Origin of the sequence: Variovorax sp. V35, assembly GCF_041154465.1 — a bacterium.
GTDB classification, from domain to species: Bacteria; Pseudomonadota; Gammaproteobacteria; order Burkholderiales; family Burkholderiaceae_C; genus Variovorax; species Variovorax boronicumulans.
Window position 1 is genome coordinate 3,337,769 of sequence record NZ_AP028666.1, and the last position, 55,962, is coordinate 3,393,730.

Here is a 55,962-nt window from a genome sequence, read left to right on the forward strand (position 1 = left end):
CGCAACGTCGAGTACGCCGGCACGGGCAACACCTTCACCGGCTATGACCACCTCGAAGAAAACGCCAAGGTCGTCGCGCTGTACCTCGACGGCGTGGCCGTCGACGCGCTGAAGGAAGGCCAGAGCGGCATCGTGGTGCTCGACACCACGCCGTTCTATTCGGAAAGTGGCGGCCAGGTCGGCGACCAGGGCGTGCTCGTGGCCGAAGGCGTGCAGTTCGGCGTCGACGACACGCAGAAGATCAAGGCCGACGTGTTCGGCCACCACGGCACGCAGACGCAGGGCGCGCTGAAGGTCGGCGACGCGGTCAAGGCCGCCGTCGACACCGCGCGCCGCGCCGCCACCATGCGCAACCACTCGGTCACCCACCTGATGCACAAGGCCCTGCGCGAAGTGCTGGGCGACCACGTGCAACAGAAGGGCTCGCTGGTCGATGCCGACAAGACGCGCTTCGACTTCGCGCACAACGCCTCCGTCACGCGCGAGCAGATCCTCGAGATCGAGAAGCGCGTCAACGCCGAGATCCTGGACAACGCGCCCACGCAGGCCCGCGTGATGGACCTCGAATCGGCCCAGAAGACCGGCGCCATGATGCTGTTCGGCGAGAAGTACGGCGAGACCGTGCGCGTGCTCGACATCGGCACCAGCCGCGAACTGTGCGGCGGCACCCACGTGGGCCGCACGGGCGACATCGGCCTGTTCAAGATCGTCAGCGAAGGCGGCGTGGCCGCCGGCGTGCGCCGCATTGAAGCCGTCACCGGCGCCAACGCGCTGTCGTACCTGCAAGACCTCGAGTCGACCGTGCACAGCGTGGCCGCCACGCTCAAGTCGCCGGCCGCCGAGCTGCAAGGTCGCCTCTCGCAGGTGCTCGAGCAGGTCAAGACGCTCGAACGCGAAGTGGGTGCGCTCAAGGGCAAGCTCGCGTCGTCCAAGGGCGACGAGCTCATCGCGCAGGCGGTGGACGTCAACGGCATCAAGGTGCTCGCGGCCAAGCTCGACGGCGCCGACGCCAAGACGCTGCGCGACACCATGGACAAGCTCAAGGACAAGCTGAAGACCGCCGCCATCGTGCTGGCCGCCGTGGACGGCGACAAGGTGCAGATCGCGGCCGGCGTCACGGCCGACAGCATCGCCAAGGTCAAGGCCGGCGAGCTGGTCAACTTCGTGGCCCAGCAGGTCGGTGGCAAGGGCGGCGGCAAGCCCGACATGGCCATGGCCGGCGGCACCGACGCCGCGGGCCTGCCGGCCGCACTGCAATCGGTGCAGGCCTGGGTCGCCCAACGGACCTGAGGTCCTTTCCGCTCACTACCCACACAGCACTTCATGTCCGACGCGATCCCCGGTGAAGTGCTCGTGATGGGGGCGGGCACCATCGGCTGTTTCATCGGCGGCAGCCTCGCCGCGGCGGGCGTGCCCGTCACCTTCGTCGGCCGTCCGCGCGTGCTCGACAAGCTCGCGCGCCACGGCCTCACGCTCACTGACCTCGACGGCGCCCGGCACAAGCTGGCGGCGCCCACGCTGCGCCTGTGCGAGCAGGTGCCGGTGGGTGCGCGGCCCGCGCTGGTGCTGCTGTGCGTGAAGAGCGGCGCCACGGCCGAGGCCGCGCGCGAGCTGGCCTTTGCGCTGCCGGCCGGCACCACGGTGGTTTCGCTGCAGAACGGCATCTCGAACTGCGCCGCCGCGGGGCAGGCCGGCCCGTCGCTGAACATTCGTGCGGGCATGGTGCCGTACAACGTGGCCGAGATCGACGACGGCGCCTTCCACCGCGGCACGCCCGGCCGGCTGGCCGCGGAAGACGACCCTGCGCTGCGCGACTGGCTGCCCGTGTTCGAGCGCGCCGGCGTGCCGCTCGACCTGCATGCCGATCTGCTGCCCGTGCAGTGGGGCAAGCTGCTGCTCAACCTCAACAACCCGGTCAATGCGCTGTCGGGCCTGCCGCTGCGCGACGAACTCATGCAGCGCGGCTACCGCCGCTGCTTCGCGGCGCTCATCGACGAAACGCTGGGCGTGCTGCGCACGGGCGGCATCGTGCCCGCGCAGGTGGCGGCCGTACCGGCGCGGCGCTTGCCGGGCTTGCTGCGACTGCCCGACTGGCTGTTTCGCATCGTCGCGGCGCGCATGCTGCGCATCGACGCCAAGGCTCGCTCCAGCATGGCCGATGATCTCGCGTTGGGGCGTCGCACCGAGATCGACGCACTGAGCGGCGAGGTGGTGCGGCTCGCGCAGGAGCACGGCCTGAGCGCACCGCGCAACGCGCGCATGGTCGCCTTGCTCGAGGCCTGGCCACAACAGCCGAAGCGCTGGACGGCGCGCGAACTGCAGGACTCGCTGGGTCTCTGAGCGCCAAGCCTGTACCCTCAGGCCATGGCGGCTTTCAAGAGGGAGGGGTTGTCATGCAGGTCCTGATTCTCGGCAGCGGTGTCATCGGCACCTCGGTGGCGTACTACCTGGCGCGCGCCGGGCACGCGGTGACGGTGCTGGAGCGCCAGCCGGCGCCCGCGCTCGAAACCAGCTTCGGCAATGCCGGCGAAGTCTCGCCCGGCTACTCGGCGCCCTGGGCCGGGCCCGGCGTGCCGGTCAAGGCGATCAAGTGGATGCTCATGCAGCACAGCCCGCTGGTCATCAAGCCGATGCTCGATCCGGCCATGTGGCGCTGGGGCCTGTCGATGCTGCGCAACTGCACGCAGGCGCGCTACGAACTCAACAAGGGCCGCATGGTGCGGCTGGCCGAATACAGCCGCGACTGCCTGAAGGCGCTGCGCGCCGACACCGGCATCCGCTACGACGAGCGCATGCAGGGCACGTTGCAGCTCTTTCGCACGCAGGCGCAACTCGACGGCACCGCGAAGGACGTCGAGGTGCTGAAGGCATCGGGCGTGCCCTACCAGGTGCTCGACCGCGACGGCTGCGTGTTGCATGAGCCCGCGCTCGGCGCCGTGAAGGACAAGTTCGTCGGCGGCCTGCGCCTGCCGGGCGACGAGACCGGCGATTGCTTCAAGTTCACGCAGGCACTCGCCAAGCTGGCCGAAGCCGAGGGCGTGCAATTCCGCTTCGGCGTGAACATCCAGGCCATCGAACACGAAGCGGGGAAGGGCGTGACCGGGGTGCGCACCGACCAGGGCCATTTCACCGCCGACCGCTACGTGGTCGCGCTCGGCAGCTACTCGCCCGCGCTGGTGCGGCCCTTGGGCATCGACCTGCCGGTCTACCCGGTCAAGGGCTTCTCGATCACGGTGCCCATCACCGACGCGAGCGGCGCGCCCGAATCCACCGTGATGGACGAGACCTTCAAGGTCGCCGTCACGCGCCTGGGCGATCGCATCCGCGTGGGCGGCACCGCGCAGCTCTCGGGCTTCGACCTGGCGCTCGACGCGCGGCGGCGCGACACGCTCGAGCACGTCGTGACCGACCTGTTTCCGCGCGGCGGCCCGGTGCGCGATGCGTCCTTCTGGACCGGCCTGCGTCCCATGACGCCCGACGGCACGCCGGTGATCGGCGCCACCCGCGTGCCCAACCTGCTGCTGAGCACCGGCCACGGCACGCTCGGCTGGACCATGGCGGCCGGCACCGGCCGCGTGATGGCCGACCTGGTCGCGGGCAGGGCGCCCGAGATCGACATGGAAGGCCTGACCGTGGCGCGCTACGGCGGGTAGCCCAACCCCGCTTTCCCCCTCGAAGGGCGGCCCGAAACGGCCGCCCTTTTTCGTGGGCCGCGCACGCCGGCTTCACCTCAACTAGGGTTTTTACCTAGTCATGAAGTTGTCTTCATCGGTATTCTCGCGGTGTTCCATTAATAAATCGTTGTTTCTTTAGTGAAACAAACCACCGATTCCACGGACCCTCGATGACACACACTCGCCGCCTCGCCATCGCCGCTGCCGTCTCCCTGGCCGCCGCTTGCGCTTCCGGATTCGCCTGGGCAGACACCTACCCCAGCAAGCCGATCACGCTGGTCGTTGCCTATCCGGCGGGTGGCGACACCGACGCCCTGGCGCGCCTGTATGCCGAGAAGCTCTCGGCCCGTGTCGGCCAGCCCGTGGTGGTCGACAACCGGCCCGGCGCCAGCGGCATCATCGGCAGCGCCTTCGTGTCGAAGGCCGCGCCCGACGGCTACACGCTGCTGCTCGCGCCCAGCACCTTCTCGATCGCGCAGCTGGTGCTCAAGACCGGCAGCGCCTCGGGCTACGACGTGCTCAACGGCTTCACGCCGATCGTGCAGACCGGCAACCTGCCGCTGTTCCTCGTGGCCAGCGGCGCCAAGGGCTACACCGGCCTGAAGGACGCGGTGGCCGCAGCCAAGGGCGGCAAGTCGCTGAGCTACGCCAGCCCGGGCAGCGGTTCGCCGATGCACATCCTGGGCGAAATGTTCGCCCGCGCCTCGGGCACCAGCCTGGCGCACGTGCCGTACAAGGGCGTGGCGCCCGCCGTGAACGACGTGCTCGGCGGCCACGTGCCGGTGACCTTCATCACGCTCGGCCCGGTGGCGCCCTACATGCCCAACGGCAAGATGGTCCCGCTGGCCGTGGCCTCGCGCGAGCGCTCGCCGCTCGCGCCCAAGGTGCCGACCTTCGCCGAGCTGGGCTACAAGGACGTCGAGCTCACCGCCTGGAACGGCCTGTGGGGCCCGCGCAACCTGCCGCCCGAAATCGTGAAGACGCTCAACGGCCACTTCAACGAGATCCTGAAGATGCCCGAGATCGTCGCGCGCATGGCCGTGCTGGGCACCACGCCCGTGGGCGGCGACGCCGACGTGCTGGCCAAGACCAACGCCGCCGACTTCGCGCGCTTCGGCAAGGTCATCAAGGAACTCGGCATCCAGGCCGACTGAACCTCACAAAGACGCCCGCCATGACCGACCTCAAAGCCATCGCCGATCCCTCCAGCCTGCAGTCGCTGCTGGCCGAGATGCCCGCCAACCTGCTGGCCGGCCGCCGCGTGCTCGTGACCGGCGGTGCGCGCGGCCTGGGCCTGGCGTTTGCGCAGTGCGTGGCCGCGGCGGGTGCGAGCGTGGTGCTGGCCGACATCCTCGGCGAGTTGGCCGAGGCCGAAGCCAAGGTGCTGCGCGATGCCGGCCGCACGGCGCACGCGCTGGCGATCGACCTGTCGGACCCGGCCTCCATCGAGGCGGGCGCGGCCGAGGCGGTGCGCCTGCTCGGCGGCCTGGACGGCCTCGTCAACAACGCCGCCATCACCAACTCGGGCGGTCGCGACGCGCACCAGCTCGAGATCGACATGTGGGACCGCGTGATGAACGTCAACGTGCGCGGCAGCTGGCTCATGGGTCGCGCCTGCCGCCCCGCGCTGGCGGCCAGCGGCCGTGGCGCCATCGTCAACCTGGCGTCGGACACGGCGCTGTGGGGCGCACCCAACCTGCTGGCCTATGCCTCGAGCAAGGGCGCCGTCATTTCCATGACGCGCTCGCTGGCGCGCGAATGGGGCGGCGACAACATCACGGTGAACGCCGTGGCGCCCGGCCTCACGCTGGTCGAGGCCACCGAGTACGTGCCGATGGCGCGCCACCAGAAGTACCTCGAAGGCCGCGCCATCCCGCGCGAGCAGCAGGCGGCCGACGTCTGCGGCGCGACCGTGTTCCTGCTGTCCGGCCTGGCGCGCTTCGTCACCGGCCAGCTGCTCGCCGTCAACGGCGGCTTCGCGATGCACTGAACCCGTCACCACCGACCGAATTTCCCGACCAAGGAGTACACCCATGAGCGATTTGTCCGAACAGCAGAAGATCAACAACACTCTGGCGCAGCCCGAGGGCAGCAGCCTGGCCGAGTGGATGAACACCCGCATCGCCCGCTACGAAACCCGCAAGTACGACTGGGACGCGCTGAAGTTCCAGGCCGACTTCGACCCCAAGTTCCGCCGCGCGCAGATGCGCTACGTGGGCACCGGCGGCACCGGTGTCGCGGCCGACACCAACACCGTGCCCTCGGAGCACTTCACCTTCTCGACCATGGTGATCCCGGCCGGCCACGAAGGCCCGCCGCACATCCACACCGACGTGGAAGAGGTGTTCTTCCTGATCCGCGGCAAGCTCAAGGTCGTGATCGAGAAGGACGGTGAGCGCTTCGAAACCATCATGACCGACCGCGACCTGATCTCGGTGCCGCCCGGCGTGTACCGCGAAGAGATCAACATCGGCGACGAAGACGCGCTGATGTGCGTGATGCTCGGCGCCAAGAAGCCCGTCACGCCGACGTACCCCGCCGACCACCCGCTGGCCAAGATCAAGCGCTGAGCGAGCGAGCCAGCGAGCGAACAGGCCATGAGCACCGTCGACATCCCCGCGCAGACCCTGCCGGCTTCCGAGCTGGCGCGGCTCGACGCGCGCTTTCCGGCCCGCGACGTCGCGGTGGGCGGCGGCGCGGTGGTGTCGGTGCGCGAATGCGGGCAGGGCCCGGTCATCGTGTGCCTGCACGGCATCGGCTCGGGCGCGGCCTCGTGGCTCGACACCGCGGCGCTGCTGGCGCCGCAGGCCTGCCTCATCGCCTGGGATGCACCGGGCTACGGCCGCTCGACGCCGCTGGCCTCGGCCGCGCCGACCGCCGCCGACTACGCCGCGCGCCTTGAAGAAATGCTCGATGCGCTGTCGATCCGTTCCTGCGTGCTCGTCGGCCATTCGTTGGGCGCCATCGTCGCCGCGTCGGCCGCCCGCAGCGATGCGAGCGCCAGTGCCCGCATCCGCCGCCTCGTGCTCGTGAGCCCCGCCATCGGCTACGGCGCCGCCGCGCGCATCGACGCCCGCGCCAAGGTGCGCGCCGAACGCCTGGCCACGCTCGACGACCTCGGCATTGCCGGCATGGCCGCCAAGCGTGCAGGCCGGCTCGTGTCCGACGGTGCAAGCGAACACGCCCGCCAGTGGGTGCGCTGGAACATGGCGCGCCTGAACGACCACGGCTACCGCCAGGCCGTCGAGCTGCTGTGCAACGCCGACCTGCTGGCCGACCTGCCGCCGCCGATGCCCGTGCGCGTGGCCTGCGGTGCGCTCGACGTCGTCACGCCGCCGGCTGCCTGCGAAGAAGTCGCGCGCCGCTGCGGCGTGCCCCTCGAATTGGTGGACGATGCGGGTCACGCCGGCTATGTGGAACAACCGCAGGCCGTCGCCGCCTTGCTGCGCGAATCGCTCGCCGGCTGACCCGACACGAACAAGACAACCGAGAGGAATTCCAAGATGGCCACCGACAACGAAGTGATGGAAGAGGGCGCAGACCGCTACAACGTGCCCGCGCTGGAGCGCGGCCTGCGCGTGCTGTGCGAGTTCAGCCGCGAGAGCCGCACGCTCTCCGCGCCCGAGTTGGCGCGCCGCTTCGACCTGCCACGCTCGACCGTCTTCCGCCTGCTGACCACGCTGGAGAACATGGGCTTCCTCGAGCGCGCCGAGGGCGGGCGCGACTACCGCCTGGGCCTGGCCGTGCTGCGCCTGGGCTTCGAATACCTGGCCTCGCTGGAACTCACGCAGCTGGGCACGCCGCTGCTCAACCGCCTGTGCGACGAACTGCGCACGCCTTGCAACCTGGTGGTGCGCGACGGCCGCTCGATCGTCTACGTCGCCAAGGTGGCGCCGGCCACGCCCTTCGCCAGCTCGGTCACCGTGGGCACGCGCCTGCCGGCCCACGCCACGGTGCTGGGCCGCATCCTGCTCGAAGACCTCACGCTGCCGCAGCTGCGCGCGCTGTACCCCGAAGACAAGCTCGAGACCTTCTCGCCGAGCACGCCCAAGACCGTGAACGAGCTGTTCGACATGGTGCAGGCCGACCGCCAGCGCGGCTATGTGCTGGGCGAGGGCTTCTTCGAATCGAACATCTCGACCATCGCCGCGCCGGTGCGCGACCACAGCGGCCACATCGTGGCGGCGCTGGGCGCCACCATCACCTCGGGCCACATCGACGAGAACCGCATGGACGAGATGGTGCAGCGCGTGCGCGGCACCGCCGACGAGATCTCGGGCCTGCTCAATTACTCGCCCGCGCGCACCAGCAAGGTGGTGCCGCTGCGCAGCGCCTGACGACTGATTTCCGTTTGACCATGACGACCTCCGCCCCTTCCTCCTTCTTCGCCGCCGACGCACTGGCCGGCCGCGTGGCCGTGGTCACGGGCGGGTCGTCGGGCATCGGCCTGGCCACCGTCGAGCTGCTGCTCGGCTGCGGCGCCGCCGTGGCGCTGTGCGGGCGCAACGCCGAACGGCTCGATGCCGCCGTGGCCGGCCTGCGCGCGCAGTACCCCGACGCCAAGCTGTTCGCGCAGACCTGCGACGTGCTCGACGCCGCCTCGGTGCGCGCCTTCGCCGCCGCCAGCGAGGCCGCGCTCGGCCCGGCCTCGATGCTGGTCAACAACGCAGGGCAGGGGCGTGTCTCCACCTTCGCCGACACCGACGACGCGGCCTGGATGCAAGAGCTTCACCTGAAGTTCTTCTCGGTCATCCACCCGACGCGCGCCTTCCTGCCGCAGCTCACGGCGCAGCGCGCCGTGCTGGGCGATGCCGCCATCGTCTGCGCCAACTCGCTGCTGGCACGCCAGCCCGAGCCGCACATGGTCGCCACCTCGGCCGCGCGTGCGGGCCTGTTGAACCTCGTGCGCTCCATGGCCACCGAGTTCGCGCCGCAGGGCGTGCGCGTCAACGGCATCCTGATCGGCCTGGTCGAGTCGGGCCAGTGGCGCCGCCGCTTCGAGGCGCGCGAAGACAAGTCGCAGGACTGGGCCGCCTGGAGCCGCCAGCTCGCCACCACCAAACACATCCCGCTGGGTCGCCTGGGGCTTCCGACCGAAGCCGCGCGCGCGATCCTTTTCCTTGCTTCACCGCTCGCGTCGTACACGACCGGCAGCCACATCGACATCTCCGGAGGCCATTCCCGCCATGCATAACCCCAACAACACCGTCACGGTCGGCGCCGTCGTCGCCGCGTTCCTCGAGCAGTGCGGCGTCAAGGCAGCCTTCGGCGTGATCTCGATCCACAACATGCCGATCCTCGATGCCTTCGCGCAGCGCGGCACGGTGCGCTTCATCTCGGCACGCGGCGAAGCCGGCGCGGGCAACATGGCGGACGCCTATGCGCGCTCCACCGCCAGCCTGGGCGTGTGCATCACCAGCACCGGCCCGGCCGCGGGCAACATCGCCGGCAGCATGGTCGAGGCGCTGACGGCCGGTGCGCCGCTGTTGCACATCACGGGCCAGATCGAGACGCCGTACCTGGACAAGGGCATGTCGTACATCCACGAGGCGCCCGACCAGCTCACCATGCTCAAGGCCGTGTCGAAGGCCGCGCTGCGCGTGCGCAGCGTCGAGACGGTGCTGGGCACGCTCAAGCGCGCGGTGCAGCTCGCCATGACGGCGCCGACCGGCCCGGTGAGCGTGGAGATTCCGATCGACATCCAGTCGGCGCTCACGACCATGCCGGCCGACCTGTCGCCGCTGCCCATCGAGCGCCCCGTGCCTTCGGCCGCCGGCCTCGATGCACTGGCCGCGCGCCTGGCCACCGCCAAGCGTCCGCTGCTGTGGGTCGGTGGCGGTGCCCGCCATGCGCGCAGTGCGATCCAGCGTCTGCAGAAGCTGGGCTTCGGCGTGGTCACGACCACGCAGGGCCGCGGCACGGTGCCCGAGGACGACGCCGGCTCGCTCGGCGCCTACAACATCCAGAAGCCGGTCGAGGCCTTCTATCAAACCTGCGACGCGATGCTCGTGGTCGGTTCGCGCCTGCGCGGCAACGAGACGCTCAAGTACGAACTGAAGCTGCCGCGCCCGCTGTACCGCATCGATGCCGATGCCGCCGCCGAAGGCCGCTGCTATGCGTCCGAAGCCTTTGTCTGCGGCGATTCCGCGCTGGCCCTCGACGGCCTGGCCGACCGCCTCGAAGCCGCGAAGTACCAGGCCGACCCGCAGCTGCTGGTCGACCTGCGCGCCGCGCACGACCAGGCCGTGGCCACGCTGCGCGACGGCCTCGGCCCGTACGCCGAGCTCGTGCGCCAGCTGCAGTCGGTGGCCGGCCGCAAGTTCAACTGGGTGCGCGACGTCACGGTGTCCAACAGCACCTGGGGCAACCGCGAGCTGCGCGTGTTCGAACCCAGCGCCGGCGTGCATGCCACGGGCGGCGGCATCGGCCAGGGCATGCCCATGGCCATCGGCGCGGCCATCGGCGCGGCGGTGACGGGCTCGGGCCGCAAGACCTTCTGCCTGGCCGGCGATGGTGGCTTCATCCTGAACCTGGGCGAGCTGGCCTGCATGGTGCAGGAGAAGGCGCCCATGGTCATCGTGCTCATGAACGACAAGAGCTACGGCGTGATCAAGAACATCCAGGACGCGCAGTACGGCGGTCGCCAGTGCTACGCCGAGCTGCACACGCCCGACTACGACCTGCTGTGCAAGTCGATCGCGCTGCCGCACGCCCGCGTGAAAGACCTGGCCGACCTGCCGGCGCAACTGGACCAGGCGCTCGCCGCCGACGGCCCGTTCCTGCTGGAGATCGACATGCTGTCGATCGGCGGTTTCAAGACCAGCTTCGCCGGCCCGCCGACCAACACGGTCACGCAGATTCCCGCGCTCGGCGCGGCCAAGTGAGCGAACGCGGAGCCCCACGCATGACCACTGCCATCACGCGCATCGCCCTCGTCGGCTGCGGAGCCATCGGCACCTCGGTGCTCGAACTGCTGCGCGGCGATCCCGCCCTGAAGGTGGTGGCCATCGTCGTGCCGGCCGAAGGCATCGCCGCCGCGCAGAAGGTCGCCCCTGGCGCGCAGGTGGGCAGCGCCGTGCCCGCCGACGGCATCGACCTGGTGGTCGAGACCGCCGGCCATGCCGCCATCGAGGAGCACGTGCTGCCCGCGCTGGCCCGCGGCACGCCTTGCGTGGTGGCGTCGGTGGGGGCGCTGTCGGCCACGGGCTTCGCCGAGAAGCTCGAAGCCGCCGCCGTTGCCGGCCGCACGCAGGTGCAGCTGATTCCCGGCGCCATCGGCGGCATCGACGCACTGGCCGCGGCCCGCATCGGCGGCCTGGACAGCGTGCGCTACACCGGCCGCAAGCCGCCGCAGGCCTGGAAGGGCACGCCGGCCGAGCAGGGCCGCAACCTGGACACGCTGGCGCACGAAACCGTCATCTTCGAAGGCAGCGCGCGCGAAGCCGCCTTGCTCTACCCGAAGAACGCCAACGTGGCGGCCACCGTGTCGCTCGCGGGCCTGGGCCTGGACCAGACGCTGGTGCGCCTCATTGCCGACCCGGCCACCACCGAGAACGTGCACACCGTCGAGGCCGAAGGCGCCTTCGGCAGCTTCGCGCTGACCATGCGCAACAAGCCGCTCGCGGCCAACCCCAAGACCTCGGCCCTGACCGTGTACAGCGCCGTGCGCGCGCTGCGCAACCGCGTCGCGCCCCTTGCCATCTGAGCCACCCCATGATCTCCACCGAACTCCTTCCGATCTGCATCGCCGGCGAATGGCGCCTGGGCGGCGGCGACGTCTACGAAAGCCTGTACCCGGCCACCGGCGAGCCCATCGCGCGCCTGAAGGCCGCGAGCCTGGCCGATGTCGAAGAAGCCATCACGCGCGCCGACCACGCCTTTCGCACCAGCGGCTGGGCCCAGCGCCTGCCGCACGAGCGCGCCGCCGTGCTGCACCGCGTGGCCCAGCTGATCCGCGAAGAGGGCGAGTCGCTCGCGCAGAAGCAGCGCCTGGACAACGGCAAGCCGATCAGCGAAACGCGCAACCTCGTGGCCAGCGCCGCGGGCACCTTCCAGTTCTTCGCCGCCGCATTGGAGACGCTCGAAGAAACCATCACGCCCTCGCGCGGCGCCTTCGTCACGATGAGCGTGCACGAGCCCATGGGCGTGGTCGCGGCCATCACGCCGTGGAACTCGCCCATCGCGAGCGAAGCGCAGAAGCTGGCGCCCGCGCTGGCCGCCGGCAACGCGGTGGTCGTGAAGCCCGCCGAAGTCACGCCGCTCATGGCGCTGGAACTGGCGCGCATCTGCGAGCTGGCCGGCGTGCCCAAGGGCATCGTGAGCGTGCTGCCGGGCAGGGGCTCGGTGATTGGCGACGCGATCACCAAGCACCCGCTGGTCAAGCGCGTGTCGTTCACCGGCGGCACCACCACCGGCAAGCACATCGCCCACATCGCGGCCGACAAGATGATGCCGGTGTCGCTCGAACTCGGCGGCAAGTCGCCCACCATGGTGCTCGACGACGCCGACCTCGACCATGCGGTGAACGGCGTGCTGTACGGCATCTTCAGTTCGTCGGGCGAGTCGTGCATCGCGGGCTCGCGCTTGTTTGTCGCGCGCGGCATCTACGACGAGTTCCTCACGCGGCTGGCCGAAGGTGCCAATGCGCTGCGCGTGGGCGACCCGGCGTCGGAGCGCACGCAGATGGGGCCGCTCATCACGGCCAAGCACCGCGAGGGCATCGAGCGTTATGTGGACCTGGGCGTGTCCGAGGGCGGGCGCATCCGCACGGGCGGCGTGCGCCCGCATGGCGCGGACTACGACAAAGGCTATTTCTACCAGCCGACGATCCTCGAAGGCCTGACCAACAACGCCCGCATCAGCCAGGAAGAAATCTTCGGCCCGGTGCTGGTCGCGATGCCTTTCGACAACGAGGAAGAACTGATCGCGCAGGCCAACGACAGCGTCTACGCATTGGCCGCGGGCGTGTGGAGCCGCGACTTCAAGCGCGCCTGGAAGCTGGGCCGCGCGGTGCAGGCCGGCACGGTCTGGGTCAACACCTACAAGCAGTTCTCGGTCTCGACGCCGTTCGGCGGCTGGCGCGACAGCGGCCTGGGCCGCGAGAAGGGCCGCGAAGGCATCTTCCAGTACATGGAACAGAAGAGCATGTACTGGGGCACGAACGAGCAGCCCCTGCCTTGGGCGAACTGAACGAGAGCGAAAAATCATGAGCGTACTTGGCATCGACCAGATCACTTACGGCGCGGACGACCTGCCCGCCTGCCGCCAGTTCTTCCAGGACTGGGGCCTTTCACTGACGTCCGAAGCCGCCGACGAACTCGTCTTCGAGTGCCTCAACGGCTGCAAGGTGGTCGTTGCGGCGTGGGACAAGCCCGGCCTGCCGCCCGCGATGGAAGAGGGCCCGACGCTGCGCGAAGTGGTGTGGGGCGTGGAAAGCGACGCCGACCTGGACCGCTACGCCGCCGCCATCGCGCAAGACCCGGCCTTCATCGACACCACGGTCGACGGCGCGCGCCGCATCGGCTGCACCGACCCCAACGGCCTGGCCGTGCGCCTGCAGGTCAGCCGCAAGCGCGCGGTCGAGGTCGACTGCGGCGCCATGAACACCTGGAACGCCAAGCCGCGCGTGAACCAGCCCGCACCGATCTACGAACGCGCCACGCCGATCGAGGTCGGCCACGTCGTGTTCTTCGTGAGCGACGTGAAGGGCACGAGCGCGTTCTACGCGCAGCGCTTTGGCTTCGTGTCGTCCGACGGCTACCCGAACCGCGGTGCGTTCATGCGCTGCGCGCCCGAGGGCGGCCACCACGACCTGTTCCTGCTGCAGATTCCTTCGGGCAAGCGCGGGCTCAACCACGTGGCCTTCACCGTGCGCGACATCCACGAGGTGTTCGGCGGCGGCCTGCATTTTTCGCGCTGCGGCTGGGACACCCAGCTGGGCCCGGGCCGCCACCCGGTGTCGTCGGCGTACTTCTGGTACTTCAAGAACCCGGCCGGCGGCCTCATCGAGTACTACGCCGACGAAGACCAGCTCACCGCCGACTGGCAGCCGCGCGAGTTCGAACCCGGCCCGACCGTGTTCGCCGAATGGGCAGTCGATGGCGGCCTCGATGGCCACACCCGCCGCCAGAAGAACGCGGAAGGCCCGAAAGGTGCTTTCCTGACGGAAAAGAAGTGAACCCGGTGACCCTCATGCAACGACGTTTTTCTTTCTCCCTGCTGGCCGCCGCGGCGCTGGCCATCGCCTTGCCCGCGCACGCACAGAGCGACGCGCACAAGCAGCTGTCGAGCGACCGCTTCACCATCGTCTCGCCGTTCCCGCCCGGCGGCCCGGTCGACACGCTGGCCCGCATCCTGTCCGACGGCCTGGCCAAGCGCTACGGCCAGGCGGCCGTGGTCGAGAACATGGTGGGCGCGGCCGGCAACATCGGCATCGACAAGGTCAAGCGTGCGAAGGGCGACGGCCACACGCTGCTCGTGGTGCCGGCCGGCAACCTCACGATCAACCCGACGCTGATGCCGAACTTCCCGTTCAACATCGAGAAGGACTTCGTGCCCGTCACCATGCTCGCCAAGGCGCCCAACGTGCTGGTGGCCTCGCCGGCCTCGGGCATCAAGAGCGCGAAGGAACTGGTGGCGATGGCCAAGGCCAAGCCCAACACGCTGTCGTATGCCTCGCCCGGCGTGGGCAGCGGCCTGCACCTGGCGGGCGAGCTGTTCAAGCAGCAGGCCGGCATCGACCTGCTGCACGTGCCCTACAAGGGCACGGCGCCCGCGCTCAACGACGTGCTCGGCGGCTCGGTGCCGCTGATGTTCAGCAACCTGCCCGCGACCATGCCCTTCATCAAGAACGGCAAGCTCGTCGCGCTGGGCGTGACCGAAGCCAAGCGCAGCGCCGCCGCGCCCGACATTCCCACGCTGGCGGAGCAGGGCATCCAGGGCGTCGCCGTGACCTCGTGGTACGGCCTGCTGGCCCCCAAGGGCACGCCGCCCGCGGTGGTCGAGCAGCTCGCCAAGGACGCGGCCGAGATGCTGGCCCAGCCCGACGTGCGCGAGCGCCTGAAGGCACAGGGCATGACCGACGCGGCCATGAAGCCCGCCGAGTTCGCTGCCCACATCCGCGATGAGACGGCCGTCTGGGCCCGGATCATCAAGGCCCGCAACATCGTGGCCGAGTGAGCCACGCCCAAGAACAAAGAGAGACAGAGACCATGCAGACAAGCGAATCCACCATCGGCATCGTCGGTGCCGGCATCGGCGGCCTGGTCGCCGCCATCGCACTGCGCCGTGCGGGGCACGACGTGGTCGTGTTCGAGCAGGCCAAGCAGTTCGCCCGCGTCGGCGCCGACATCAACCTCACGCCGAACGCCGTGCGCGCGCTCGACGGCCTGGGCGTGGGCGACGCCGCCCGCGTGACGGCGGCGCGCCCGTCGCACCGCATCAGCCGCACCTACGACAGCGGCGAGGAAACCTCGCGCCTGGAAATGGCCGACTCGGCCGAACAGCGCTACGGCGCGCCGCAGCTCACCATCCACCGCGCCGATCTGCTGGCCGCGCTGGCCGACATGTTCCCCGCCGAGCGCGTGGCGCTGGGCAAGCGAGCCGAGACCATCGCGGCCGACGACAACGGCGTGACCCTGTCGTTCAGCGACGGCTCCAGCGCTCGCGTGGGCGTGCTGATCGGTGCCGACGGCATCCACTCGGGCGTGCGCACCGCGATGTTCGGCGCGGAGAGCCCGCGCTTCACGGGCATCGTCGCCTACCGCGCCGTGGTGCCGGCCGAGCGCGTGGCCGGCGTGCCCAACTTGGGCGCTTTCACCAAGTGGTGGGGCCCGAACCCGCAGAGCCAGATCGTCACCTTCCCGCTGAACCGCGGCAAGGACATCTTCATCTTCGCCACCACGCCGCAGGACACCTGGCACCTCGAGTCGTGGACCGCGCCGGGCAGCGTCGACGAGCTGCGCGAGCAGTACGTGGCCTACCACCCCGAGGCGCGCGCGCTCCTCGACGCCTGCGACACGGTGCTGAAGACCGCGCTGTACGAGCGCGACCCCATGCCTGCCTGGGCGCAGGGCCGCATGGCGCTGCTGGGCGATGCCGCGCATCCGATGCTGCCCTTCATGGCACAGGGCGCCGGCATGGCCATCGAAGACGCCGTGGTGCTGTCGCGCCACCTCGACGGCGTGGCCATGGCCGGCATCCCCGCCGCGCTGCAGGCCTACCAGGCCGCCCGCATCGAGCGCGCCAGCCAGGTGCAGCTCGGCTCGCGCGGCAACAACTGGCTGCGCGAAGGCGGCAACGCCGACTGGGTGTACGCCTACGACGCCTGGGCCGCGCCGCTGGGCGTGCCGGCGCAGGGCGCTGCCGCTGCCTGAAATTTTTCCCCTCGCTTACGGAGGCTCACGATGCAACAAGACCGCTTTCTCCAACCGCACCAGGCGCGCCAGCGCCCCGCGACCACCTACGAAGACCTGCTGGGCGACGTGATCGAACGCGCCTACGCCGACGGCATCCATGACCTGCCGGGCCTCGTGCAGCGCCTGAATGACAGCGGCCTGGCCACGCCGGGCGGCCTCGCATGGACCGAGGCGCTGTACCGCAAGGAAATGGCCACGCTGGCCGCCTGAGGAGAACCACCATGACCATCGCCATCCATCCCGTCGCACCGGCCCCTGCCGATCCGGTCGACCACCTGCTCGAGATCGGCCTGAAGGACCTCTGGTACCCGATCTGCCCCTCGCACTTCATCAAGGAGAACCCCATCTCCCTGCGCCGCCTCGGCCGCAAGATCGCGCTGTGGCGTGACGGTGAAGGCGTGCTGCACGCACTGGAAGACCGCTGCCCGCACCGCGGCGCACCGCTGTCGCAGGGCGTGGTGCTGGGCGACCGGCTCTCGTGCCCGTACCACGGCGTCGAAGTGCGCCACGACGGCGTGGTCACGCGCGTGCCCGGCAGCCCCGGCTGCAAGCTCGAAGGCTCGCGCGCCACGCGCCACTTCCATGTGCAGGAGCGTGCGGGCGCGGTGTTCCTCTACAACTCGAAGGAGCCGGTCGACGTGCCGCCGCCGCTGGTGCTACCCGAGCAGCTGACCGACGAGGCCGAGTACTCGAACTTCCTGTGCTACACGGAGTGGAAGGGCGACTACCGCTACGTGCTGGACAACGTGATGGACCCGATGCACGGCACCTACCTGCACAAGCAGTCGCACTCGATGGCCGAGGGCGACTCGAGCGCCAAGTTCGGCGTGCGCCCGACCGACATCGGCTTCGTGTTCGAGAAGGAAGGCCAGCGCAACGTCAACTTCGACTGGACCGAGTGGGCCGACACCGGCATCCACTGGATGCGCCTGGAAATTCCGTACCCGAAGACCGGCGGCCCCGGCGGCAACTTCATCATCATCGGCGCCTTCTCGCCGATGGCGAATGGCATGACGGCCACCTTCTTCTGGCGCGCACGCAAGCTGTCGCCGGGCTGGGAGCGCGACACCTGGCGCTTCCTCTACAAGAACCGCCTCGAGGCGCGCCACTGGCACGTGCTGGAACAAGACCGCGTGATGCTCGAAGAGATGGAAGCCGACGCCAACCAGCACGAGAACCTGTACCAGCACGACCTGGGCATCGTCCGCCTGCGTCGCCACATGCGCAACCTCGCGCAGGCGCAGCTGGCGCAAGCCGAGGCCGCCACGGCCTGAACTGCAAGCAAGCGAGCATCGCCATGTCTTCTCCCACGCTGAACGCCCTCGTGCACACCATGCGCTACGAGGCCGACGGCATCGTCAGCGTCGAGTTCCGGCCGGCCACGCCGGCGGTGGACTTTCCCGCCTTCGAGGCCGGCTCCCACATCGACCTGCACCTGCCCAACGGGCTGGTGCGCAGCTACTCGCTGTGCAACCCCTCGAGCGACCGCCAGCGCTACGTGGTGGGCGTGCTCAACGACCGCAAGAGCCGCGGCGGCTCGCGCTACGTGCACCAGCAGCTGCGCGTGGGCATGACGCTGCCCATCTCGGCGCCGCGCAACAACTTCAAGCTGGAAGAGAGCGCCGAGCGCTCGGTGCTGGTGGCTGGCGGCATTGGCGTGACGCCCATCTGGTGCATGCTGCAGCGGCTCATCGCCATCGGCCAACCGGTCGAAATCGTCTACTGCGCGCGCACCCGCAAGGAAGCCGCCTTCTGCGACGCCATCGAGGCGCTGGCCACCGAGAAGTCGGTGCGGCTCACCTGGCACTTCGACGACGAGAAGGGCGCACCGCCCGACCTCGCGTCGCTGCTGGGCGGCAAGGGCGCCACCAGCCACTACTACTGCTGCGGCCCCACGCCGATGCTCGACGCCTTCGAAAAGAGCTGCGAGCAACTGGGCTACGCCAACGCCCACATCGAACGCTTCGCCGCCGTGCATGTGGAGGCGCCCAGCGCCACGCAGACCTGCGTGGTGCAGTGCGCCAAGAGCGGCAAGAGCGTCGAGGTGCCTCCGGGCAAATCGATTCTCGACAGCCTGATCGACGCTGGCCTCAACCCCGACCACAGCTGCAAGGAAGGCGTCTGCGGCGCCTGCGAAACGGCGGTGCTCGAGGGCGAAGTCGATCACCACGACGGCATCCTCACCAAGATCGAACGTGCGTCCAACAAGACCATGATGATCTGCGTCTCTCGCTGCAAGGGCGAGCGGCTGGTGCTGGACATTTGAGAAGCTGAGGCCAAAACCCACAAGACGGCCGAGAAGAAAACCAACCGAGACATTCAATGAAAAAGTACTTGATCGCGATGGCTGCGGCCACCGCGGCTGGCGGAGCGCTGGCCCAATCTTCCGTGACGCTGTTCGGCGTCGTCGACGCCTCCGTGGTCTACACGCGCGGCAGCGGCAACGGATCGGCCCACAAGACGCAGCTGGGCAACAGCGGCAACATGTTCAGCCGCCTCGGTTTTCGCGGCACGGAAGACCTCGGCGGCGGTTACTCGGCCAACTTCTGGCTCGAGATGGGCCTGCAGAACGACAGTGGCACGGGCTTTCCGTCGAACTCCAACAACCAGGCCAGCGGCAACGGCACGCCCGGCGTGCTGAGCTTCAACCGCCGCTCGACCGTGAGCCTGGCCGGCCCCTTCGGTGAAGTGCGCCTGGGCCGCGACTACGTGCCGGCCTTCTGGAACACCGCGATCTTCGACCCCTTCGGCACCGGCGGCGGCATCGGCGCCAACCAGATCTACTTCTCGGGCCTGGGCGGCCTGGTGGCACCCACCGGCACGCGCGCCTCGAACAGCATCGGCTACTTCCTGCCGGCCAACCTGGGCGGCTTCTACGGCCAGGTGATGTACGCGATGGGCGAGAACGATTCGAACTCGGTGCTGCCCGGCACCCAGGTGTCGAACAAGCGCGACGGCCAGCACACCGGCGCGCGCTTCGGCTACCAGAGCGGCGGCCTCAACGTGGCGCTGGCCACCGGCCGCACGCGCTACGCCGCCGGCGACCTGCGCGTGACCAACCTGGGCGCGTCCTACACCTTCGATGCGGCGCTCATGAACCTCAAGCTCACGAGCGAGCTGTACAAGGAATCGAAGGGCAGCACCGACGCCAAGGGCGTGCTGGTCGGCTTCCAGTTGCCCATCGGGCCGGGCGAGATCAAGGCCTCGTACGCGCGCTACAAGCTGGAGCCCGCCAACGCGGTGCGCGAGCCCACGACGTCGAAGCTGGCCATCGGCTACGTGCACAACCTGTCCAAGCGCACGGCGGTGTACGGCACCATCGCGCGCATCAGCAACAAGAACGGCGCGACGCAGGCCCTGGCCGGCGCCATCACCATGCCCAACCGCGCCTCCAGCGGCGTCGAGTTCGGCATGCGGCACATGTTCTAGGCGCGGCAAGACAGCGCGCACCATCCACGCAAGAGAGAGCCCCGGTCATGCAGAGCAAGAACTTCCGTTGGTACGGCGTGATCACGCTGTTCGTGATCGTGGCGATCTCTTATGTGGACCGCATCAACATCGCGGTGCTGATCACCGATGCGGCCTTCCTGAAGCACGTGGGCATCGACGCCTCCGACCGCGTGAGCCAGGGCCTGCTGGCCACGGCCTTCATGCTGGGCTACGGCATTTCTGCCTTCGTGCTCACGCCGTTCTGCTCGGCGCTCTTCGGCGTGCGGCGCAGCCTGATCTACGGCCTCATCCTGTGGGGCGTGGTGACCTGGGCCTCGCCGATGTTCAACAGCTACGGCCTGCTGCTGGCCTCGCGCGTGCTGCTGGGCGTGTCGGAAGGGCCGCTGTTCTCGCTGGCCTCGTCGTACATCAAGGCGCACTTCCAGAGCCACGAGAACGGCAAGCCCAATGCGCTGGTGAACATGGGCACGGGCCTGGGCCTGGCGGTGGGCTACCCGCTGGTGGGCTACCTGCTCACGCAGTTCGAGTGGGACAGCTCGTTCCATGTGCTCGGCGTGCTCAACATCGTGCTGGGCATTCCGCTGGTGCTGGCCTTCGTGCGCATGCCCGCGGGGCACGGCGACGGCATCAAGCCTTCGTCGCTGGGCGATGCGATGTCGCGCGTGGCGGGCATCGTGAAAGGCGCGCTGCACACGCGGCACCTGTTCCTCATCACGCTGCTGACCTCGGCGGCGCTGGCCTATCTCTGGGGCAGCAGCAACTGGCTGCCGACTTATCTGCGCGAGGCGCGCGGCTTCTCGCTGCGCGAGATGGGCTGGATCGCGTCGCTGCCGCAGTACGCGACGGTGCTCGCGGTGTTCACGGGCGGCGTGCTCATCGACAAGCTCGGGCGCGACCGCGTGCCCTTCATCTTCATGGGCGCGAGCGCGGGCGTGGCGCTGTCGGTGCTGCTGGCCATCAATGCGCGCGACCCGTACATGGCCGCGACGTGCCTCGTGGCGGCGAACTTCTTCTGGGGCCTGCAGAGCCCGGCCATTCCAAGCACCGTGCAGCACTGCTCGCGGCCCGAGCACACGGCCAGTGCCTTCGGCGTGACCAACGGCGTGGGCAGTCTCGTGGCGGGCTTCATGCCGGCGCTGATGGGCGGCGTGATCACCGCGGTGTCGCATGGTGGTGGCGCAGCGCACACAGCGGTCACCGCGGCCTCGTCGGCGGCGGGTTTCTTCGCGGGCTTTGCGCTGCTCATCGGCACGCAGGTCGTCGTGTTCGCGTGCGGCTTTCTGCTGTGGTGGCGCGAGCGCGCGCAACGCACTGCTGCAGTCTCTGGTTCACAGCTTTCGTAGCCTTCGCCGTGGCTTGAACCTTCGTACTGTGGCCGCTTCGTCACAGTGAAGGCGCCGCGTTTTTGTCATCTGCGTGAGCAGGTGTTTCGGGCGCAGAACCATCTTCGTAGTGCATGGCATGCGTCGCATGTCATGACGCCATTCGGTCTATCGCGCGCGAACAATTGGAGAGAGAAAAGTTCCGCGGATCGTTGAGCTCATTGCATCGATCAGCTACAACTGCGTGCACTTCAACGGACGAGGGAATGCGCGTGAAATCAACCACAAGAGCCGCAGCCAGTCTTGCCGTCGCCATCGCTTTCGCCATGGCCCCGGCCGTTCACCTGACGGGTGAACGCATCGCGTCGATGCACGGGCACTGAGCCCGGCCCGCGACACCCCACCGCGTTCACACGCTCCCCCCACACCCCGCGTCTTGACGGGAATGGCGCCGCTCGCCCCGCGCATTCTGGGACCACCGCAACACACGCGGTGCGGTCCGGCCTGAGCCTGCGTTCCTGACGAACTGCTTGTTCGCCGGGAGGGCGCTGTGCTGCCCGCATTTCCTGTCGGTCTGTCGTTCCACTCATCCCGCGCGCGTCACGCGCATCGCCGGCTATCCGCCGGTGCCTGCGGTGCGGCGCATGTTCCTTACCAAGAGTACCCAGAGGCGATCATGAAATCACTGAATACACCTGTCGTTCATTGCCTGGCCCTCACGGCCGTGACCCTTGCCGCGCTGACGGCCTGCGGCGGCGGCGGAGACAGCGGCGGTGGCGCATCCTTCGGCGGCTCCGGCCTGAACGCGCCGTCGCTGGCCAACGCGCCCGCGGCCGACAGCGGCGACACCACGAAGAAGACACCCGACGACGGCGTGCCTGCCGCACCCGAATCGGCAGTGGCCGCGGTCGATCGTTCGGCCCGGCCGATGGAACTGCCCGACACGGTCTGGCCCGTCAACTACAAGCTGTGGTTCCGCCCCGATGCGGCGCTCAAGACTTTCGTGGGCCGCGCCGACGTGGAGATCGACGTGCTCAAGCCGGTCGACGCCATCGTCGTCGCCGCGCACGACCTCAACTTTGCGCGCGGGCGCACCACGCTGCGCAAGGTGTCCAAGCCGGGCGAGGCGATCCCGCTGATTCCCACGCCGCAGACGCGCGGCGACTTCGTGCAGCTGCGCCTGAACGACGGCCAGATCGCCAAGGGCAAGTACCTGCTGCACATGGAGTGGGACGGCAAGATCCAGTTCTCCGATGCCGAGTACTGCACGCCGGAAGTGATGGCGAAGAACCCGCTGTGCTCGGCCGCGTCGGGCATCTTCAAGGTGGGCCTGTCCACGCCCGAGGGCGTGAGCAGCGACGCCATCGTGACGCAGGGCGAAACCAACTTCGCACGCCAGTGGTTCCCGGGCTGGGACGAGCCGGCCTTCCGCCACACCTTCGAGATCTCGGCCGAGGTGCCGGGCGACTGGAAGACCGTGTCCAACGGCGCGCAGACCGAGGCCGTGAAACTGCCCGACGGCTACCAGCGCGTGGCCTTCGAGAAGACGCCCTCGATGCCGATGTACCTGGCCTTCTTCGGCGGCGGCAAGTTCGACATCCTGGCCGACACCTTCAAGAACCCGCTGGACGGCAGCGACATGGCGCTGCGCTGGTTCACGCCGCCGGGCCGCTCCGACTGGGCCAAGTTCGCGATGGAGTGGACCAAGGTGTCGATGGACTACTACTACAAGTACACCGGTATCTCGCTGCCCTTCAAGAAGTTCGACACCGTGGCCGCCAACGACAGCTACGACAACAAGCCCAACACCGGCTTCGGCGGCATGGAGAACTGGGGCGCGATCTTCGAGTTTGCCGACGCGGTGCTCACCAAGCCCGGCGACAAGCCCACGCTGTACTCGGTGACCGTGGTCACGCACGAGGTGGCGCACCAGTGGTTCGGCGACCTCGTCACGCTCGACTGGTGGGACAACGTGTGGCTTAACGAGTCGTTCGCGCGCTGGTTCGAACGGCGCACCACGATCAAGTTCCACCCCGAGTACTACAGCTTCTCCGACTACGTGCTCGACAAGCACAACGTGATCGTGGCCGACCTGAAGCCGTCGGCCGTGCCGGTGCAGCGCAACCTGAACGACGCGGGCTCCTTCGGCTTCATCAGCCCGGCGATCTTTGTCTACAACAAGGGCAGCCACGTGCTGGAGATGGTGCAGAACTACATCGGCGAAGAGGCGATGCAGAAGGGCCTGCAGATCTACCTGAAGGACTACGCGTTCGGCAACGTCACGCCCACGCGGCTGTGGACCTCGCTGGAGAAGGCCGCCGGCGGCAAGAAGGTGAGCGAGATCGGCGACAGCTTCATTCGCCAGACCGGCATTCCGCTGCTCACGGTCGATGCGCAGTGCGCCGGCGACCGCACCTACGTCAACATCACGCAGGAGTCGTTCCCCAACCAGAACCAGTTTCCGGCCTCGACGTGGACCATTCCCGTCACGCTGGCGTACGGCGACGCGATGGAAAAGCGCGAGACCTTCGTGATGTCGAACAACGCCACGCAGGTCGAGCTACCGGGCTGCACCGCGGTGCTCGCCGGGCCGACGGGGCAGGACTACTACGTGAGCAACTACAGCGCGCAGTCCTGGAGCAACCTGCTGGCCAATGTGCAGAACTTCGCGGGCAACAAGCCGCTGCTGCTGAACATCGAGCGCGATGCCTTCCGCCTGCTGGGCGTGGGGCGCATCACGCAGGCGCAGTACGACCAGATCAAGGGCGTGCTCAACCTGCCGGCGCCGCTGCTCGCCAAGACGCAGCTGAGCCAGCAGAAGATGGCGGCGGTGGACGCGGGCGGCAAGGAAGAGTACCCGCACGCGCTGCGCTTCCAGGGCAAGCTGCCGCTGCGCGAGAACCAGAAGCGTTGAGTTGAACTGAACCTTCTTTCATGAACCCGCATGCGCCGCCCGGCGGCGCATGCGTCACCTCATTCGAACCTCATGAAAACTCTTCTGAATTCCTTGCTGGCAGTGGCCTGCGTGTCACTGCTTTCGGCCTGCGGCGCACGCGGCGGGCCCGAGACCGAACTGGTCGGCGTCTACGCCGTCGAACGCAACGGCGTGCTCAAGGAGGTCGTCAAGATCGAGCGCGACGGCGACCGCTACATCATGCGCGACAAGGTACGCACCCCCGAATGGAGCGAACCCAAGATGCAGCTGCAGCCGGTGACGCGCGAACGCTGGAGCCGCATCACCACCGACACGGAGAACACGTCCTTCGTCGGCATCTCGAGCGACCAGCTCGGTATCTTCAAGGTGCCGCCCGGTTGGCAGAAGAACGGCTTCAAGACCCAGACGGGCTACTTCCTGTTCTATTCGCAGGGACCGGTGGAGGCCCACAAGCTCTGATCGGCCGCCACCACCATCAGGACAGCGCCCAGCGTGCGCAGGACACTGGGTACTTCCCGCAGCGAAATCAAGGAGGAGGGGCAAAGCCCCGGGGGACATTCGCGGAGGGAAGTACCCAGTGGCCTGTGCACGCGCCCTGAACGAGCGCGATCGATCAGGGCGCGACGATCGCGCCTTCGATGCGATGGCGCTTCAACGCATCGGCCACAAAGCCCGAAGCCTTCATCTCCTCGACAAAGGAAGAGAGCAGCGCCTGCGCCTCAGCCCCCCGGCTGGCCGGCGTCCCCATCGCCTGCTGGATCACCATGAAGCGCCCCGGCAGCACACGCACACCCGGCGCGCGGGCCGCTTCGCCTTCGAGCAGCTGGCGAATGCCCGCCGCCACCTCGACCTGGCCCGCGCGCAATGCAGCGAGCGCAGGCCCCGCGCCCTGGAGGCGCACGATCTCCGCCGCCTTGATCTCGCGCGTGAGGAACAGGTCGTAGGCGCTCCCAGAGCCGACCGAGATGCGGTGGCCTTGGGCATCGACCTGCGCGTTGTCGGTCAGCGCAGAAGATTCGGGCACGAGGTAGCTGCCTTCGATCAGCACGTAAGGCGCCGTGAAGCGCAGCCCTTCGCTGCGCGCCGGATCGACCGCGAAGAAACCGATGTCGGCCTTCTCGTTCTTCACCGCGTCCACCGAGGCCGCGGCCTTCTCGAACACCACCAGCTCGATGCCCACGCCAAGGCGCCGCGCGAACTCGCGGGCCAGGTCGATCGACACGCCGACCGGTTCGCCCGTGGTGGCGTCCTTGTTGGCCAGGATCGGATTGCCGAGGTTGATCGAGGCGCGCAGCGTGCCGCTGGGCGCGAAGGCGGTCACGAGGGCGGAAGAGGGCGATGTGGTCATGGCGTCCGTTCGTCGGGAAGGCGGAAGGAGGGGATGAAGGGCGCCAGTTTACGGGCCGTGGGGCGCCGGATCAGCGTGCCGACAGGGGTTCCAGCCCCGTCTTCGCGATCGTCGGCGCCGCGGCCGGCGCGTTGAGGTAGCGGATCAGCTGGCGCGCCGCCTCGGGCTGCTTGGAGGCCGTGGCCACGCCGGCCGAGAACACCGTCACGCGCTGCACCTCGGCGGGCAGCGGGCCGATGTAGTCGATGCCCTCGATGGGCAACAGCTCGCTCACCTGCTGCAGGCCGAGGGCCGCGTCGCCGCGCGCCACCACCGTGCCCACGCGCTCGCTCAGGATGCGCTTGCTCTTGGGCTTGACCTGGTCCTCGATGCCCAGCGTCTTGAGCAGCTCGGTCTCGTAGTAGGTGCCGCTGGCGCTCGCCGAGTAGGCGATCGACGGCGCCGCGAGCAGCGTGCGCTTGAGCGCATCGACCGTGCCGATGTCGGGCTTGGGCGCGCCCTTGCGCACCGCGAAGCCGATCGACGAACGCACCAGGTCGACCTGGCTGCCCGCCACCACCTTGCCCTGCGCCACCAGCGCATCGAGCGCGGGGCGCGCGAGGATCACGACGTCGGCGGGCTCGTTGCGCCCCAGGCGGCTGGGAATCGAATCGCTGGCGTTGCCCATCGACGCACCGTAGGCCGTCTTCACGCTGCGGCCGGTGCTGCGCTCGAAGCCGGGGCGCAGCTCGTTGTAGGCGGCGGTGAAGCCGCCGGAGGTCATGACGTGGATGTCGCCCGTGGCGGCGGGTGGGGTGCTGACGCAACCGGCGAGCGCGAAGGAGGCGGCCAGCGCCAGGGCGGCGCGGCGGGTCAGGGCGGAACGGAGGGCGAAGGTGGTCACGGCGTGTGTCTCCTGATGAAGGGTGCCGTCCCATCGTAGGGGCCGAGGCTGTCAATCGGCCTTCAGGAAATTCGGGGTTACTACTAGCGCGAGGGCTTGGGCGGGTCCGCGTCCTTGGCGGGCGCCGCCGCCGCCGGCAGGCGCCCCCGCTTCGCCAGCCCTTCGCGCAGCAGGAACTCGACCTGCGCGTTCGCGCTGCGCAGCTCCTGGGCCGCCAGCCGCTCGATCTCGGCCCACAGGGCCGGATCGATGCGCAGCGGGTAGGACTTCTTACCGGGACTGGCCATCAGGGAACAACGACGTGGCGGCGGTGATCAGGTGCCGTGGATGCATCAGGTGTAGAGCGTGCCCGTGTTGACCACGGGCTGGGTTTCGCGGTCCGAGCACAGTACCACCAGCAGGTTCGACACCATCGAGGCCTTGCGCTCGTCGTCGAGCACGACGAGGTTGCGCTCCGACAGCCCCTTGAGGGCCGCCTCGACCATGCCCACCGCGCCCGCCACGATCTGGTGCCGCGCGCTCACGATGGCCACCGCCTGCTGGCGCCGCAGCATCACCTGGGCGATCTCGGGCGCGTAGGCCAGGTGGGTGAGCTTGGCGTCGAGCACCTCGACGCCGGCGCTGGCAAAGCGCTGGTTCAGCTCGGCCTTGAGCGCATCGGCCACCACGTCGAGGCCGGCGCGCAGCGTGACCTCGTCGCTTAGCAGGTCGTCGCCGCTGTCGTAGGCGTAGAGCGTGGCCAGGTGGCGGATGGCGGCTTCGGACTGGATGGCGACGAACTTGTTGTAGTCGTCGATCTCGAACACGGCCTGCGCCGTGTCGTGCACGCGCCAGACCACGGCCGCGCCGATCTCCACCGGGTTGCCTCGCTTGTCGTTGACCTTCAGCGGCGGCGTGTTCAGGTTGCGCGCGCGCAGCGAGATCTTCTGGCCCGACTGGAACGGGTTGGTCCAGCGCAGGCCCTCGCTGCGGTCGGTGCCCTGGTATTTGCCGAAGAGCGTGAGGATGATGCCCTCGTTGGGCTTGAGCATGTACAGGCCCGGCAGCAGCGAGACGCCGACGACGATCAGCAAGATGCTCAGGGGCAGCGGCATCATCCGCCGCACGAGAACCCAGGCGCCGACCGCAAGGATCAGCAGCGCCACGGCAACGATGCCGTATCCGTTGACGGACCGGTACGGCCGCTCCCTGCGGACCGGGCGAGGGATGGACGGGGTCTGCTCGTGCATGAAGGCCTCCTGTTGAAAGTGATATCACTCTAATATCTTTTTGGACGTCGTCAAGGCTTTCTTTCGCCCCGCCTTTGCGGGTTCGGCCGCGTCCCGCAGACACTGCGCAAACTGCGCGACGAGGGGCGGGCTGGCGCGTGGCTTGCGCTGCAGGAGGCCGATCTCGCGATGGAACGTGGCCTCGCCGAGGGACAGCATGCGCACGCCCGGCGGCAGCGGCAGGTGGGCCTCGACCCACGGCACGAGCGCAACGCCCAGGCCCTTGGAGGCCAGGTGGATGAGCCCGGAGATTTCGTCGACCTCGATGGCGTCGCTGACCACGAGGCCTTCGCGCTGGAGGAATCTTTCGACCATGCGCCCGCCGAACGATGCGCGGTCGTAGCGCAGGAACGGCTGTTCCTGCAGCAGGGTGCGCCAGCTCCTGCCCGGCACGCTCGCGGGGGCAATGAGCACATAGGGCTCGCGCACCAGGGTCTGCCACGTCAGCTCGGGAAGAATGCCGAAAGGCGGCCGGATGATCACGGCCGCATCGATGCTGCCGGCGTCCAGGTCGTCCATCAGCCGCATCGACACGCCGGGCGAGATGTGCACGCGCAGCAGGGGGAAGCCGGCGCGCAGTTTCTCGAGCGCCCGCGCCACCAGTGTTGGCTGCGCGGACGCAATGGCGCCGATGCGCAGCAGCCCGGCGTTCGCGGCGTCGTCGGGCAACTCGCCGAGCTTGGCGTAGAGGCCGCAGATTTCTTCCGCCCGCCCCAGCGTGGTCTCGCCCGCCGCATTCAAGGTGGCGGAGCGGCCTGTGCGGTCGAAAAGCGGGAACCCCAGGGATTCCTCGAGCCGCTTGATCTGGCTGCTGACGGCCGATTGCGTGAGGCCGATGCGCTCTCCCGCCGCGGCGAATGTGCCGTGGCGACACACGGCGATGAAGGTTCGAAGCTCGGTGATCATTCGGGATTCATCGAAATGGGTGGTGCTCAGCGATGAAATATATCGTTTTCGGTTATGTGGCTCGCTGCTTAGAGTTTGCTCACCCTGAACTCCTTGATCGATGAATCCCATGAGCACCCCCACTGCACGCATCCCGTTCCACCTGGCCTTTCCCGTGCGCGACATCGCCGAGGCGCGCGCCTTCTACGGCGAGTTGCTCGAATGTCCCGAAGGCCGCAGTTCGACCGAGTGGGTCGACTTCAACTTCCACGGCCACCAGATCGTGGCGCACCTGGCGCCCGACGAATGCGGCCACAAGACGCACAGCGCCGTGGACGGCCATGACGTGCCCGTGCGTCACTTCGGCGCCGTGCTGCCGATGGACCTGTGGCAGGCAATGGCCGACAAGCTCATCGCGCGCCAGACGAAATTCGTGATCGAGCCCTACATCCGGTTCAAGGGTGAGCCCGGCGAGCAGGCGACGATGTTCTTTCTCGACCCGTCGGGCAACGCCATCGAGCTGAAGTCCTTTGCGGACCTGGATTCGCTGTTCGCCGTCTGAAAGCGCCGACGTGAAAACAACCCACTGCCTTCTGGCGGCCGCAACGGCCGCGGCGCTCCTGCTGTGTGCCGGGCGTGCATCCGCCCAAACCGACGTGCTGAAGAAGATCAGGGAGTCCGGCGCCATCACCATGGGCGTGCGCGACGCCTCGGGCGCCATGTCCTTCACCCTGGGGCCCGGCAGCTACACGGGCTTTCACGTCGAGGTCTGCGAACGTGTCATTGCCGACATCGGGAAGGCGTTGCAGATCGGCAAGATCCACGTAAAGTACCAGCTCGTCACGCCGCAGAACCGCATGCCCCTCGTGCAGAACGGAACGGTCGACATCGAGTGCGGTACCACGACCAACAATGCGGCGCGCCAGAAGGACGTCGCGTTCGCCCCGACGCTCTATGTCGAGGGGGTTCGCATCGCGGTCAAGGCGACATCCGGCGTTGCTTCGGCGGCCCAGCTCGCCGGCAAGGCGGTGGCGGTCACGACGGGGAGCACCTCCGTCCAGCTGCTGAGAAAACTCAAGCGCGACAACGCCCCGGAGATTGCGGAGGTGTACGCCAAGGACAACAGCGAAGGGTTCCTGCTGCTCGAATCGGGCCGCGCGGAGGGCTTCGTCGCCGACGGGCAGATCCTTGCCGCCTTGATTTCCAGGAGCAAGGAGCCCGCGCAGTACCGGCTGCTCGACCAGGTGCTCAGCGTCGAGCCGATCGCGATCATGATTCCCAAGGGCGATGCCGCGTTCAAGAAGCTGGTCGATCAAAGCGTCCTGGCGTTGGCAAGGAGCGGGGACGCCGCGCGGCTCTACGACAAGTGGTTCATGCAGCCCATTGCGCCGCACGGCGTGAAGGTGGGGCTGCCGGCCAGTGCCCTGACCAGGGCCGCCTGGGCCAACCCCAGCGACAAGCCGATGGAAGACTACGAGGTGCGATAGGGCGGCACCCGCAAGGCGACGAGGTCGAATCAGACGATCAGGTCGAAGCAGCAGCCCGCGTAGTACGGCTTGTCCCCGCCATCGACGAAGGGCACCTCGATCGGCTTGCCCTCGTTGCGCCACACGTCGCGCTTGCGGTAGCCGGAGCGTGCCAGGTCGGCCAGCAGCTCGTCGTGGTGCTGGATGCGGTAGGCGCACACGGCCACGCCGATGCTGTTGAGCGTGTAGATCGTGCGCTCGGGGTGCACGGCCGTGGTGTTCATGACGATGCGCCGGGGCTTCACGGCGAGCGCGGAAAGAATCGCGTCCATGCGCACCGGCAGGTACTGCAGGCTGCCCGACACGTACAGCACGTCGCAGCCGCTCGCGTCGCGGTAGTCGGTGGTGAAGCCGAGCTGCGCGGTCGCCTCGCGCTTGACGGCCATCGCGCGGCCGCTCTCGACCACGCCGGGCACGTCGCACACCGTCCAGCGCAGGGTCTCGGGGTAGCTCAGCACGCGCCGGAAGGCGTAGTACTTGATGCCGACGTGCCCGCCCAGGTCGAACACGCGCGTCAGGCCCGCATCGATGGAGCGCCCCAGCCAGAAGAGGCCGGGATAGTCGTAGAAATAGATCTGCGGGCTGTAGAGCTCGCCCGCGTCGGCGTTGGCGTAGCCGACGGCCTTGGAGGGCGGCGCGCCGGCCTCGGCCGCCTCGAAGCTCTCGAACGACCCCATGAAGAGGTTCTCGTCCGTGTTGTTCAGGAACTTGCGCCGGTAGGCGCTTTCGCGGGGCGGGAAGGTCAGCAGGCTTGAAAGCATGTCTCTCTCCTGTGGCTTTCGCATTCTGAGCGCAACCGGCGCCTTTGGGGGCGATAGCCCAGCGCCGCAGGGGCGGTTACCCCGTGGGGGTTTACATGCCGCTCGCCAGTGCCGCCGCCGCCGCGCGGGTCTCCACGCCCAGCTTCTCGAAGATGTGTTCCAGGTGCTTGTTCACGGTGCGTGGGCTGGTGCCGAGGATCTCTCCGATGTCGCGGTTGGTCTTGCCCTTGGCGAGCCAGGACAGCACCTCGGTCTCGCGCGGCGTGAGGGCCGCGTCGGCCAGGCGCGCGGCCGGGCCTTCGCGCTGGATGGCGAACAGCAGCATGGTCTCGCCGAGCGCCGCCGCGCCCAGGTTGCGCACCGACAGGCGCATGGCCGTGGCGGTGCCGATGGCGATCGACGCACCCGGCGCCAGCGCGGGCTCCACCGAGGCGGGCAGGCGTCCCGGCGCCACCGGGTCTTCGAGCGCATGCAGCCACAGCGCGGCCTGCGGCGAGCGCCAGGCGATGCGCCCGCGCGTGTCGACGAACACCACGCCCATGCCCGCCACGTCGACCGCGTCGCGCGCCATGCGGGTGATGCGGGCGTTGCGCGTGTGGGTGTGCAGGCGCGCCAGCACCTCCTGCGCGCGGATCGGCTTCACCACGTAGTCGACGCCGCCGCACTCGAAGCCCTCGACCACGTGCGCGGTTTCCGACAGGCCGGTCATGAACAGCACCGGAATGTGCGCCAGCGCCGCGTTGGCCTTGATGCGCCGGCAGGTCTCGAAGCCCGAGAGGCCGGGCATGAGGCCGTCGAGCAATATCGCGTCGGGCACCACCAGATCGAGCCGCTGCAGCGCGGCCTCGCCGTCGGCGGCCACCAGCACGGTGTAGCCGCTGGCCTCGAGCGTGTCGCACAGCATGCCCAGGCTGCTGGGGGCGTCGTCCACCACCAGCACGACGGGGCGTTCGGATTCATGACCGGGCGAGGGGAGTGTCTGCATCTTCTGCCAGTGCGTTGCGGAGGTTGTCGAGTTCGAAGCGCGCGACCATGCCGCGCAGCCAGGTGCAGGTGGCCGCCGCGGCGGGCGAGGCGGCGGTCAGCCGGTCGAGCGCGGTGTGCAGCCCGCGCACGTGGCCCATCTGCACCAGGCGCATGAGGTCGGCGCGGTCGTCTTCGCCGAGCGCGAGCAGGGGCGGGCGCGGCGGCGCCAGGTCAGGGTCGGCGGACGGAGGCATCGCATCGCCGGTCGCCAGCCATTCGAGGCCCAGGTGCCGCTCCAGCGTGGCGATGAGTTCCGACTCGATCACCGGCTTGCCCACGAAGGCCTGGCAGCCCGCGGCGCGCAGCCGGTCGGCCTGGTTCTCGAACATGTTGGCCGAGACGATGATGATCGGCAGTTCGGCAAAGCCCGAGGCCCGCACCGAGCGCGCGGTCTGCCAGCCGTCCAGGTCGTCCATCGTCAGGTCCAGCAGGATGGCCGAGGGCAGCTCTTCGCGCAGGCTGTCCAGGCATTCGGTGCCGCTGGCCGCCTCGCGCACCGTGAAGCCCAGCGGTGCGAGCATGCCGGCGAGCATCTGGCGCTGCACCGGCTGGTCGTCCACCACCAGCAGCGTGCGGCGCTCGCCCAGGTAGCCCGACACCGGTTCGCGTGAGCCCGCCTGCGGGCCGGGGTCAGCCACCTCGCGCAGGTACACGCGCACGCTGAAGGTGCTGCCCGCCGACGAGGTCGACGCCAGCTTGAGTTCGCCGCCCATGAGCGAGGTGAGCAGCCCCGTGATGGTCAAACCCAGCCCCGTGCCCGGCTCGCCGCGCCGACGGCCCGCGGCGCCGCGCTCGAAGGGCAGGAAGATGCGCTGGCGGTCCTGCGGCGCCACACCGATGCCGGTGTCGACCACGTCGAAGCGCAGCACCTCGCGCCGCGCGTCCACATGCAGCGTGACGGTGCCGCTGTCGGTGAAGCGCACGGCGTTCGTCAGCAGGTTGATGAGGATCTGGCGCAGCCACTTCACGTCGGCATGCACCCAGGCCGGCAACTGCCCCGCGTGGGTGTAGACGAACGCCAGGCCCTTGGCCTCGGCCTGCGGCCGCACCATCTGCACCACCTGGTCGAGAAAGGCCGGCAGCGCCAGCGGCGAGGGCTCCAGCTGCAGCCGGCCGGCCTCGATGCGCGCCAGGTCGAGCAGCCCGTCGATGAGGCCCAGCATGTGCTCGCCGCTGCGGTGGATGGTCTGCACCGCCTCGCGCGGCGGCAGGGCCGCGTCGCCGCCCTTGAGCAGGATCTGCGAGTAGCCCAGGATGCTGTTGAGCGGCGTGCGCAGCTCGTGCGTCATGCCCGCCACGTAGCGCGTCTTGGCCTGGTTGGCGGCTTCGGCGGCTTCCTTGGCGGTCTGCAGCGCGGCGTCGGTGCGGCGGTGCGCTTCGATCTCGAGCGCAAGCAGGTTGTTGTGGCGGTTCGACTCTTCCTGCGCCATCTGCCGGCTCTCGCTGCCCAGCACCACCCACCACGCGGCCACGGCGGCGATCACCGAGAGCAGCGCGAACACTTTCAAAAAGGCCGTCGCCATCGCTGAATCGATGGTGCCCGCGATGGCCTCCTGCGCGTAGACCACGCCGACCACGGTGGCGAGCAGCGCGATGAGCGAGGTGGCGACCAGCAGGTAATGCGCGACGCGAAAGTTGAGCCGCGCCGACAGCGCGGGCGGCAGCAGCGCCTGCAGCCAGCCGCTCATCTGCTCGGCGGCGCGCGAGTCGGTCTTGCAGCGGTCGTGGCAGCGCGACTCGAGCGTGCAGCACAGCGAGCAGATCGGTGCGCTGTAGGCCGGGCAGTGCGCCATGTCTTCCGACTCGAAGCTGTTGTCGCACACCGAGCACTTCACGCTCTGGCCGGGCGTCCAGCGGTCGATGTCGGTGCGCGCCAGGTAGTAGCGCCCGCGCGTCCGCCACGCCAGCAGCGGCGACACGGCCATGGCCGTGGCCAGCGCGATGAAGGGCGAGAAGGCCCGCGCCCACTGGCCGAGTGCGCCGGAATAGGCCAGCATCGCCAGCGCCGCCGCCACCAGCATCGCGACCAGGCCCACGGGGTTGATGTCGTACAGGTGCGCGCGCTTGAACTCGATGGTCTTCGGGCTCCAGCCCAGCGGTTTGTTGATGACCAGGTCGGCCACCAGCGCGCCGACCCAAGCAATGGCGATGTTGCTGTAGAAGCCCAGCACGTGCTCCAGCGCGGCGAACACGCCCAGCGCCATCAGCAGGATGGCGATGGCCACGTTGAACACCAGCCACACCACGCGCCCCGGGTGGCTGTGCGTGAGCCGCGCGAAGAAGTTCGACCACGCGAGCGATCCCGCATAGGCATTGGTCAGGTTGATCTTCATCTGGGACACGACGACGAACAGCACCGTGATGCCCAGCACCCAGGCCGGGTCGCGCAGCACGTACGAGAAGCCCGTGAGGTACATCTGCGTGGGCTCGATCGCGTGGTTGGCTGGTATCTCGTGCTGCAGCGCCAGGAAGGCGAGGAACGCGCCGCCCATCATCTTCAGCATGCCCGGCACGATCCAGCCCGGGCCGGCGACCAGCACCGCCGTCCACCAGCGCCCGCGGTTGGCGGCGGTCTTCTCGGGCAGGAAGCGCAGGTAGTCGACCTGCTCGCCGATCTGCACCACGAGCGAGAAAGCCACGGTGGCGGCAGCGCCGAACATCAGCGGATCGAAACCGCTGCTGTCCGAGGTGCGGCCCACGAGGCCGGTGAAGTCGGCATACAGCTCGGGCTTCTTCACCATCACCGCGATGAAGGGGCAGACGAACAGCACGATCCAGATCGGCTGCGTCCACAGCTGTAGCCCCGAGATCAGCGTGATGCCGCGCGCCACCAACGGAATGATCACGATGGACGACACCAGGTACAGCAGCCACAGCGGCCAATCGAGGTACATCTGCAGCGCGAGCGCGAGGATGGCCGCCTCCAGCGCGAAGAAGATGAAGGTGAAGCTTGCGTAGATCAGCGAGGTGAGCGTGGAGCCCAGGTAGCCGAAGCCGGCGCCGCGCGTGAGCAGGTCCATGTCCACGCCGTGCCGCGCCGCATAGTACGAAATGGGCAGGCCCGTGAGGAAAGTGATGAGCCCCACCACCAGGATCGCCCACAGCGCATTCGAGAAACCGTAGCTCAGCGCGATCGCGCCGCCGATGGCCTCCAGCGCCAGGAACGAGGTGGCGCCGAAGGCCGCGTTGGCCACGCGGAATTCCGACCATTTGCGGAAGCTGCGCGGCGTGTAGCGCAGCGCGTAGTCCTCCAGCGTTTCGTTCGCGACCCAGGCGTTGTAGTCGCGGCGGATGCGAAAGATCTTCTGTCCGGAGACGGATGTCATGGCGGGTTCTCGCGGCGGCGGCAACGGTGGCATGCGGCAGGTACAGCAAGAAGCGCTCCCTGCTGTCTCGTGCCTTGTCTGCTCGCGAGTCTGCGGCCCGGGCAGGGGCGCATCGCTACGTTGAATGACGTATTCGCGCAGAGGCAAGTGATTTCTAAAGTACCAGCCATGGTGCTCGCAGCACCGTCCGATGCACTGCGATGGTGCGCGGCTCACTCTTCTTTCAACCTGCCTGGAGTTCCTGATGTCGCGTGATTCCGATCCTTCTTCCCTCGATGCCATGGCACTGCGCCGTCGCCGCCTGCTGCAGGGCGCCGCCGCGCTGCCCGTGATGGGGCTGAGCGGCCTGAGCTTCGGCCAGGGTCAGTTCCCCACGGCCAAGGTCAACACCACCAAGCTCGCGGTGACCGACACCGAGGTCACGGTGGGCCAGCTGCATTCGTCCACCGGCACCATGGCCATCTCGGAGACCGGCTCGATCCAGGCCGAGCAGCTGGCCATCGACCAGATCAACGCGATGGGCGGCATCCTCGGCCGCAAGATCAAGGTCATCAAGGAAGACGGCGCCTCCGACTGGCCCACCTTCGCCGAGAAGTCGAAGAAGCTGCTGGTCAACGACAAGGTCGCGGCCGTGTTCGGCTGCTGGACCAGCGCCTCGCGCAAGGCCGTGCTGCCGGTGTTCGAAAAAGAGAACGGCCTGCTGTACTACCCGACCTTCTACGAAGGCCTGGAGCAGAGCAAGAACGTGATCTACACGGGGCAGGAGGCCACGCAGCAGATCATCTGGGGCCTCGACTGGGGCGCGAAGGAGAAGCAGGCCAAGACCTTCTTCCTCGTCGGCTCCGACTACATCTGGCCGCGCACCTCGATGAAGATCGCGCGCAAGCACATCGAGAACTTCCAGAAGGGTTCGGTCAAGGGCGAGGAGTACTACCCGCTGGGCCACACCAACTTCAACTCGCTGATCAACAAGATCAAGGTGGCCAAGCCCGACTGCATCTTCGCGGCGGTGGTGGGCGGCTCGAACGTGGCGTTCTACAAGCAGCTCAAGGCCGCGGGCATCACCGGCGACAAGCAGTTCCTGCTGACGCTGGCCGTGACCGAGGACGAAATGACCGGCGTGGGCGGCGAGAACTTCGCGGGCTTCTACTCGTCGATGAAGTACTTCCAGACGCTGGACAACGAGAACAACAAGAAGTTCGTGGCCGCCTTCAAGGCCAAGTACGGCAAGGACGCGGTGATCGGCGACGTGACGCAGGCGGGCTACCTGGGCCCGTGGCTGTGGAAGGCCGCGGTGGAGAAGGCGGGCAGCTTCGACATCGACAAGGTGGTGGCGGCATCGCCGGGCATCGAGCTGAAGACCGCGCCGGAGGGCTACGTGAAGCTGGACGCCAACCACCATCTGTGGAGCAAGGCGCGCATCGGGCAGGGGCAGCTGGATGGCAGCTTCAAGGTCGTTGCCGAATCGGGCGAACTGATCAAGCCCGATCCGTTCCCGAAGGGCTACCAGTAAGCCGGCCGCCGGCCTTCACCCCAACCCTCTCCCGCGTGCGGGAGAGGGCGCCAATACCCACACTCCGGAACTTCCGCCATGACGCTGTCGGACATGATGAACATCGGCCTGATGCAGGGCTTCGCGGGGCTGAGCCTCTTCGCGGTGCTGTTGCTCATGGGCCTCGGGCTCGCGATCATCTTCGGGCAGATGGGCGTGATCAACATGGCGCATGGCGAGTTCATGACCATCGGCGCCTACTCGATCTTCCTGGCCGCGCAGGTGACCGAACGCATGGCGCCCTCGCTCATGCCGTACTACTTTCCGATCGCGATCGGGCTGGCCTTCGTGTTCGCCTTCATCGCCGGCTGGCTCGTGGAGTGGGCGCTGATCCGCCACCTGTACAAGCGGCCACTCGACACGCTGCTCGCCACCTGGGGCGTGAGCCTGGGCCTGCAGCAGATCTTTCGCACCTTCATCGGCCCGAAGGAAGTGAGCCCCACGCTGCCCGAGTGGCTCATGGGCTCGTGGACGCCGCATGAAGGCCTGGACATTCCGATCAACGGCCTCTTCGTGCTCGCGCTCACCGCGCTGGTCACGGGCGGCGTGCTCATCGCCTTGCACAAGAGCCGCTGGGGCCTGCGGGTGCGCGCCACCGTGGCCAACCGCACGATGGCGAACGCCACCGGCATCGACACGAAGAAGACCGACCGCCTCACCTTTGCCATCGGCTGCGGCATCGCCGGCGTGGCGGGCGCGGCCTTCACCACCATCGGCTCGACCGGGCCGACCTCGGGTTCGCTGTACATCGTCGACGCCTTCCTGGTCGTCACCTTCGGCGGCGCGGCCAGCCTGCTGGGCACGGTGGTCTCGGCCTTCGGCATTGCGCAGACGCAGTCGATCTCGGAGTTCTTCATGACCGGCTCGATGGCCAAGGTGCTGACGCTGTCTTTGATCGTGCTGATTCTCATGATGCGACCGCAGGGACTTTTCGCAGTCAAGGTCCGTCGCTGAACCCGAATCCTTCCCGGAGAACCTCTCGATGAATTTCCTCAAGGCCTCGATCCGGCGCTACCAGCTCGGCAGCCTCCTGCTGCTGGTGCTGCTGCTCGCGGTGGTGCTGCCGCTGTCGCTCGACATCTTCCGCCTCAACCTCGTGGGCAAGTACCTCAGCTACGCCTTCGTGGCCGTGGGCCTCGTCATGGTGTGGGGCTACGGCGGCGTGCTGAGCCTGGGGCAGGGCGTGTTCTTCGGCATCGGCGGCTACGCGATGGCGATGTTCCTCAAACTCGAAGCCTCCGACCCCGTCACGACCAAGATCCAGTCGACGCCTGGCATCCCGGACTTCATGGACTGGAACCAGATCACCGAGCTGCCCGCGCTGTGGCTGCCCTTCAAGAGCCTGCCGCTGAGCCTGGCGCTGGTGGTGCTGGCGCCGATGGCGCTGGCCTGGCTCATCAGCTTCGCGATGTTCAAGCGCCGCGTGGGCGGCGTGTACTTCGCGATCATCACGCAGGCGGTGGCGCTGATCTGCACCGTGCTCATCATCGGCCAGCAGGGCTACACGGGCGGCGTGAACGGCATGACCGACCTGAAGACGCTGCTGGGCTGGGACACCCGCACCGACAGCGCCAAGTACATCCTGTACTACGTCTGCGTGGGCCTGCTCGTGGCGAGCATCGTGCTGTGCCGCTGGGTGCAGACCAGCAAGCTGGGCACGCTGCTGCTGGCCATGCGCGACAAGGAAGACCGCGTGCGCTTCTCTGGCTACGACGTGTCGAACTTCAAGGTCTTCACCTTCTGCCTGGCCGCCGGGCTCTCGGGCATCGGCGGTGCGATGTTCGCGCTGCAGGTGGGCTTCATGTCGCCGAGCTTCGTGGGCATCGTGCCCTCGATCGAGATGGTGATCTTCTGCGCCGTCGGTGGCCGCATGAGCCTCGTGGGCGCGGTGTACGGCGCGCTGCTGGTGAATGCGGGCAAGACACTGTTCTCCGAGAGCTTTCCCGACTTGTGGCTGTTCCTGATGGCCGCGCTCTTCATCGGCGTGACCATGGCCTTCCCGATGGGCCTGGCGGGCCTGTGGGAAGACACGATCAAGCCGTGGTGGGCCTCGCGCCGCCAGGCCCTGCGCGACGCCGCGACGAAGCCGCCGCCCGCCGCCGTGTCGGCCCCTTCACCCGTCGCCGCGCCGCAGGCCGAGCCCGTGCTGCCCGAAGGCATCGGCCGCCAGCGCGCCTGACCGACACCGGAGCCCCACCCCATGAGCAACACCGACTTCGCACTCGCCGTGGAAGACCTCAGCGTCTCCTTCGACGGCTTCAAGGCCATCGACGACCTGACGCTGTACATCGACAGGAACGAGCTGCGCGTGATCATCGGCCCGAACGGCGCCGGCAAGACCACGCTGCTCGACCTGATCTGCGGCAAGACACGCGCCAGCGCCGGCAGCATCAAGTTCAAGAACACCGAGCTCACCAAGATGGCCGAGCACAAGCGCGTGCGGCTGGGCATCGGCCGCAAGTTCCAGACGCCGTCGATCTACGAGAACCTCAGCGTGTTCCAGAACCTGGAGGTGTCGTTTCCGAAAGGGCGCTCGGTGTTCGGCGCGCTGGCGTTCCAGTGCGACGACGAGGTCAAGGGCAAGGTGCAGGCGATTGCCACGGAGATCGGCCTGGCCGACAAGCTCGGCACCGAAGCAGGCCTCCTGAGCCACGGCCAGAAGCAGTGGCTGGAGATCGGCATGCTGCTGATGCAGGAGCCCGAGCTGCTGATGCTCGACGAACCCATTGCCGGCATGAGCGCGCGCGAACGCGAGCTCACGGCCGACCTGCTCCAGCGCATCTGCCGCAACCGCGCGGTGATCGTCATCGAGCACGACATGGCCTTCGTGAAGCAGATCGCGCACAAGGTCACCGTGATGCACCAGGGAAAGATCCTGGCCGAAGGGCCGATGGAGAAGGTGCAAGCCGACCCGAAGGTCATCGACGTTTATCTGGGCCACTGAACCATGAGCACCATCATGCTGAAGGTCGACGACCTGCACACCGCCTACGGCCAGAGCGAGGCGCTGCACGGCATCTCGTTCGTGGGCAATGCCAACGAAACCATCGCCATCATGGGCCGCAACGGCATGGGCAAGACCACGCTGTTCAAGAGCCTCATGGGCGTGCTGCCGATCAAGAGCGGACGCATCGAAGTGGCGGGGCAGGACGTGTCGCGCGACGAGAGCTTTCGCCGCGTGGCCAAGGGCATCGCCTACGTGCCGCAGGGCCGCATGATCTTCCCGACGCTGACCGTGGAAGAGAACATCCAGACCGGCCTGGAGAACTCGAAGACCCGCCGCATCCCCGAGGAGATCTACGCGCTCTTCCCCGTGCTGTGGGACATGAAGAGCCGCAAGGGCGGCAACCTCTCCGGCGGCCAGCAGCAGCAGCTCGCCATTGCGCGCGCCCTCGTCACCGACCCCAAGGTGCTGCTGCTCGACGAGCCCACCGAGGGCATCCAGCCTTCGATCATCAAGGACATCGCCAAGGCACTCAACGAGATCCGCAAGCTGCGCGGCATCACCATCGTCGTGTCCGAGCAGGTGCTGAGTTTCGCGATGGACGTGGCCGACCGGCTGTTCGTCATCGAAGGCGGCCGGCTCGTGCACGAGACCGCGCGCGACAAGACCGATGTGGACCACATCAAAGCCTATCTCTCTGTCTAACCACAACCCCAGGAGCCACTGCACATGACGGACACGCTGATCAAGGTCGACCTGACCAAGCCGCCCACGGAGAACGAAAACATCCACAACCGCTGGCACCCGGACATTCCGATGGCCTGCTGGGTCAACCCGGGCGACGACTTCATCCTGGAGACCTTCGACTGGACCGGCGGCTTCATCAAGAACAACGACAGCGCCGACGACGTGCGCGACATCGACCTGAGCACCGTGCACTACCTCTCGGGCCCGGTGGGCGTGAAGGGCGCCCAGCCCGGCGACCTGCTGGTGGTCGATCTGCTCGACATCGGCGCCAAGCAGGACAGCCTCTGGGGCTTCAACGGCTTCTTCTCGAAGAAGAACGGCGGCGGCTTCCTCACCGACCACTTTCCCGAAGCGCAGAAATCGATCTGGGACTTCAAGGGCATGTTCACCAGCTCGCGCCACATCCCGGGCGTGAACTTCGCGGGGCTGATCCATCCGGGCCTCATCGGCTGCCTGCCCGACAAGCCGATGCTCGACATGTGGAACGAGCGCGAGAAGGCACTCATCGCCACCGACCCGGACCGCGTGCCGGGCCTTGCGAATCCGCCGTTCGCCGGCACTGCTCACATGGGCAAGATGACGGGCGAGGCGAGGGCGAAGGCCGCCGCCGAGGGCGCGCGCACCGTGCCGCCGCGCGAGCACGGCGGCAACTGCGACATCAAGGACCTGTCGCGCGGCTCGAAGGTGTTCTTCCCCGTGTACGTCGACGGTGCGGGCCTGAGCGTGGGCGACCTGCACTTCAGTCAGGGCGACGGCGAGATCACCTTCTGCGGCGCCATCGAGATGGCCGGCTGGGTGCACATGAAGGTCACGCTTATCAAGGGCGGCATGGCCAAGTACGGCATCAAGAACCCGATCTTCAAGCCCAGCCCCATCACGCCGCAGTACAACGACTACCTGATCTTTGAAGGCATCTCGGTCGACGAGAGCGGCAAGCAGCACTACCTCGACGTGAACGTGGCCTACCGCCAGGCCTGCCTCAATGCCATCGAGTACCTGAAGAAGTTCGGCTACTCGGGCGCGCAGGCCTATTCGATTCTGGGCACCGCGCCCGTGCAGGGCCACATCAGCGGCGTGGTCGACGTGCCCAACTCGTGCGCCACGCTGTGGCTGCCCACGGGCATCTTCGATTTCGACATCAACCCGAACGCCTCGGGCCCGGTGAAGTTCATCGACGGCAGCATCGACATGCCGCTGTCGCACGACCTGCGTTGACACCATGCCGACCTACGACTACGCCTGCGGGCAGTGCGGTGGCTTCGAATCGCTGCGGCCTTCGGGCCAGCGCGACGAGCCTGCTGCATGCCCCGACTGCGGCACGGCTTCGCCGCGCGTGTTCACCGCCGCGCCGCGCCTGGCGCTGATGGCCGCCGACACGCGCCACGCGATGGCCACCAACGAACGCGCGCGGCATGAGCCTTCGAGCTCACGCGACTATGCGCGGCTGCGGCATCCCTCGGGCTGCGGTTGCTGCTCGGGATCGTCGCGGCGCAGTGCCACGCAGACCGCGCCGAACGGTGCGAAATCGGCCCCGTCGCGGCGGCCCTGGATGATCTCGCACTGAGGGTTCGGCGTGCATTCCTTGCATGCGCATGGCGCATGCAAGGAATGCCAGCAGCGAGAACTTTCTCGTGCGTTCCCTCTGGAGGAGAGGGTTCCGGCCGCCGCATCGCATGCGCGAGCGGCGCGCGATTGTTTCAATCCCGTGAACGCCGCGATTCCTTTTGCTGCCATTTTTTGGGGCGCTTCAGGTTCAAACTTCATCCCATCGACACACCACCTGAAGGAGATTGAAATGAATGCCTCGAAGACCCTCGCCGCCGTTGCCCTCTCGCTCCTGGCTGTTGCCGGTGCCCACGCCGAAACCTATGACGGCGTGCACACCGTGAACTCGACCCTCTCGCGTTCGGAAGTCGCGTCGCAAGCCGTGGCCGCCGCCCGTGCCGGCAACGAGTACAGCGACGGCGCCACCGCCGGCGCACAGACCTTCACCTCGACCGCCGACCGCTCGACGATCCGCGCTGAAGCCGTCGCCAAGGCCCACGACCCGCTCGCCAGCCTCGACCGCCGCGCGTTCTACCGCGACGAAGTGCCGGCTGCGTACAAGAAGCCCAGCGTGTCGTTCACGCGCCAGGCTGGCCTGTAATTGGTTGACTGCAGCTCCTTCGGGGGCTGACAAAGAAGAACGGGCCCTCGGGCCCGTTTTTCATGCCCGCATCTTTGCCACGAGGTCCGCGACGTGCTCGCCCAGCGCGAGCGATGCCGTCAGCCCCGGCGATTCGATGCCGAACAGGTTGACCAGCCCCGCGATGCCGTGTGCCTGCGGCGTCTGGATCACGAAATCCGTCGCCGTGTTGTGCATCGACGAACCCGGGCCCGCCAATCGCGGGCGGATGCCGGTATAGCCCGGCTGCAACTCACCGTCCTCCAAGGCGGGGTAATAGCGGCGCACCGACTGGTAGAAGGCCGCTTCGCGCGAGGCGTCGAAGCTGTAGTCGATGCCGTCGCGCCAGCTCAGGTCCGGCCCGAACTTGCATTGCCCACCGAGGTCGAGCGTCACGTGGGCGCGCAAGGCGCCTTCACGCCCGGTCGGGTACACGAGATGGCGGAAGGGCGATTTGCGCGCCAGCGAGAAGTAGTGGCCGATCGCGTAGTACAGCGGTGGCACCAGGCCGGCCGGCATGCCGTCGATCCGCGATGCCACCTGCTGCGCACCCAACCCCGCCGCGTTCACCACCGTGTTGCACAGCACGCTCGTTGCTTCCGCGCCGCCCACCTCGACCACCAGGCCGTCTGGCGTGGGCCGCGCGGCCAGCACACGGCTCTGCAAAGCAAGCGAGGCACCCGCACGTTCCGCGTCGCCCAGGTACGACAGCATCAGCGCGTGGCTGTCGACGATGCCCGTCGAGGGCGAGTGCAGGGCGCTGACGCAGGCCACCTCGGGCTCCATGTCGCGTGCCTCGGCGGCGTCGAGGATGCGCAGGTCGGTCACGCCGTGGGCCGCGCCGAGCGCGACGTATTTGTCGAGCTCGGGCAGCTCCGAGTCCTGCACCGCCACGATCAGCTTGCCGATGCGCTGGTGGCCGATGCCGCGTTCGGCGCAGTAGGCGTACAGCGCGGCCTTGCCCGCCACGCACAGCCGGCCCTTGAGCGAGCCGGGCGCATACGAGATGCCCGCATGGATCACCTCCGAATTGCGCGCGCTGGTATGCGTGCCGATGGCGTGCTCGGCCTCGAGGATCACCACCTCGCGCCCGGCCATGGCGAGCGATCGCGAGATGGACAGACCCACCACGCCGGCGCCGATCACGACGCAGTCGATCCGGTCCATGCGGCTCAGTCCAGCTTGATGTCGGCTTCGCGGATCAGCGCGCCCCACTTGGCGTGCTCGGCGCGGATGTAGGCGTCGAACTGCTGCGGCGTGCCGCTGGCGGGCACGCTGCCTTCCTGCGCGAGCTTGTCCTGCACGTCCTTGCGTGCCACCGTCTTTACGACCGCAGCGTTGATGCGGTTGACCACGTCGGCGGGCAGCCCTGCCGGTCCGACGAGGCCGACCCAGGTCGTGGCCTCGAAGCCCGCGAAACCCTGTTCGGCCACGGTGGGCACGTTCGGCAGCGCGGGCAGGCGCTTGGCCGAGGTGACGGCCAGCGCGCGGGCGCGGCCGTTCGACAGCTGCGACATCACCGACACGCTGCTGCCGAAGTACAGCGCGATCTGCCCGCTGATCAGGTCGTTCATGGCCGGGCCTGCGCCCTTGTAGGGCACCTGCATGACCTTGATGCCCGCGCGGCGCGCCAGCATTTCGCCGGCCAGGTGCCCCACGGTGCCGTTGCCGGCCTGCGCGATGCTGAACTCGCCCGGCTTCGCCTTCGCGGCTTTGATGAAGTCGGCCAGCGTGCGCAGCGGCGAGTCCGCGCGCACGGCGAGCACGACGGGTTGCGAGGCCACTTCGGCGATGGGCGAAAAGTCTTTCAGCGCCTCGAAGGGCATCTTCGAATAGAGCCAGGGGTTGATCGTGAGGTTCGACGTTTGCCCCATGCCGATCGTGTAGCCGTCGGGCGTGGCCTTGGCCACGGCGTCGAGGCCGATGTTGCCGGCCGCGCCGGGCTTGTTGTCGACGACGACGGTCCAGCGCTCGAGCGAGGTGAGGCGTTCGGCAATCAGGCGCGAGGTCGCGTCGGTGCCGCCGCCGGGCGTGAAGGGCACCACCAGCTTCACGGGGCGTTGCGGCCAATCGCCTTGCGCGTAGGCCATGCCCGCCGTTTGAGCGATGGATGCGAAGGCGGTGGTCTGCAGAAAGTCTCTTCGGTTCATGTCTTGTCTCTTGGGGGGTCTTGTGATCTCGTGGCTGCCGTTCAGACCGGCAGGCCCTTGGCGCGCAGCACGGCGTCGAAGCGCTCGGGGTCGGCGGTGCCGGTGCGGTTGGTCTCGCGGATCTTTGCTTCGCGCGCCAGGTGGGCCAGCGTCTTCTCGAGCACGTCGGCCGCTTCGGCGGCCGGCACCGCGATGACGCCGTCGGCGTCGCCCACCACGAGGTCGCCCGGCATCACGACCAGGCCCGCGCACGAGACGGGCACGTTCACCTCACCGGGGCCGTCCTTGCTCGGCCCGCGGTGCGTGTGGCCTCGCGCGAAGATCGGCATGCCGTCTTCGGCCCATTCGCACAGGTCGCGCACCGCGCCGTCGATGACGAGGCCCGCCAGCTGGCGCGCGATGCAGGTGGCGCGCATCAGGCCGCCGACCAGCGCCTGCGTGACGTCGCCGCCGCCGTCGATAACGAGCACGTCGCCCGGCGCGACCATCATCAGCGCCTTGTGGATCATCAAGTTGTCGCCGGGCCGCACGCGCACGGTGACGGCGGGGCCGCACAGCACGGTGTCGAGCCGCGCGTGGTACTGGCGCAGCCCGACGGTGCCGACATTGCGGCTCATCGCATCGCCGATGGCGGCCACGGGCAGCGTGCGGAAAGCGTCGACGAGGGCGGCGTCTGGGCCGGACGCGCGCGGGTTGATGCGGTAGCCGGGCGGCCAGGAGAGCGGGGCGGTCATGCGGTGATTCCGTGCAGAAGGGGGGAAGACAGGACCTGCGGGTTCACGCAAGCCGAAGGATCGACCGGACAGCCTTGCAGCCAGCCCAGCACGTTGCGTGCGGCGCCGCTGGCCATGCCCGCGAGCGCCGCGGGCGTGGAGCCGCCGACATGCGGCGTGAGCACCACGTTGGGCAGGGCGGCCAGCGGGCTGCCGGCGGGCAGGGGTTCGTCGGCCATGGTGTCGAGGCCGGCCGCGTACAGCTGGCCGCATTGCAGCGCCGCGATGAGCGCGGGCTCGTCGATCACCTCGCCGCGCGCCGTGTTGACGACGATCGCGCCGCGCGGCAGCGCCGCAAGCTGCGCGGCGCCGAGCATCTGGCGCGTGTGGCGGTTGAGCGGCACGTGCAGGCTGAGCACATCGCTCAGCGGCAGCAGCGCATCGAACGAAGGCAGCAGGCGCACGCCGGCCACTGGGCTCGGGCCTTCGCCGAGGGCCGGGTCGAACGCGGCCACCTGCATGCCGAGCGCGAGGCCGACCCGGGCCACGCGCTGGCCGATCTGGCCGAAGCCGACCAGGCCCAGCGTCTTGCCGTGCAGCTCCACGCCGTCTTGTGCGCGCGACCAGCGGCCATCGTGCAGCTCGCGGTCCATCCAGCCGATGCGGCGTGCGGCGGCGAGCATCAGGCCGAGCGTCATCTCTGCGACCGACTGCGCGTTGGCGCCGGGCGTGACGTAGACCGGAATGCCGCGCGCGGTGGCCGCCTCGACGTCGATGTTGCTCACGCCCACGCCATGCTTTGAAATCACTTTCAGCGTCGGACACGCGGCGATGGCGCGGGCCGAGAGTTGCACGGTGCGCGAGATGACGGCGTCGATGGGCTCGCTCGCCATCACGCGCTCGACTTCTTCAACGCTGTCTGCATTCGCAAGGTAGATGACGCGGGCGCCGGCTTCGGCGAGAAGGTCAACGCCGGCCTTGGCAAGCCGTGGCGCAGTGACCAGGACAGTGGGGTTCATGGAGAGAGAGGGGCGTTCGAGGGTCGGTATGAGCTGGATTGTGGAAATCGCCATTCATTCCGTCCAATCGATAATGTTCATTCAACGATTCCTCGGAGCTATGAATGGACATCCAGTTGCGCGACCTGAAATATTTCGAGGTGGTCGCCGACACCGGCCACCTGGGCCAGGCCGCCGACAAGCTCGGGCGCACGCAGCCCGCGCTGACCAAGGCGGTGCAGCGGCTCGAGGAGGCCTTCGGCAGCGCGCTGTTCGAGCGCAAGGGTCGGGGCATCCAGCTCACGGCGGTGGGCGAGGTGCTGCTCGCGCGCGCCCGGCTGCTGCGCGGCGCCACGGAAGAGGCGCTGCGCGAGGTGAGCGATTTCGCCAAGGGCAACGCGGGCCACGTGCGCATCGGCAGCGGGCCCATCGCGGCGGACCACGTGCTGCCCGAGGTGTGCAACCTGCTGCTGGCCGAGGCCGGCGACACGCGCATCGACATCACCGTCGCGCCCAGCATGGCGCTGCGCGAGCGGCTGCGCGAAGGCGCCATCGACCTCTTGATCGGCCTCATGCCCGAGCACGATCCGGCCTTCGTCACGCATTCCATCGTCGAGGATGTGGTGGTGGTCGCCGCCAGTCCGCAGCACCCCGTGTTCGAGCTGTCGAAGATCACGATGAAGTCGCTCCTGCAATGGCGCTGGGTGCTGCCCGCCGACCCCATTCCCAGCCGCCAGTGGCTCGACGCGGCCTTCCAGTCGCGCGGGCTGCCGCTGCCCGCAGTGCAGGTCAACGCGAACTCGATCCCGCTGCTGCCGCGCCTGATCTCGCGTACCGACCTGCTGAGCTTCCTGTCGCGCCACACGCTTGGCGCGGCCGGGCGCGAAGGCACGCTGCGCGAAGTGCCGCTCAAGGAGACCACGCTGCGCCGCCACCTGGGCGTCACGTACCGCAAGGAGGGCTACCTGTCGCCGGCGGCGCGGCGCCTCGTGACCTTGCTGCGTAGCGAAGGGGCGCAGCTTTTTTCGTCGGCGCTGTCGCAGCGTGTGCTGTGACCGGTGCGGTGCGACGACTGAGGGGCTGAAGGAGTCGGCTCGCGCGTCAGCTCACTCGCGCGTCAGCACGAAGCGCTTCTGAATCCCGCCCGCAGCAGAAGGCGCCACCCACAGATCGATCTCACCCGGCTCGACCACAGGCTTCATGTCCCGCCCCAGAAACTGCAGGTCGTCATTGCCGACAGCGAACTCGACCACCTCCGAAGCACCCGGCGCAATCCGCACCTTGCGGAAATTCTTCAGCTCGCGCACCGGCCGCGTCACGCTCGCGGCGCGCTGCGCCAGATACAGCTGCACCACTTCTTCCGCCTCGCGTGTCCCCGTGTTGGTGACGGTCGCGCGCACGCGCAGGGTATTGCCAATGGCGAGGCGGTCCGTGCTCAGCTCGACCTGGTCGTAGCGCACCGGCGCATAGCCGATGCCGAAACCGAAGGGGTACAGCGCCTCGTTCGTCGCGTCCAGGTAGCGGGTCTTGAAGGCCGTGCCCGGTGCGCTTTCGGGCGAGGGGCGGCCGGTGCGCTTGTGGGCGTAGTAGTAGGGCACCTGGCCGGCGGTCTGCGGAAAGCTCACAGGCAGGCGGCCCGAGGGGTTGGCGTCGCCGAACACCACGTCGGCGATCGCGTGGCCGGTCTGCACGCCGAGGAACCAGGTCACGAGGATGGCGCGCGCATCGCGCACGGCCCCCTTGAGCGCCATCGCGCGGCCGTTGCTCAGCAGCACGACCACCGGCTTGCCGGTGGCGGCCACGGCCTCGGCCAGGTCCTGCTGGGCCTGCGGCAAGCCGATGTCGCTGCGCGAGCGCGACTCGCCCGACATCTTCTGGCTCTCGCCGATGGCCAGCACCACCACATCGGCCTCGCGCGCGGCGGCCACGGCGGCTTCGATGCCGCCGGGCAGCGGCGATTCGACGTTCGCACCGCGCGTGACGGTCAGCCGCGAGGCCTCGGTGCCCAGCGCAGCATGCAGGCCCTCGTCGATGCCCACGGGCGCGGACTGGCCCGGGAACAGGCTCCAGGAGCCCATCAGGTCCTTCGTGCCTTCGGCGAAGGGGCCGATCAGCGCGATCTTCTGCGGGCCGGTTTTCGCGAGCGGCAGCAACTGGCCCTCGTTCTTCAGCATCACGATGGAGCGGCGCGCGCTCTCGCGGGCCAGCGCGATGAACTCGGGGTTCTCCACGCGCTGTGCGGCCGGCGGGCCGTCGAGGCCGCGCATCGGGTCGTCGAAGAGGCCGAGCTTGAGCTTGACCCGCAGCACGCGCCGCACGGCCTCGTCGAGCCGCGCCATCGGCACCTCGCCCGAGGCCACGAGGTCGGGCAGGTGGCGGATGTACAGGCCGCTTTGCATGCTCACGTCGGTGCCCGCCATGAAGGCCAGCTTGGCGGCCTCGCGGCCGTTGGCGGCATGGCCGTGCTCGATGAGCTCTTCGTCGGCCGTGTAGTCCGACACCACGAAGCCCTTGAACTTCCACTCGTCGCGCAGCACGCCGGTGAGCAGCGCGGGGTTGGCGGTCGAGGGCACGCCGCCGATCTCGTTGAAGGCGCTCATGACCGACAGCGCGCCCGCATCGAGGGCTGCGCGAAACGGCGGCAGGTAGACCTCGCGCAGCGTGCGCTCGGAGATTTCGCTCGTGTTGTAGTCGAGCCCGCCCTCGGCCGCGCCGTAGGCCGCGAAGTGCTTGGGCGTGGCCAGCATCGAGTCGGCGTTCGCGAGGCTGCTGCCCTGGAAGCCGCGCACGCGCGCCGCCGCGAACTGGCGTGCGAGGTACGGGTCTTCGCCCACGCCTTCGAGGCCGCGGCCCCAGCGCGCATCGCGCGCGATGTCGACCATGGGCGCGAAGGTCCAGCGAAAGCCGTCGGCCGTGGCCTCGACCGCCGCCGCGCGCGCGGTGCGCTCGGCCAGCGCGGGCTCCCAACTCGAGGCCTCGGCCAGCGGCATCGGGAAGATGGTGCGAAAGCCGTGGATCACGTCGGCGCCGAAGATCAGCGGAATGCCCAGCCGCGACTCGCGCACCGCCACCTGCTGCAGCCGCCGCTTGCCCTCGAGGCCGGCGTTGTTGAACAGGCCCGTGAGCCGCCCATTGCGTACGTCCTCGGTCTCCTGCTGCCCGTTGCGCCAGCCGGCCTGCGGGTTGTTCGGGATGTTGATGTCGGCCGGGCCGTAGAGGCTGAGCTGGCCGGCCTTTTCCTGCAGCGTCATGCGCGCGATCAGCGATTCGATGCGGGCTTCGGCGGCGTCGGAGGGCTTCAGGTCTTTGGGAATGGACGCCGCGATGGCGGGGAGGGAGAGGGCGGACAGGACGAGGGCGAGAACGGCGGCTTTTCGAACATGCATGGCCGCCTATTCTGCAGACAACGCCCGCCCGCCCCGGCCAGCGGGTTTCCGCCCTGGGCGTAGGGCCTTGTCCGACCTTGGTCTCTTCAGGCCCTGCCGGTCAGTCCGCACCCAGCCGCAACCGGCTGGGCAGTCGCTTCTCGATCGCGAACTTCAGCAGCGCCGCGCAGCGGAAGACGCCGTGTGCGAACTTGCCGTAGGGCAGCGTGAGAAAGAGCGCCATCACCACGCCCAGGTGCACCGCCAGCAGCAGCGCCATGAAGCGGGTGTCGCGCCAGGCCAGCAGGGCCAGGCCCGTGAGGCTCGTGAGCAACAGCAACGCGATGAAGCCGCGGTCCATCGGCCGCTGCGCCACGTCGCCGTGCGCGGCATGGCGCCGCAGGTTGAGCCACAGCAGGCCGACAGGGCCGATCACGAGGCCGATGCCGCCCGTGGTGCCCAGCAGCACGGGCAGGCTCGTGAGCGCATAGGGCGCGTGCAGGTCGAACAGGTAGTGGTACAGCGTCGCCACGCAGGTGGAGGCGAAGCACAGCATGAAGCCGTAGAAGGTGAAGTGATGGAAGCGCCGGCGCCAGAGCGTGAAGCGGTCGTCGGCGTTGTTGCAGCCTTCGCCATGGCCGCCATCGAGGTAGGTCAGGCGCAGCGCGTCGTGGGCGGCTTCGGCGCTGGCTGCGCGGCGCACGCCCGGCAGGTCGGGCGCGTTGCCCGGGTCGTTCGCGGGCGAGACCTCGCGCCAGAAGCGGCGCGTGCCCATGGCCAGCGCGAACATCACGAACAGGAACACCGCGCCGAACACCAGCGCGAGGAAATTGTGCGGAAAGATCGCGTAGAAGTTGCCCGCGAGCGGCGCGTGCACGAGCGAACCCGACATCGCAACGGCCAACACGAGGAACAGCGCGAGCCCGCCCGCCAGTGCCAGCGCGACGGTGAGCCCGGCCCGTTTGTAGAGCGCACCCATCGCGGGCGGCCAGGCGTAGTCGTGGTAGGTCTGCAGGCGCACCTGCGCCATCGCCTGCGGCACGTTCACGGCGAACTCGTGCGGCGGCGCGTACTGGCAGGCATGCAGGCAGGCGCCGCAGTTGTGGCACAGGTTGGCGAGGTAGTGCGTGTCGGCCTTGCCGAACTCGAGCCGGCGCGTCATGGCGGGGAACACGGCGCAGAAGCCCTCGCAGTAGCGGCAGGCGTTGCAGATCTGCAGGATGCGCGCGACCTCGCCCTCGGAGACGGTGAGCGGAAGGGCGGGCTGGATCGGGATCACGCGCTGCGATGGCGACGGGGTGCTGCCGATGCCATCGGCATCCGCACGGGCGCGTGCGACGAGGTCAGTGAGCTGCTGCAAGGGCGGCCTCCGGGGAATTCTTCGAAATGTTCTTGGCGGCCTTCGCTGCCTGCGTGCCGGCGATGCGGCCGAAGGCCGTGCCGATGCTCATGCCGACGCCGGCCGTGTAGCCCTGGCCCAGCACGTTGCCCGCCATCATTTCGCCGGCCACGAAGAGGTTGGGGCTCGGGCGTCCACCGAAGCGCACGGCGGCGGTTTCGTCCACCTTGAGGCCCAGGTAGGTGAAGGTGATGCCGGGGCGCACGGGGTAGGCGTAGAAGGGCGCGGTGTCGATCGGGCGCGCCCAGTGCGTCTTGGCGGGCGCGAGGCCTTCGGTGTGGCAGTCGTCCAGCGCCGCGTGATCGAAGCGGCCGACGCGGCAGGCGGCGTTGTAGTCCTGCACGGTGCGTACGAAGGTGGCTTCGTCCAGCCCGATCTTCTGTGCCAGCTCGCCGAGCGAGCCGGCCTGCGTGCCGGGAAACACCGGCGGCATGAAGCGCCCGACCGCTTGCTGGTCGATGACCGACCACGCGATCTGCCCCGGCTGCTGCGCCACGAGGCGGCCCCAGATCGCATAGCGCTTGGGCCAGAAGTCCTCGCCCTCGTCGTAGAAGCGCCGCGCCTCGCGGTTGACCACCACGCCGAGCGACACGCAATCGATGCGCGTGCAGATGCCGCCGTCGTACAGCGGGGCGCGCGCATCGATGGCCACCATGTGGCCCTGCGACGGATCGCCGATGCTGTCGGCGCCCGCGTCGATCATGTGCCTGAGCAGCACGCCCTGGTTGAAGCGCGTGCCGCGGATGAGGAAGTTGTCGGCCGGCCACTCGCCGCGTTCGTTTTGCCCCCAGGCTTCGCGCAGCCATTCGCGGTTCGATTCGAAGCCGCCCGAGGCGAGCACGCAGCTCCTGGCTTCGATGCGCTCGCCGGCCTCGGTGCGCACGGCCACGAAGCGCTCGCCGTCGCGTTCGACCGAGGCCACGGGCGTGTCGTAGCGGATCTGCACGCCGAGCCTTTCGGCGCTGCGGTAGTAGGCGTTGACGAGCGCCTTGCCGCCACCCATGAAGAAGGCGTTGGTGCGCGCCACGTGCAGCGCACCCGACAGCGGCGGCTGGAAGCGCACGTCGTGGCGGCGCATCCAGTCGCGGCAGTTCGACGAGGCGCGGATCACGAGGCGCGCGAGGCGCTCGTCGGTGAGGCCGCCGGTCACCTTCAGCAGGTCTTGCCAGTACTCCTCTTCAGGGTAGGCATCGACCAGCACGTCCTGCGGCGCGTCGTGCATGCAGCGCAGGTTGCGGGTGTGCTGCGAATTGCCGCCGCGCCATTCTTTGGGCGAGGCCTCCAGCAGCAGCACCGAAGCGCCGGCCTCGCGCGCCATCAGCGCGGCGCACAGCGCGGCATTGCCGCCACCGACAACCAGTACGTCTATCACTCGTGGGTCTCCTTGGAATGCCGGAGACTTTAGGGAGCATGGCCTTCACGCGAAAGGCCGAAAGAGGCAACAGGTGTTCAGCTTTCGAGAAGACTTGCGCCGGCCCAGCGGCCTTCACTGACCAGCGTGCGCGCCGTTTCGGCGACCACCACGCGCGCGGCCAGCGCGGCGGGCGAAAGCTCGTCGTCCGACAGGCTCACGAGCAGGTTGCGGCGCCCGACATGCGCGTCGGCAATCTGCGTGAGTTCGAGGTCGTCGCGGTCGTGCCGCGCCGTGGCGGCGCCGGGCTGGATGGTGGCGCCGTGGCCGGCGCGCACCGCGTCCATCAGCAGCGCCAGGCCGTCGACCTCGGCCACGATGCGCGGCGCCACGCGCGCCCGCGCAAAGGCGGCCATCAGCGTGGCGCGCAGGCCGTGGCTGCCGCTGGGCAGGATCAGCGGCACCTCGGCCAGCTGCGACAGGCGCACCTTCTTGCCCGTGGGGCGCGGCGTGAGGGTGGGCGAGGCAATCACGAAGAGCTTTTCGGCCAGCAGCGGCGACACGCTCCAGCGCCGCGGCGTGTCGGTCTGGAACAGCACGGCCAGGTCGAGCTGGCGCGCATGCAGCATCGTCGTGAGGTGACCCGACAGCGCCTCGACCATGTGCAGCCGCACCTCGGGGTAGCGCGCCTGCATGGCCTGCATCAGCGGCACGCCCAGCACGGTGGCGGTGGTGGGCGCCAGGCCCACGCTCACATGGCCCGACAGCCGCGCCTGCTGCGCGGCGCGCACCGCGTCGTCGGCGTGGCGCAGGGTGAGCTGCGCCTGGTGCAGGAAGGCCAGGCCGGCGTCGGTGGGCATGACGCCGGTCGAATGGCGGCGCAGCAGGCGGGTCGAGAGTTCGCTTTCGAGCCGGCTGATCTGCTGGCTCAGCGCCGAGGTGACCACCCCCAGCTCCACGGCCGCGCGGCCCATGCTGCGCAGCTCGCAGACCTTGACGAAGTAGCGCAGTTGTCTCAGTTCCATCCGCGCATCATGGCGCAGGCACGGCGGCGGGCTGGCCGCGCCGCAGCAACAGCCATCCGAACAGTGGGGCGGTGATGTACATCACGACCGAGTAGATGGCCGCCGGCAGCGCGAGCGGAAAGCTCCCCAGCACGCTCACTGCGATGAAGATGGCGAGCGTGGAGTTGTGGATGCCGATCTCGTAGCTGATGGCGGTGGCCAGCGGCTTGTCCAGGCCGGCCGCGCGGCTCAGGTAGTAGCCGGCCAGCAGGCTCACGAGGTTGAACAGCAGCACCGGCACGCCGATCTCGGCGAAGGTGGTGGTGATGTTCTTCCACTCGTTGGCGATGGCCAGCACCGTGACCACCGCGAGCACCACGGCGCTGAAGATCTTGGTCGGCTTTTCCATGCGCGCCGCGAAGCCGGGCTTTCGCGACGCGACCACCATGCCGATGGCCACCGGCACCAGCACGATGGCGATCACCTCGACCAGCTTGCGCGTCTGCAGCGGCACCACCTGGCCGCTTTGCGCGAAATGGCCGATGGCCCAGTTGGCGATGAGCGGCAGCGTGACGATCGACAGCAGGGTGTTCACGGCCGTGAGCGAGATGTTCATCGCCACGTTGCCACCGAACAGGTGCGAGAACAGGTTGGCCGAGATGCCGCCCGGCGAGGCCGCCAGCAGCATGAGCCCAATGGCGAACACCGGCGACAGGCCGAAGCCCACGATGATCGCGTAGCAGGCCAGCGGCAGGCCGATGACCTGCAGCACGAGCGCGATGGTCACGGCCTTCGGGTGCTTGAACAGGCGCCGGAAATCCTCGAGCGAGAGCGACAGCCCCAGCCCGAACATCACGAGCGCGAGCGCGCCGAACAGGAACCGGGTCACGATGAGCGTGGTGTCCATGCGGTGGTGTCTCCTCTTTGCTTCTTCTGCTTAAAAAAATGGCTGCCGGCACCCGTCGCGCGGGCGCTGGCAGCCGTGGAAACCGGGATCGACGTCTGTCTTATTGTTTGTAGCTGTCGTCGATGCGGTCGAGTTTGCGGATCAGCGAAGGCCAGACGAACATGCCGCCCAGGCCGCCGCTTTGCACCTTCATGGCCTGGCCCACGCCGTCGATGATCCTCGGGTCCACGTGCGTGAGTTCACCGCCGCCGGCCTGCGCGGCGATCTGGATCTGGCAGGTGTTCTCGAAGGTGTACATCGAAAGGAAGGCGTCGGCAATGGTCTTGCCGCAGGTCAGCAGGCCGTGGTTGCGCAGCATGAGGAAGTTGGCATGGCCCATGTCGGCCTGCAAGCGCGGCTTCTCGTCGTCTCGGAAGGCCACGCCTTCGTAGTCGTGGTAGGCCAGCGAGGCCAGCACGAAGGTCGACTGCTGGCTGATGGGCAGCACGCCGTTCTTCTGTGCGCTCACGGCGATGCCGGCCCGGGTGTGGGTGTGCAGCACGCACTGGATGTCTTCGCGCGCGGCATGCACGGCGCTGTGGATCACGAAGCCGGCCGGGTTCACGGGGTAGGGCGAGTCGATGATCTTGTTGCACTGCTGGTCGACCTTGACCAGGCTCGAGGCCGTGATCTCGTCGAACATCAGGCCGTAGGGGTTGATCAGGAAGTGGTGCTCGGGGCCGGGCACGCGCGCGCTGATGTGCGTGAAGACGAGGTCGCTCCAGCCGTACAGCGCCACCAGGCGGTAGCAGGCGGCGAGGTCGACGCGCAGCTGCCATTCTTCGGCGGAGACGAGCTTCTGGATTTCGGAGGCGGAGGTGGCGTTCATGGGGGTGTCCTTTGTCTTGATCAAGCGGTGGTCGGCTCTTGCAGCACCGTCTTGTAGACGCTCTGCTTGGGCTGCGCCATCAGGCGGCGCAGCATGGGCTCGAACTCGCTGATGGGCAGGGTCTCGGCCTTGGGGTCGAAGGCCGGGTTGTCGTAGAGCGCGCAGAACTCGGCGGTGCGCTCGTAGTGCGGGTGGTCCTTGAAGCTGTCGCGCATGTCGCGGTCCAGCCCGATGTGATGGAAGAAGTAGTGGCCCTGGAAGATGCCGTGGTTCTGCACCATCCAGTGGTTGGCCTCGCTCACGAAGGGCTTGAGGATGGCCGCGGCGATGTCGGGATGGTTGAAGCTGCCCAGCGTGTCGCCGATGTCGTGCAGCAGCGCGCACACCACGTACTCCTCGTCGCGGCCGTCGCGCAGCGCGCGCGTGGCGGTCTGCAGCGAGTGCGTGTAGCGGTCGACCGGAAAGCCGCCGTAGTCGCCTTCGAGGATCTGCAGGTGCTTGATCACGCGCGCGGGCAGGCCGCCCGCGAACTGCATGAACTCGCCGCCGATCAGTTGCCAGTCTTCGCGCGTGCTGTCCTGCATGCGCTTGAAACTTGCCCGTGCGTTCATCGTGTGGGGTCTCCGTTCTTGGGGGATGGCGGCCACTGTAGACCTGCGCTTGACCTTCAACTGTCAAGAATTTGACAATGCGAGGTTCTGGTAAACCCGCCTCAGGCGCCTTTTTTCCCTCCATGGCCACCTCGACCAAGCCGCGCCTGTCGGCCGCGCACCGCGCCGCGCTCGACGGCAACCCCTGGTTCACAAGCATGCCTCGCGCGCAACGCGACGCGCTGCTGGGCGCGGCCGAGCTGCTGCATGTGCGGCGCGGCACCATGGTGTTCCGCCAGGGCGACCCGATCCATGCGGCGGGTGGCGGCTTCTACGGGCTGGTGGCGGGCACGATCAAGATCTCGTCGCTGCGCCAGGACGGGCGCGAGG

53 protein-coding genes (2 of these 53 only partly in view) are annotated in these 55,962 nt (G+C 68.4%); 34 read left to right on the plus strand and 19 right to left on the minus strand.

Annotated elements, in window-relative coordinates; translation table 11 throughout:
* The 22 genes from alaS to ACAM42_RS15495 all read left to right on the plus strand — a co-directional run.
* Positions 1-1,290: the 3' end of an alanine--tRNA ligase gene (gene alaS / locus ACAM42_RS15390; RefSeq protein ID WP_369632545.1), read on the plus strand. It extends 1,335 nt beyond the left edge of the window; only the last 1,290 of its 2,625 coding nucleotides appear in the window; the start codon falls outside the window, past its left edge; it ends in the stop codon at positions 1,288-1,290.
* A gap of 33 nt (positions 1,291-1,323) precedes the next feature.
* On the plus strand, positions 1,324-2,340 hold the full coding sequence (locus ACAM42_RS15395) for a 2-dehydropantoate 2-reductase (protein WP_070060324.1): 1,017 nt from the start codon (positions 1,324-1,326) through the stop codon (positions 2,338-2,340).
* A 53-nt stretch (positions 2,341-2,393) separates the two neighbouring features.
* Positions 2,394-3,653 carry a D-amino acid dehydrogenase gene (locus tag ACAM42_RS15400; RefSeq protein WP_369632546.1) on the plus strand — a complete coding sequence of 420 codons (1,260 nt, stop codon included), beginning with the start codon at positions 2,394-2,396 and terminating at the stop codon, positions 3,651-3,653.
* A gap of 191 nt (positions 3,654-3,844) precedes the next feature.
* A complete protein-coding gene (locus tag ACAM42_RS15405) occupies positions 3,845-4,828 on the plus strand; it encodes a Bug family tripartite tricarboxylate transporter substrate binding protein (RefSeq protein ID WP_369632547.1) in 984 nt (327 codons plus the stop codon).
* A gap of 77 nt (positions 4,829-4,905) precedes the next feature.
* A complete protein-coding gene (locus tag ACAM42_RS15410; RefSeq protein ID WP_369632770.1) occupies positions 4,906-5,664 on the plus strand; it encodes an SDR family oxidoreductase in 759 nt (252 codons plus the stop codon).
* 43 nt (positions 5,665-5,707) lie between these two features.
* Entirely contained in the window at positions 5,708-6,244 is a 537-nt protein-coding gene (locus ACAM42_RS15415) for a cupin domain-containing protein (protein ID WP_062474577.1), read from the plus strand.
* Between the two features lie 27 nt (positions 6,245-6,271).
* Complete coding sequence (locus ACAM42_RS15420; protein WP_369632548.1) at positions 6,272-7,141, plus strand: alpha/beta fold hydrolase; 870 nt, start codon at positions 6,272-6,274, stop codon at positions 7,139-7,141.
* Between the two features lie 36 nt (positions 7,142-7,177).
* Positions 7,178-8,011 carry an IclR family transcriptional regulator gene (locus tag ACAM42_RS15425; RefSeq protein ID WP_070060330.1) on the plus strand — a complete coding sequence of 278 codons (834 nt, stop codon included), beginning with the start codon at positions 7,178-7,180 and terminating at the stop codon, positions 8,009-8,011.
* 20 nt (positions 8,012-8,031) lie between these two features.
* The gene (locus tag ACAM42_RS15430; protein ID WP_139701718.1) at positions 8,032-8,868 is read left to right on the plus strand and encodes an SDR family oxidoreductase; all 837 of its coding nucleotides are present in this window, start codon (positions 8,032-8,034) and stop codon (positions 8,866-8,868) included.
* Positions 8,861-10,558, plus strand: a complete 1,698-nt coding sequence (locus tag ACAM42_RS15435; RefSeq protein WP_062474586.1) for a thiamine pyrophosphate-binding protein — start codon at positions 8,861-8,863, stop codon at positions 10,556-10,558. The genes ACAM42_RS15430 and ACAM42_RS15435 overlap by 8 nt, the downstream gene beginning before the upstream one ends.
* A gap of 20 nt (positions 10,559-10,578) precedes the next feature.
* Entirely contained in the window at positions 10,579-11,379 is an 801-nt protein-coding gene (locus ACAM42_RS15440) for an aspartate dehydrogenase (protein ID WP_369632549.1), read from the plus strand.
* Positions 11,380-11,387: 8 nt separating this feature from the next.
* Positions 11,388-12,863: an aldehyde dehydrogenase gene (locus tag ACAM42_RS15445; RefSeq protein ID WP_369632550.1), complete on the plus strand. Its 1,476-nt coding sequence runs from the start codon at positions 11,388-11,390 to the stop codon at positions 12,861-12,863.
* A 16-nt stretch (positions 12,864-12,879) separates the two neighbouring features.
* Positions 12,880-13,851: a VOC family protein gene (locus ACAM42_RS15450; protein ID WP_062474592.1), complete on the plus strand. Its 972-nt coding sequence runs from the start codon at positions 12,880-12,882 to the stop codon at positions 13,849-13,851.
* A gap of 14 nt (positions 13,852-13,865) precedes the next feature.
* Entirely contained in the window at positions 13,866-14,852 is a 987-nt protein-coding gene (locus ACAM42_RS15455) for a tripartite tricarboxylate transporter substrate binding protein (protein WP_307693878.1), read from the plus strand.
* Between the two features lie 32 nt (positions 14,853-14,884).
* Entirely contained in the window at positions 14,885-16,048 is a 1,164-nt protein-coding gene (locus ACAM42_RS15460; RefSeq protein ID WP_369632551.1) for an FAD-dependent monooxygenase, read from the plus strand.
* Positions 16,049-16,078: 30 nt separating this feature from the next.
* Positions 16,079-16,300 carry a recombinase-like helix-turn-helix domain-containing protein gene (locus tag ACAM42_RS15465; protein ID WP_062474598.1) on the plus strand — a complete coding sequence of 74 codons (222 nt, stop codon included), beginning with the start codon at positions 16,079-16,081 and terminating at the stop codon, positions 16,298-16,300.
* Positions 16,301-16,311: 11 nt separating this feature from the next.
* Complete coding sequence (locus ACAM42_RS15470) at positions 16,312-17,364, plus strand: Rieske 2Fe-2S domain-containing protein (RefSeq protein WP_369632552.1); 1,053 nt, start codon at positions 16,312-16,314, stop codon at positions 17,362-17,364.
* A 23-nt stretch (positions 17,365-17,387) separates the two neighbouring features.
* Positions 17,388-18,356 (plus strand): 2Fe-2S iron-sulfur cluster-binding protein, encoded by a 969-nt coding sequence (locus ACAM42_RS15475; protein WP_369632553.1) that lies wholly within the window; start codon positions 17,388-17,390, stop codon positions 18,354-18,356.
* A gap of 56 nt (positions 18,357-18,412) precedes the next feature.
* The gene (locus ACAM42_RS15480; RefSeq protein WP_369632554.1) at positions 18,413-19,519 is read left to right on the plus strand and encodes a porin; all 1,107 of its coding nucleotides are present in this window, start codon (positions 18,413-18,415) and stop codon (positions 19,517-19,519) included.
* Positions 19,520-19,566: 47 nt separating this feature from the next.
* Positions 19,567-20,883 (plus strand): MFS transporter, encoded by a 1,317-nt coding sequence (locus ACAM42_RS15485; protein ID WP_369632555.1) that lies wholly within the window; start codon positions 19,567-19,569, stop codon positions 20,881-20,883.
* Positions 20,884-21,538: 655 nt separating this feature from the next.
* A complete protein-coding gene (locus ACAM42_RS15490) occupies positions 21,539-23,776 on the plus strand; it encodes a M1 family metallopeptidase (protein WP_369632556.1) in 2,238 nt (745 codons plus the stop codon).
* A 72-nt stretch (positions 23,777-23,848) separates the two neighbouring features.
* Positions 23,849-24,256, plus strand: a complete 408-nt coding sequence (locus ACAM42_RS15495) for a hypothetical protein (protein ID WP_095947556.1) — start codon at positions 23,849-23,851, stop codon at positions 24,254-24,256.
* Between the two features lie 154 nt (positions 24,257-24,410).
* Here the strand turns inward: ACAM42_RS15495 and ACAM42_RS15500 are convergent, their stop codons facing one another.
* From ACAM42_RS15500 to ACAM42_RS15520, 5 genes are all read right to left on the minus strand, one after another.
* Complete coding sequence (locus tag ACAM42_RS15500; RefSeq protein ID WP_369632557.1) at positions 24,411-25,145, minus strand: transporter substrate-binding domain-containing protein; 735 nt, start codon at positions 25,143-25,145, stop codon at positions 24,411-24,413.
* Positions 25,146-25,215: 70 nt separating this feature from the next.
* Entirely contained in the window at positions 25,216-26,028 is an 813-nt protein-coding gene (locus ACAM42_RS15505; RefSeq protein ID WP_369632558.1) for a substrate-binding domain-containing protein, read from the minus strand.
* An 83-nt stretch (positions 26,029-26,111) separates the two neighbouring features.
* A complete protein-coding gene (locus tag ACAM42_RS15510; RefSeq protein ID WP_062474617.1) occupies positions 26,112-26,315 on the minus strand; it encodes a hypothetical protein in 204 nt (67 codons plus the stop codon).
* A gap of 45 nt (positions 26,316-26,360) precedes the next feature.
* Positions 26,361-27,257 (minus strand): SPFH domain-containing protein, encoded by an 897-nt coding sequence (locus ACAM42_RS15515; RefSeq protein ID WP_369632559.1) that lies wholly within the window; start codon positions 27,255-27,257, stop codon positions 26,361-26,363.
* Positions 27,258-27,281: 24 nt separating this feature from the next.
* Positions 27,282-28,202, minus strand: coding sequence for a LysR family transcriptional regulator (locus ACAM42_RS15520; protein WP_369632771.1), 921 nt, complete (start codon positions 28,200-28,202; stop codon positions 27,282-27,284).
* 109 nt (positions 28,203-28,311) lie between these two features.
* On the opposite strand from ACAM42_RS15520, the gene ACAM42_RS15525 reads away from it, so the two are divergent.
* Positions 28,312-28,743, plus strand: coding sequence for a VOC family protein (locus ACAM42_RS15525; RefSeq protein WP_062474623.1), 432 nt, complete (start codon positions 28,312-28,314; stop codon positions 28,741-28,743).
* A gap of 10 nt (positions 28,744-28,753) precedes the next feature.
* Positions 28,754-29,668 carry an amino acid ABC transporter substrate-binding protein gene (locus tag ACAM42_RS15530; RefSeq protein WP_369632560.1) on the plus strand — a complete coding sequence of 305 codons (915 nt, stop codon included), beginning with the start codon at positions 28,754-28,756 and terminating at the stop codon, positions 29,666-29,668.
* Between the two features lie 29 nt (positions 29,669-29,697).
* Here ACAM42_RS15530 and ACAM42_RS15535 read toward each other — a convergent pair whose 3' ends face one another.
* The 3 genes from ACAM42_RS15535 to ACAM42_RS15545 form a co-directional block, all read right to left on the minus strand.
* Positions 29,698-30,468, minus strand: a complete 771-nt coding sequence (locus tag ACAM42_RS15535; RefSeq protein WP_369632561.1) for a TIGR04325 family methyltransferase — start codon at positions 30,466-30,468, stop codon at positions 29,698-29,700.
* Positions 30,469-30,559: 91 nt separating this feature from the next.
* Positions 30,560-31,453: a response regulator gene (locus tag ACAM42_RS15540; protein ID WP_369632562.1), complete on the minus strand. Its 894-nt coding sequence runs from the start codon at positions 31,451-31,453 to the stop codon at positions 30,560-30,562.
* Positions 31,425-34,820, minus strand: coding sequence for an ATP-binding protein (locus ACAM42_RS15545; protein WP_369632563.1), 3,396 nt, complete (start codon positions 34,818-34,820; stop codon positions 31,425-31,427). Before ACAM42_RS15545 ends, ACAM42_RS15540 begins: the two co-directional genes overlap by 29 nt.
* 244 nt (positions 34,821-35,064) lie before the next feature.
* On the opposite strand from ACAM42_RS15545, the gene urtA reads away from it, so the two are divergent.
* From urtA to ACAM42_RS15585, 8 genes are all read left to right on the plus strand, one after another.
* Positions 35,065-36,333 (plus strand): urea ABC transporter substrate-binding protein, encoded by a 1,269-nt coding sequence (urtA, locus tag ACAM42_RS15550; protein ID WP_369632564.1) that lies wholly within the window; start codon positions 35,065-35,067, stop codon positions 36,331-36,333.
* Positions 36,334-36,411: 78 nt separating this feature from the next.
* Positions 36,412-37,326, plus strand: coding sequence for an urea ABC transporter permease subunit UrtB (gene urtB, locus ACAM42_RS15555; protein ID WP_354343384.1), 915 nt, complete (start codon positions 36,412-36,414; stop codon positions 37,324-37,326).
* A 28-nt stretch (positions 37,327-37,354) separates the two neighbouring features.
* A complete protein-coding gene (gene urtC / locus ACAM42_RS15560) occupies positions 37,355-38,551 on the plus strand; it encodes an urea ABC transporter permease subunit UrtC (protein WP_369632565.1) in 1,197 nt (398 codons plus the stop codon).
* Positions 38,552-38,572: 21 nt separating this feature from the next.
* A complete protein-coding gene (gene urtD, locus ACAM42_RS15565) occupies positions 38,573-39,316 on the plus strand; it encodes an urea ABC transporter ATP-binding protein UrtD (protein ID WP_095744996.1) in 744 nt (247 codons plus the stop codon).
* A gap of 15 nt (positions 39,317-39,331) precedes the next feature.
* Positions 39,332-40,021: an urea ABC transporter ATP-binding subunit UrtE gene (urtE, locus tag ACAM42_RS15570; protein ID WP_369632772.1), complete on the plus strand. Its 690-nt coding sequence runs from the start codon at positions 39,332-39,334 to the stop codon at positions 40,019-40,021.
* A gap of 24 nt (positions 40,022-40,045) precedes the next feature.
* Complete coding sequence (gene fmdA, locus ACAM42_RS15575; protein ID WP_369632566.1) at positions 40,046-41,278, plus strand: formamidase; 1,233 nt, start codon at positions 40,046-40,048, stop codon at positions 41,276-41,278.
* A 4-nt stretch (positions 41,279-41,282) separates the two neighbouring features.
* Positions 41,283-41,627, plus strand: coding sequence for a zinc ribbon domain-containing protein (locus tag ACAM42_RS15580; RefSeq protein ID WP_062478321.1), 345 nt, complete (start codon positions 41,283-41,285; stop codon positions 41,625-41,627).
* Between the two features lie 231 nt (positions 41,628-41,858).
* The gene (locus tag ACAM42_RS15585) at positions 41,859-42,209 is read left to right on the plus strand and encodes a hypothetical protein (protein WP_056582144.1); all 351 of its coding nucleotides are present in this window, start codon (positions 41,859-41,861) and stop codon (positions 42,207-42,209) included.
* Positions 42,210-42,269: 60 nt separating this feature from the next.
* On the opposite strand, the gene ACAM42_RS15590 is transcribed toward ACAM42_RS15585, so the two are convergent.
* From ACAM42_RS15590 to ACAM42_RS15605, 4 genes are read right to left on the minus strand one after another with little or no spacing between them, the layout of a single operon-like run.
* Positions 42,270-43,394, minus strand: coding sequence for an NAD(P)/FAD-dependent oxidoreductase (locus ACAM42_RS15590; protein WP_369632567.1), 1,125 nt, complete (start codon positions 43,392-43,394; stop codon positions 42,270-42,272).
* Between the two features lie 5 nt (positions 43,395-43,399).
* A complete protein-coding gene (locus ACAM42_RS15595) occupies positions 43,400-44,377 on the minus strand; it encodes a tripartite tricarboxylate transporter substrate binding protein (protein WP_159277209.1) in 978 nt (325 codons plus the stop codon).
* Positions 44,378-44,418: 41 nt separating this feature from the next.
* Complete coding sequence (locus tag ACAM42_RS15600) at positions 44,419-45,111, minus strand: RraA family protein (RefSeq protein ID WP_369632568.1); 693 nt, start codon at positions 45,109-45,111, stop codon at positions 44,419-44,421.
* Positions 45,108-46,109, minus strand: coding sequence for a hydroxyacid dehydrogenase (locus tag ACAM42_RS15605; protein WP_354343396.1), 1,002 nt, complete (start codon positions 46,107-46,109; stop codon positions 45,108-45,110). The genes ACAM42_RS15600 and ACAM42_RS15605 overlap by 4 nt, the downstream gene beginning before the upstream one ends.
* A gap of 104 nt (positions 46,110-46,213) precedes the next feature.
* On the opposite strand from ACAM42_RS15605, the gene ACAM42_RS15610 reads away from it, so the two are divergent.
* Entirely contained in the window at positions 46,214-47,143 is a 930-nt protein-coding gene (locus ACAM42_RS15610) for a LysR family transcriptional regulator (protein ID WP_369632569.1), read from the plus strand.
* Positions 47,144-47,194: 51 nt separating this feature from the next.
* On the opposite strand, the gene ACAM42_RS15615 is transcribed toward ACAM42_RS15610, so the two are convergent.
* The 7 genes from ACAM42_RS15615 to ACAM42_RS15645 all read right to left on the minus strand — a co-directional run bounded on the left by ACAM42_RS15615 (position 47,195) and on the right by ACAM42_RS15645 (position 55,593).
* Complete coding sequence (locus tag ACAM42_RS15615; protein ID WP_369632570.1) at positions 47,195-49,474, minus strand: glycoside hydrolase family 3 N-terminal domain-containing protein; 2,280 nt, start codon at positions 49,472-49,474, stop codon at positions 47,195-47,197.
* Positions 49,475-49,574: 100 nt separating this feature from the next.
* Positions 49,575-50,813, minus strand: coding sequence for a tricarballylate utilization 4Fe-4S protein TcuB (gene tcuB / locus ACAM42_RS15620; RefSeq protein WP_369632571.1), 1,239 nt, complete (start codon positions 50,811-50,813; stop codon positions 49,575-49,577).
* Positions 50,797-52,224: an FAD-dependent tricarballylate dehydrogenase TcuA gene (gene tcuA / locus ACAM42_RS15625; protein ID WP_369632572.1), complete on the minus strand. Its 1,428-nt coding sequence runs from the start codon at positions 52,222-52,224 to the stop codon at positions 50,797-50,799. Before tcuA ends, tcuB begins: the two co-directional genes overlap by 17 nt.
* A 77-nt stretch (positions 52,225-52,301) precedes the next feature.
* Positions 52,302-53,228 carry a LysR family transcriptional regulator gene (locus ACAM42_RS15630; RefSeq protein WP_369632573.1) on the minus strand — a complete coding sequence of 309 codons (927 nt, stop codon included), beginning with the start codon at positions 53,226-53,228 and terminating at the stop codon, positions 52,302-52,304.
* A gap of 7 nt (positions 53,229-53,235) precedes the next feature.
* Positions 53,236-54,114, minus strand: a complete 879-nt coding sequence (locus tag ACAM42_RS15635; RefSeq protein WP_070060368.1) for a bile acid:sodium symporter family protein — start codon at positions 54,112-54,114, stop codon at positions 53,236-53,238.
* A gap of 100 nt (positions 54,115-54,214) precedes the next feature.
* Entirely contained in the window at positions 54,215-54,982 is a 768-nt protein-coding gene (locus ACAM42_RS15640) for a class II aldolase/adducin family protein (RefSeq protein ID WP_070060369.1), read from the minus strand.
* Positions 54,983-55,002: 20 nt separating this feature from the next.
* Complete coding sequence (locus tag ACAM42_RS15645; RefSeq protein WP_139706971.1) at positions 55,003-55,593, minus strand: HD domain-containing protein; 591 nt, start codon at positions 55,591-55,593, stop codon at positions 55,003-55,005.
* Positions 55,594-55,715: 122 nt separating this feature from the next.
* On the opposite strand from ACAM42_RS15645, the gene ACAM42_RS15650 reads away from it, so the two are divergent.
* Positions 55,716-55,962, plus strand: the 5' portion of a protein-coding gene (locus ACAM42_RS15650; protein WP_369632574.1) for a Crp/Fnr family transcriptional regulator. The gene runs 476 nt beyond the window's last position; only the first 247 of its 723 coding nucleotides appear in the window; its start codon is at positions 55,716-55,718; its stop codon lies beyond the right edge, outside the window.

Excerpts from the sequence above, each read along its gene's own strand:
- ACAM42_RS15395 (WP_070060324.1), top strand. The coding sequence starts at position 1,324 with ATGTCCGACGCGATCCCCGGTGAAGTGCTCGTGATGGGGGCGGGCACC.
- ACAM42_RS15400 (WP_369632546.1), top strand. The coding sequence starts at position 2,394 with ATGCAGGTCCTGATTCTCGGCAGCGGTGTCATCGGCACCTCGGTGGCG.
- ACAM42_RS15405 (WP_369632547.1), top strand. The coding sequence starts at position 3,845 with ATGACACACACTCGCCGCCTCGCCATCGCCGCTGCCGTCTCCCTGGCC.
- ACAM42_RS15410 (WP_369632770.1), top strand. The coding sequence starts at position 4,906 with ATGCCCGCCAACCTGCTGGCCGGCCGCCGCGTGCTCGTGACCGGCGGT.
- ACAM42_RS15415 (WP_062474577.1), top strand. The coding sequence starts at position 5,708 with ATGAGCGATTTGTCCGAACAGCAGAAGATCAACAACACTCTGGCGCAG.
- ACAM42_RS15420 (WP_369632548.1), top strand. The coding sequence starts at position 6,272 with ATGAGCACCGTCGACATCCCCGCGCAGACCCTGCCGGCTTCCGAGCTG.
- ACAM42_RS15425 (WP_070060330.1), top strand. The coding sequence starts at position 7,178 with ATGGCCACCGACAACGAAGTGATGGAAGAGGGCGCAGACCGCTACAAC.
- ACAM42_RS15430 (WP_139701718.1), top strand. The coding sequence starts at position 8,032 with ATGACGACCTCCGCCCCTTCCTCCTTCTTCGCCGCCGACGCACTGGCC.
- ACAM42_RS15435 (WP_062474586.1), top strand. The coding sequence starts at position 8,861 with ATGCATAACCCCAACAACACCGTCACGGTCGGCGCCGTCGTCGCCGCG.
- ACAM42_RS15440 (WP_369632549.1), top strand. The coding sequence starts at position 10,579 with ATGACCACTGCCATCACGCGCATCGCCCTCGTCGGCTGCGGAGCCATC.
- ACAM42_RS15445 (WP_369632550.1), top strand. The coding sequence starts at position 11,388 with ATGATCTCCACCGAACTCCTTCCGATCTGCATCGCCGGCGAATGGCGC.
- ACAM42_RS15450 (WP_062474592.1), top strand. The coding sequence starts at position 12,880 with ATGAGCGTACTTGGCATCGACCAGATCACTTACGGCGCGGACGACCTG.
- ACAM42_RS15455 (WP_307693878.1), top strand. The coding sequence starts at position 13,866 with ATGCAACGACGTTTTTCTTTCTCCCTGCTGGCCGCCGCGGCGCTGGCC.
- ACAM42_RS15460 (WP_369632551.1), top strand. The coding sequence starts at position 14,885 with ATGCAGACAAGCGAATCCACCATCGGCATCGTCGGTGCCGGCATCGGC.
- ACAM42_RS15465 (WP_062474598.1), top strand. The coding sequence starts at position 16,079 with ATGCAACAAGACCGCTTTCTCCAACCGCACCAGGCGCGCCAGCGCCCC.
- ACAM42_RS15470 (WP_369632552.1), top strand. The coding sequence starts at position 16,312 with ATGACCATCGCCATCCATCCCGTCGCACCGGCCCCTGCCGATCCGGTC.
- ACAM42_RS15475 (WP_369632553.1), top strand. The coding sequence starts at position 17,388 with ATGTCTTCTCCCACGCTGAACGCCCTCGTGCACACCATGCGCTACGAG.
- ACAM42_RS15480 (WP_369632554.1), top strand. The coding sequence starts at position 18,413 with ATGAAAAAGTACTTGATCGCGATGGCTGCGGCCACCGCGGCTGGCGGA.
- ACAM42_RS15485 (WP_369632555.1), top strand. The coding sequence starts at position 19,567 with ATGCAGAGCAAGAACTTCCGTTGGTACGGCGTGATCACGCTGTTCGTG.
- ACAM42_RS15490 (WP_369632556.1), top strand. The coding sequence starts at position 21,539 with ATGAAATCACTGAATACACCTGTCGTTCATTGCCTGGCCCTCACGGCC.
- ACAM42_RS15495 (WP_095947556.1), top strand. The coding sequence starts at position 23,849 with ATGAAAACTCTTCTGAATTCCTTGCTGGCAGTGGCCTGCGTGTCACTG.
- ACAM42_RS15500 (WP_369632557.1), bottom strand. The coding sequence starts at position 25,145 with ATGACCACATCGCCCTCTTCCGCCCTCGTGACCGCCTTCGCGCCCAGC.
- ACAM42_RS15510 (WP_062474617.1), bottom strand. The coding sequence starts at position 26,315 with ATGGCCAGTCCCGGTAAGAAGTCCTACCCGCTGCGCATCGATCCGGCC.
- ACAM42_RS15515 (WP_369632559.1), bottom strand. The coding sequence starts at position 27,257 with ATGCACGAGCAGACCCCGTCCATCCCTCGCCCGGTCCGCAGGGAGCGG.
- ACAM42_RS15520 (WP_369632771.1), bottom strand. The coding sequence starts at position 28,202 with ATGATCACCGAGCTTCGAACCTTCATCGCCGTGTGTCGCCACGGCACA.
- ACAM42_RS15525 (WP_062474623.1), top strand. The coding sequence starts at position 28,312 with ATGAGCACCCCCACTGCACGCATCCCGTTCCACCTGGCCTTTCCCGTG.
- ACAM42_RS15535 (WP_369632561.1), bottom strand. The coding sequence starts at position 30,468 with ATGCTTTCAAGCCTGCTGACCTTCCCGCCCCGCGAAAGCGCCTACCGG.
- ACAM42_RS15540 (WP_369632562.1), bottom strand. The coding sequence starts at position 31,453 with ATGCAGACACTCCCCTCGCCCGGTCATGAATCCGAACGCCCCGTCGTG.
- ACAM42_RS15545 (WP_369632563.1), bottom strand. The coding sequence starts at position 34,820 with ATGACATCCGTCTCCGGACAGAAGATCTTTCGCATCCGCCGCGACTAC.
- urtA (WP_369632564.1), top strand. The coding sequence starts at position 35,065 with ATGTCGCGTGATTCCGATCCTTCTTCCCTCGATGCCATGGCACTGCGC.
- urtB (WP_354343384.1), top strand. The coding sequence starts at position 36,412 with ATGACGCTGTCGGACATGATGAACATCGGCCTGATGCAGGGCTTCGCG.
- urtC (WP_369632565.1), top strand. The coding sequence starts at position 37,355 with ATGAATTTCCTCAAGGCCTCGATCCGGCGCTACCAGCTCGGCAGCCTC.
- urtD (WP_095744996.1), top strand. The coding sequence starts at position 38,573 with ATGAGCAACACCGACTTCGCACTCGCCGTGGAAGACCTCAGCGTCTCC.
- urtE (WP_369632772.1), top strand. The coding sequence starts at position 39,332 with ATGCTGAAGGTCGACGACCTGCACACCGCCTACGGCCAGAGCGAGGCG.
- fmdA (WP_369632566.1), top strand. The coding sequence starts at position 40,046 with ATGACGGACACGCTGATCAAGGTCGACCTGACCAAGCCGCCCACGGAG.
- ACAM42_RS15580 (WP_062478321.1), top strand. The coding sequence starts at position 41,283 with ATGCCGACCTACGACTACGCCTGCGGGCAGTGCGGTGGCTTCGAATCG.
- ACAM42_RS15585 (WP_056582144.1), top strand. The coding sequence starts at position 41,859 with ATGAATGCCTCGAAGACCCTCGCCGCCGTTGCCCTCTCGCTCCTGGCT.
- ACAM42_RS15590 (WP_369632567.1), bottom strand. The coding sequence starts at position 43,394 with ATGGACCGGATCGACTGCGTCGTGATCGGCGCCGGCGTGGTGGGTCTG.
- ACAM42_RS15595 (WP_159277209.1), bottom strand. The coding sequence starts at position 44,377 with ATGAACCGAAGAGACTTTCTGCAGACCACCGCCTTCGCATCCATCGCT.
- ACAM42_RS15600 (WP_369632568.1), bottom strand. The coding sequence starts at position 45,111 with ATGACCGCCCCGCTCTCCTGGCCGCCCGGCTACCGCATCAACCCGCGC.
- ACAM42_RS15605 (WP_354343396.1), bottom strand. The coding sequence starts at position 46,109 with ATGAACCCCACTGTCCTGGTCACTGCGCCACGGCTTGCCAAGGCCGGC.
- ACAM42_RS15610 (WP_369632569.1), top strand. The coding sequence starts at position 46,214 with ATGGACATCCAGTTGCGCGACCTGAAATATTTCGAGGTGGTCGCCGAC.
- ACAM42_RS15615 (WP_369632570.1), bottom strand. The coding sequence starts at position 49,474 with ATGCATGTTCGAAAAGCCGCCGTTCTCGCCCTCGTCCTGTCCGCCCTC.
- ACAM42_RS15630 (WP_369632573.1), bottom strand. The coding sequence starts at position 53,228 with ATGGAACTGAGACAACTGCGCTACTTCGTCAAGGTCTGCGAGCTGCGC.
- ACAM42_RS15635 (WP_070060368.1), bottom strand. The coding sequence starts at position 54,114 with ATGGACACCACGCTCATCGTGACCCGGTTCCTGTTCGGCGCGCTCGCG.
- ACAM42_RS15640 (WP_070060369.1), bottom strand. The coding sequence starts at position 54,982 with ATGAACGCCACCTCCGCCTCCGAAATCCAGAAGCTCGTCTCCGCCGAA.
- ACAM42_RS15645 (WP_139706971.1), bottom strand. The coding sequence starts at position 55,593 with ATGAACGCACGGGCAAGTTTCAAGCGCATGCAGGACAGCACGCGCGAA.